The organism is Sporosarcina sp. D27 (genome assembly GCF_000586555.1).
In the GTDB taxonomy this organism is placed as follows: Bacteria; Bacillota; Bacilli; order Bacillales_A; family Planococcaceae; genus Sporosarcina.
Genome location: NZ_AZUC01000013.1, coordinates 1 through 57,671, shown reverse-complemented (window position 1 = coordinate 57,671; position 57,671 = coordinate 1). Strand labels below are relative to the sequence as shown.

Genomic DNA, 57,671 nt, shown 5'->3' with positions numbered 1-57,671 from the left:
GATTCATGCAGTTGCAGAAATTTTGGCGTCATTCCATGACCAAGAAGGAACGATTGCAGTTGACGGATTCTATGATAACGTTCGTAATTTGAGCGAAGAGGAGCGTCAAGCATACAAAGACCTCAACTTCGACGAAGAAGCGCTCAAACAGGAAATCGGTGCTTCTGAGCTGTTTGGAGAGCCAGGCTATTCGTTCCTAGAGCGTACTTCTGCTCGCCCGACTCTTGAAGTGAACGGCGTTTTCGGTGGTTTCAGCGGTGAAGGTATCAAGACCGTGTTGCCTGCAGAAGCAGGAGCAAAAATCACATGCCGCCTTGTTCCGGATCAAGACCCAGCGGAAATCGTTGAAAAATTGAAAGCACATGTTGAAAAGCATAAGCCTGAAGGTGTTAAAGTGACGGTCACACCGTTTGACCAGGGACGTCCGTTCATCACACCATTCGACCATCCAGCACTTACTGCAGCAAGCCGTTCTTACGAGAAAGTATACAATGTGCCAACTGTGTACACACGCGGCGGTGGATCGATTCCAATTGTTGCCGACTTCGATGAAATTCTCGGTTTACCAGTTGTCCTTATGGGCTTCGGTCTTGAAACGGAGAACTTACACGGACCAAACGAACACTTAACACTTGAGAACTTCGACAAGGGATTGCGTGTGCTTGGTGACTATTACCAAGAACTTTCTGCCTTATCTAAAGATGAGTTAAAAAAATAAGATTTTTACCCCCTATTGTTCACAATAGGGGGATTTTTAGTTGGGTAAAGGGGGTATGATTGGTATTTCGGCTTCCATTTACCTACTATCGTAATTTGATTTGTGTCTCGTTGCCGATTCTTTGTCTCATAGTGCTGATTCTTTACTCCATAATGCTGATTTCAAGCGCCATGTTGCCGATATCATCAATTATATTTCCGATTCTTCCTTTTGGTGGGATGAATAAAGTGAAGCAGATGTTAAACCGTCTCGCCCCATCGGATGTCTCAGTGATTTGACCAACCACACAAAAAACCTCTTCCATCAAACTGGAAGAGGCGCGCAATTATTCAGTTGGTTCAGCTTGCCAATACGTGACGATGTCTTCAACCGGCGTACGTGGCTTTGTTTTTGGTAATTCATCAAAGTGACCAAACTGAAGCATGCTAATGATGCGTTCGCCAGGCTGAACGCCTAAGGCTTCGCGAAACTTAGGGTCATCCAGGAATCCCGGTGTTTTCCAGCATGTTCCAATCCCTTTATCCCAGGCGAGCAATTGAATATTTTGTATCATCGTACTTGCCGCTGCAAAGTCTTCTAAACGTTGTTTTTGTCGTGCATCTTCTGGAACGATAACAAACATTGCTGCGCTTGCACTAGTGAATTTGCTCATTTGTTTTTCAAGGGTTTCATCCGACAACTCTTTCCATTTCGGTACACCGAATTCGCGCAAGACGTCTAAAAATTGCTCGTAGTTGTCTTCTGCAGCGAGTACGAAACGCCATGGATTTCGGTTTCCATGATTGGGTGCCCAAATTGCATCTTCTAAGATATCGTCAATTTCGCTTTGTTCAACCGGCTGTCCGTTAAAGCTCTTGATGGAGCGGCGCGAAATAATTGCATCTCTTACTGATAGTGCTTGTTCATCCATTGTTGTATCCCCTTTTGTCATTGATATTCTTCAGTATACATCATTTCAATAATTGGTTTCTAATTTACTTCATGATTTATTAGTTAAGAAAATTCGTCGTTTATCCGGAAGAAAATGTATTTGGCGTTTGGTCGATAGGCGTAGGAATCTTTGTAATCCCAACTTCTTCTTTGTACATCGTAGGTATGAGCATTGACGAGTGGTGACGAGCCGTCTTTAGCAGTCACAATCGTTGAATGATCAAAGCGGCCATCTCCTTGAAAGTCATACAATATGACATCGCCAAGTTGCAACTCTTCAGCCGATTGAACTGGATAGGCAGTCAGTCCTCTTGTTGAACTTCCTAAGTACCAGCGTAGCGAATGGGCTACTGACCAACTAAAACTCCAGTTTGAATTCGTAATCCACCAACCGCGATCTCGTACGGGAATGCCATGCATCGGTGCGCCGCCTGCACGCAGGCACTGTGAAATGAAATTAGTACAATCGACATCGAATGAAGGGTACTGAGGATTTCGCCCATCCCACCATTTGTCCGCATACCAGACTGCAGCTTCGCGGTCATACATCGATTCGCCTCCTCCCCCTATTCTATGTGGGAAAATTGGTTTTCATCCTTAAAATTATACACAAAAAACGCCCGCTTAGCGGACGCTATTACTATGGAGCATACCGGATTCGAACCGGTGACCCCTTCGCTGCCAGCGAAGTATTCTCCCGCTGAACTAATGCCCCGTTCCTTCTAGGAATATCTGTTGGTTATCGACGTTGTTGAATAACGCTAATTTTGCCTCAATCTGATACAATTAAAAGTATAGCAACAAGTGCGTTAGAAGACAATGTTTAGGAGGACGGCTTATGCAACATGCAGAACGCGAACTGACTTCTCCAGTATTGCTTTGTGACAGCAAGGGATTATTAAATCCTGAAGCGGTTGGCTTTGCTCAGAAGCCGATTGTCCAAAGTAATCTGAAAGGACAGTTCCCCAATAAGAAGAAGTGGAATACGTGGACCGTCTATGGAGAAGAAGTCTTGTTCACTGCGACGATCGCTCATTTTGACATCGGTGCTGTGTGTCTTGTCTATTTCCTGGATTATGAGACGGAACGTTTTTTTGAAAAAAGAATTGCCTTGCCCTTCGCACGTCATGTAAAGATGCCTGAAGACGTACTTACAGATAGTAAATTTTTAGATAACCGCCTTTCAATACATGCTAGCCATACCAATGAGGATACGCACTTATCTATTTCCATCCCTGATTTTGACAACGAAACGCTGCATGCCGATCTCCATATTAGCCACCCTTCAGAGGATCAGTCATTGAATGTTGTCATTCCGAAAAACCGGAATACCTTTCAATTCACCGCAAAGCATCATACGCTACCGACTTCCGGCTTTTTAAAGATTGGAGACAAACGATATGAATTCAATCCGGATTATAGTTTTACGGTATTGAATTATACACGAGGTGTTTGGCCAAAAATGACGGAATGGAATTGGGCAATGGCTTCACAACGTTCAGGAGGTCGTCGTATCGGATTGAACTTCGGTGGCAAGTGGACGGATGGTACAGGGTTGACCGAAAACGCTGTATTCGTTGACGGTGCAATGACTAAAATTCATGAAGATGTGATTTTTTCCTTTAATCCTGAACGTATGATGGACCCTTGGACAATCCATACTAAGTTCACAGATTGCGTAGATTTGACCTTCACTCCTTTTTTCGAACGCGAAGCGAGTTCTCATCGAAGGGGATTAAAAGCGGATTTCACTCAAATGTTCGGCTACTTCAGCGGAAAAGTTCAATTGGAGTCTGGTGAACGGTTAGCAGTTCGCCGCATTTTGGGTTCTTGTGAGGCGTTTCAGGCTAAGTGGTAAAACTAATTCCCCACCCACTTTCGTTTAAATTCGTTTGGAAAAAGGTACAGTAGTATCAAAGCAATCGAACTATTCAGAGAGGACGTGAGAAGTTGAATAAGCTAGCAGCAATGGGCTCTGTAGTGTTTGCGAGCGTTCTATTCGTCAGCGGGTGCGGTAATACAGGGAAAGACGCAAACAAAGACAATAGGGAAGAGGCAGACATTGTTACGAATGAGTCAAAAGAAGGCGGCGACCGTGATAACGGTGATGCCTACGGTTTCAACAAATTCGAATTGGAGATCGACGTAGATAACCAAGACGCCATCGATGCGGAGTATAAGGTAGAGAAGAATTTCGATCCGGAGTACCAAAACACTTTGACAAACATCGACTTAGAGGGTGCCAAAGCGATGGATGAGCTGGATAAGATGTTCATCGCCTTAAATCTTCAACATGAAATGTCTGGTGAAGAAGCCCGTGAGAAAATTTTAGAATACTTCCAGATTGACTTGTATTCAAAGTTTAAACTGGATGTCGAGTTTGACGATGGGACAAAGTTGGAATTTGAAGATAAACAGTAAGTAGTTGAAAACCACCGATTTGGTGGTTTTTTTGTTTTAGCAGGTTCTGGGTAAGGATCCAGTTTCTCGGGCGGGTTGGAGTGGTAATGCCCACTTCCCCTCCCTAAACGCGCAGCGGAGCGGAGCACACCAATCAGGCTTGGTTTTGAATTAGGAGGAGATGGATTGGTCGCGAGCTTAGATTCGGACTAAAGAAAGTTGGTTGCCGCGGAAATGAGCGGGTTCCTCATGAAAACTGGCGAGTTCGGACGCAGAACGAGCGGGTTCTCAGGGGAAACGAGCGGGTTCGGGCGCGCAACGATCGGGTTCCCAGGAGAAACGGGCGGGTTCGGACGCGCAACGATCGGGTTCTCAGGGGAAACGGGCGGGTTCAGGCGCGCAACGATCGGGTTCTCAGGGGAAACGGGCGGGTTCGGACGCAGAACGATCGGGTTCTCCCGGGAAACGGGCGGGTTGCCTAATTGGGCTCACCCTCCCTTCATCACACACTCAACACGTAAAAACGCTCCCGCTAAATGGGGAGCGCCTCGGTGTTATAGCTTAGATTGTTGCAACATCGTATAATACATACCCTTTTGGGCGATCAAATCAGATTGACTGCCTGACTCAATTAGCTTGCCTTGATCCATTACATAAATGATGTCTGCCTTCTTCACCGTATTGAGGCGATGGGCAATGACGAAACTTGTACGACCTTCCATGAGTTTTTCAAGTGCAGCCTGAATCTCTAATTCTGTCACCGTGTCAATACTGCTCGTCGCTTCATCCAGTAACAACAGCACTGGATCCGCCACAAATGCACGCGCAATGGACAACAATTGCTTCTGCCCTTGCGAAATTTCGCTTCCATCCGCTGAAAGCAACGTATCGTAACCTTCTCCAAGTCGGCTAATAAATTCATGAGCGTTCGCTTTCTTCGCTGCTTCTTCAATCTCTTCATCAGTTGCTTCGAGTTTCCCATATCGAATGTTTTCTCTCACCGACGCTTCAAACAAGAACGGATCTTGCAAAACAAATGCCGTTTGACTGCGTAATGTCGCCCGTGGAAGCTCGTCAATCGGAATGCCATCTATCAAAATCGTTCCCTTATCCACCTCATAGAATCGGGCAATCAATTGGACAAGCGTCGTTTTCCCAGCACCAGTCGCACCAAGGAGCGCAGCGGTTTCTCCTGCTTTCACGCACAACGAGACATCCTCCACCGTGTAACCATCCGTTTCGGGTGCATAGCCAAATGATACGTTGCGGAATTCGACGTTCCCTCTAAGCTGGATATCTCCATTCAACTCGGCCGCATCCCGTTCAACGTCTTCTCCCATAATGGAAAATACTCGTTCAGCGCCTGCAATCGCGGATAGGACTGTATTGAATTGGTTGGCTAAATCGTTCAACGGACGCGTGAATTGACGTGCATACTCCGCGAATACAACGATCGTACCGATTGTTACAATCCCGTCACCCCGTAACGCCAGCAATCCGCCGACTCCCGCTACAATAGCAAATGCCGCATTGTTCAACATATTCATCACTTTTGGGATGAAACCTGAATACGTCAATGCCCAGAATCCGGTTCGTTTCAATCGATCACTTTTCGCGGCAAACTCTTCCTTCATCCGTTCTTCTTGAGAAAAAGCCTTTACAATTCGCTGGCCAGACATCGTTTCTTCAATCATTCCATTCAACTCACCGATTGCTCTTTGCTGTTCCTTAAAAAGAATTCCAGTACGACGAGTGATCCAACGCATCGCAATAAACATGACCGGAACGATCGTCATTGTTAATAAAGTTAGAAGTGGACTAAGATAGAGCATGACCGCAAGTGTTCCACCAAGCGTTAATATACTAGAAAATACTTGGATGAACGATGAATTCAACGTCTGGCTAATATTTTCAATATCGTTCGTCATTCGGCTCATGAGCTCACCGTGCTGACGCTTATCAAAAAAGGAAACGGGCAATTTCTGCAAATGATTAAATAAGCCCGCTCGCAATTTATAGACCGTATTTTGTGCAATACCAACCATCCAGAAGTTCTGGAAATACATCGTCAGCGACGTCCCTGCGTAAATTGATAGCAACAATCCAATTTGCATTGCAAGTCCATCGGTTTTCATCGGAATGATGAAATTATCAATGGTCTGACCGATCAGAAAAGGACCGAGTAGCGTGAGTCCGGAGCTGGCAAGCACTAGAACCAACACTGTTATGAGGAGCCCGCGTTGCTCATCTACGAGCCGCCATACGTTGAGCAACGCTTGCTTCCAGTCCCCCACTTCTTCTTTCTTACGCTTCGTACTCTTTTTCAAATCTTCCCGCTTAATTATCGGTTCGTAACCGAAGGGCTTCCTCACGTTGTTCACCATCGTCCATCACCTCCTCATCCAACTGGGATTCAGCTATTTTACGATACAATGTCGACTGATTCATGAGATGATCATGCGTCCCGTACGCCGCTACTTTCCCTTCATCCAACAAAAGAATGCGATCGGCGCCTTGCGCAGTATGGATTTTTTGCGTGATGACAATCATCGTGGCGCGTTCGCCTTCCAACGCTTCCCACAGCGCATTCTCCGTTTTCACATCGAGTGCACTCGTACTGTCGTCTAGCAGCAAAATCGCGGGCTTTCGGACAAGCGCCCGCGCAATCGATAAGCGCTGTTTTTGTCCGCCAGATAAGTTGACTCCTTTTTGTCCAACACGCGTCTCGTAATTTGCTGGAAAACGCTGAATCGAAGCATGGATCTGAGCCTTTTCAGCTGCAGCTTCTAGTTCGTCTGCCCGTGCTTCTGGGTCGCCCCACGCTAAGTTTTCTCTAATTGTTCCTGTAAAGAGGACCGACTGCTGCGGCACGAGGCCGATTGCATTGCGAAGCTCTTCTAACGGCCAATCTTCAATATTCTTACCATCGAGTAGAATTTCACCAGAAGTTGCGGTGAAAATGCGTGGGATTAAGTTCAACATCGTCGACTTTCCAGATCCAGTCGCTCCCATGACGGCAATTTTCTCTCCTGGGTTAATAGTGAAGGAAACGTTCGATAGAACTTGTTCCGGATGACCAGGATAATGGAATGTAACGTTATTAAAAGCCAAGGCTCCACGACTTTCTTCTTCACTTTCTGTATTTCCTGGAATGATGATTTCACGATCGTCATCTGCAAGCAGCACTTCTTCCATACGCACGGAAGAAGCTTGAGCTCTTGAGAACGCAACAATGAGGAATGAAAACATTGAGAATCCGCCTGTAATACGGAATGCGTAGTTCACAATTGCAACGATTTCACCGACTTGCGCATCGCCTGCTCGAACGACTCCGACTCCGAACCATAAAACTAGCATTAAACTGCCATTCATGATGAGTAGTAAAATCGGCATAATGAGTTCCATCATCCGAAACGCTTTCACCGTATCTTTTCTTAACAAATCCGCAACCTTCGAGAAACGGCTGCCTTCATACACACCACGTAAATACGCTTTAATCAGTCGAACAGCTTGAAGATTTTCCTGAATGACACGATTCACTCGATCCAATCTACGCTGCACATTAGAGAAGTAGCCAACTCCTCTTCGAGCCATAACAAACAAAAAGATGCATAGAAAAGGAACTCCTATCAACAAAAACGAAGCAAGCTTCACGTTAACGAGCATCGCCATCACTAAACTTCCAATTACGACGAGTGGTGCCCGTAGCAAAATCCTAAGACCCATGAACAAAATGTTTTGTGCCATCGTGACGTCACTTGTCAGTCGTGTAATGAGTGAGGACGTCGGAAAACGCAAAAAAGTCGACATGGAGAATGCCTGAATTTGTTTAAATAATGCCTGCCTCAAATCGTAGCCAAAACCTTGCGCCGCGTGGGCAGCGAAGAAAGAGTTTGTGACACCTGATACTAACGCGAGAAGTGCGAGTCCCATCATGATGCTTCCGTAAAGAATAATCGTTTCCCGATCGCCAACAGAAATCCCGTCGTCAATTATTTTTGCAATAAGGAGGGGCTGAATGAGCTCCACACTTAACTCGATTAACATTAAAATAAGTGCAATCACTATTGGCCATTTATATGGCTTTGCATAAGAAAATACAGTTTTCATCGGCATTGTCCTTCCTGAACTGTTTCGTTTAGCGAATTAGTTAATTATACTTAGTATGCCATATTCCTGAATGACTGTATAGCGATTGAACAGAATTATCTGAACCCTATAAACCCCGCTGATTATTTATAAATCTACTTAAAAAAACGCCCTCAAATGAGAGCGTTCAAATAGATTACGTTTTCACTCGTCCCCCGGCAATGGAGATTCCTGTAACACCTAGTAGCATTACGATTGCCCCCGTTAGTTGCCAAGCACCTAGAACTGCTCCGAGCCAGATAACTGATACGATCATCGCCGTCAGCGGTTCGAAACTTGAGAGAATACTTGTTTCAATTGGGGATATGAACTTCATGCTAGCGAGGAACAGCAAGAAAGCAACCGTACCCACGACGATGATACCAAGTAACATCATGGCAATTTTCCAGTCAAGCAAATATTGGAAATCCCGAATCATCATGACAGGGTTTGTAATTAGCAATGCGGCTCCTCCGACAACCATCGCCCAACCGATTGATAGCAAGACGCCCCATTCCTGCATGAGACGAACGGGATAAAGCGTATAGAACGTAAATGCAAATCCGACTGCAACTCCCCAGAATACAGCACTCGGGCTTAAACTAAACCCGGATAACGACCCGTTTGTCAGCAAGAGGAATAGTCCACCTAACGTGACAAACATGCCGATTATTTGCGCAACTGGCGGGACGAATCGCTGCCGTAGCGAAACGAATAGGATGACGTAGATTGGCGATAGGAATTGGAAGAGTGTTGCAATGACTGCATTACTCTGTGCGATTGCTGAGGTGAATGAAAACTGGACTCCTAACATACCTACAACTCCAAATATTAGCATCTGGCGTGCCCATACTTTTTGGCGCCAAGGTCGTGTCACTTGTTTTCCTTTGATTTTCAAATAAGCAAGTAGCAACAATCCCGCTATGAGTAACCGAACTGTTAGCAAAAATGAAACGGACATCTTACTATGCTCAAGCGTCCATTCCATCATCGGACCTGATAGCCCCCATAATGATGCTCCGATAATAATCATCGCTAGTCCTTTTATCCGTTCCATTAATCCACCTTCGTTTCTATAAAGTCTACCTATATCGAATTACTCTTTTTTTATTTTTATTTATAGGTGAAAAGTTCTTAGTTCTCCTATATACTAGTCTTATGAACTAGTTGAAAGGGGAACACAGCATGACCATCTCACGAGAACAGATTGATTTAGGCTTACCTGATATCCGTCGCAGTCTTGATCATTACTATATGGTAACCCGAACTGATGCCGAAGGTCTCGTAATTTCGGTAAATAAAAATTTTCTGAACGTGAGCAACTGGACTCCTAAACGAATTTTAGGTAAAACCATTTGGCAAATGTTTGATGAATCCGAACAAGCACAAGATGCTATCCATATGATTTGGGATCAGCTCAAAGAAGGTAAAACCTGGTTTGGGACTGCTCAAAAGCTGAAACGATCTGGTGAGACGTACTATACGAATTTACTCGCCGTCCCTTCCATGACAGAGGATGGTATGCTAGAGAGCACTATGTTCCTTGAACTGGATATTACCGAAGAAGTACATTTGAAAGAACGTCTCGAACAGATTGCATTCATCGATGTAGAAACTGGCTTAATGAGTCGCCATAAGTTAGAAGTCCTTGTGAATGAAATGATCAAAGAAGAAAAAAGTTTTTCGTTTGTCTATTTGTCCATCGATCATTATTACACACTTAAAGAACTACAGGCGGGGACTGCTGAAACAGAGCTCACTCAAGCCTTTGCAAACCGTCTAAAACGTTACTTCCAAGATAACCCAATTGCGCGTGTCGGGGGTAGTCAATTTGTTATTCTAACACCTTTTGGCGACTGGTACGTCCAAGGATTCTTGGAGTTCCTTGAGCAACAGCCTATCTATGTGGGCAACGAAGCCTTACCTCTTTCGATAAGCGGCGGAATCGCACGATACCCAGAAGACCAAAAAAGTTTTGTGAATTTGATTGAAGCATCTGCAATGACGTTGGAGGAAGTCCGGCACCAAGGCGGCGGCAAAATTGTTTCTTTGTCCGCTGCTTCTCACAAAGTGCTTGACCGTCGTTCTCTCATTAATCGTAAATTGTTAACTGCACTTGACCATAACGCGTTGCAAGTCGTCTATCAGCCACAATATGACATTGCTTCAGAGGAAATCTCGGTCTATGAAGCACTCGTACGATGGGAAGACAACGAGCTTGGCACTGTAACACCCGATGAGCTAATTCCAATTGCTGAGGCAAATGGTCTAATCGCCAATATTGGTTCGTATGTACTGACCGAAGCAGCAAAATTAGCTGTAAAGTTGGAAGAGAAGGAAGGCCACCCCCACGTCTCAGTTAATACATCAGTTCGTGAGTTTTCCAACAACCCGATGAAAGACAACATTCTCAGTATCCTGCAAGAAACGTCTTGCCGTCCCGGTCAGCTTGAGTTGGAAATCACGGAGAAGTTTGCGTTCCAAGCTGAGGAAGAGCAATCCATCATTCAGCAGATGAAAGAATTACAAGATGCTGGTGTTGAATTCATCCTCGATGACTTTGGTACAGGCTATGCATCGTTCCGCTATATGCAACATTTGCCGATATCAAAAGTAAAGATTGACAAAATTTACATGAACAGCCTGCTGACTCATCCGAAAACGCAGCAACTTGTTGAAGGGATGATTCAATTCAGTAAGTCGATGGGGTTATATACAATCGCCGAGGGAGTCGAACATAAAGCACAATACGACTTGCTAAAAACGATGGGAATCGACGCTGTCCAAGGCTATTACATCGGTGCGCCTGTGTCTGCAGAAACTCTATTGAAATGAACCTAACAAAAAGAGCTTTTCCGAACGCCCTCACAAGGCGAACGGAATTGCTCTTTTTTATGGAGTAGGTTGTCATTTCGATTTGAATCGTTGCGTCTTATCCCATCCGATTACTTGTCGATTCTTCTTCGCTTTCACATACAAAATTAGGCTCCGCACGAACAAATACGAAAATAACTGCGCATACGTGAAATACATGATGACACTGATGAACACGTTGAGTGGCGTGAAGGTCCGCTGTGTCGCTTGGGCGGCAAACAGCTGCGTCGTGTACACAATGTATGCTAAATACCAGATGAACAGCAATGGATACGTATACTCGATATAGAAGATGTCCAAGATACCAAGGGCAAACCACACATACGAAATAATGAGGAACAGCCAGAAGATTACGTAAACGAGTAACTGGTGAATTGAATGCACGAGTAACTTCCCTTTAAAATAGCCCGGTTCCGTTAAGGTCTTCTCAACAATGTATAAGTTCCCTTGTAACCAGCGTGTCCGTTGTTTCAAGTAGACTCCTAGCGTTTCAGGCTCTTGCTCCCACGTAATGGAATCAGGGACAATTGGCAAATAATATCCCGCCTTCGTGATTCTCAGTGTCAGTTCTGCGTCCTCAGCGATGGCGTATGGGTCATACCCGCCTAGTTCTTCTATGACACTGCGTTTAACGAGCATATTCGTTCCAGTCAAAGAGCCCGTTTTAAACAACTGCCAACGCCCCGATTGCATGAGCAATTGAAACACTTGAAACTCAATTGATATCATTCGAGTCAGCCAATTCTTTTGTTCGTTAATCGTCCTCACATAGCCAACAGCGCCTGCGGACTGCTTGTTTTTCTCAGCCGTCGCAACTAGCTTAATGAGCGCTTCGGGATCAGGCTGATTATCCGCGTCATAAACACAATAGTATTTATTTGATGAAATACTCAATCCATAGTTGAGCACACGTGATTTCCCACGAGGTTCACCAGGTGGTACCTGAATATGGTGGACGTTTTTGAAAGTTGCTGCAAAATCTCCTGCAATGTCTCCGGTTTCATCTGACGAATTATCGTTCAACACATATATTTGCAAATCTCCCGGGTAATTAAGTGCCGTCATCGCTTCGATCGTATCTTTGATGACGACTCCTTCGTTATGCGCGGGTATTAAAATATCAACTCCAGGATAAGACTCCAGTTCCGGAATCTCCTGCCTCTTTAATCGATTGTATAGTCCCGCAAGTGTCAATAGTGAGTAGTAACCTAATAATGTTAAAAACAAAGCAGTTGTGAAAAACAATAGGATTCTCACATTTAAAATCGCTGCCATAACAAGACCTATTAGAAAAACGATCGCTAAGCTGAGCAGAATTAGAAGACGCTTATTCATCGAATCACCAACAATTCTTCAATGGAATGCTCCCCTTCGATTTGACGGACGTTCCAGTTAATCTGCTCGAATGCACCCTCATCGATTTGTCGCTGCATTGCTTCTTTTAACCGTCCTTCGACAATCTTGAATCCTTCATCGCTTATATTCTGCAATAACACAACAATCGTTTTGTCATCAAAATGCCCTACAAGATCATAATGCTTTCGCAATGTACCGTAGATGACTGACGAGCAAGCAATCAGTGCTCGTTTGCGTGTCACTTTTCGAATTTCCGATAAATCCACTTGAACGAAATAGCCGGGCTCCACATGTCTCGCCATTGTAGACAACACTATGGAAGATTGTTTTTCAAATTCTCTTTTCGTCAATACGCCATGTTCAGAAATATATTCCTGTAACTCTTCAAGACGATTTTTCAAGGCAGTATTTTCTGACCGATACGAATACACGTACTTTGCAATACTGTAAAGAGCAAAGAGATGTAGTAAAAATAAAAAATGCGTACCAATCCCGGCTGCTTGCTCACCTGGAGACCATCCTTCTGTAAATGCCCGGTACAAAAAGTAGAAAACTGTTGTTAACGTAAATAATATAAAAGCGAAAAAAGCCATGCGGTCAGTCACTATAAAAAAGAGGACGGCAACCCCAACAAAACCAAGCATCACGTACAATGAATTCTGATCACTTTGCAACCATAGTAACACCATAGCAGATGCTAACCAAACAGTTGCAGCTACCGGCATTTGTAGTCGTTGCCATAGGGTAACACTCTTCACATCAACATCCCCCCATTTGATACTACTATTAATCTTACTCTTCCCTAATAGTATATTCAAAAACACATGAGGTTTGCTAGTGCTTCTTATGGGAATACTTTGACTAGATACCTGGTAAGGAGGATTTTGCAGATGTCAAAAAATAAATACGAAAAGATCGATGAAAGCGTAAAACCCCAGACTCAGGAGCAGCAACCTGGCGTGGAAGAAGAGATGTCACCTCAGCCGATTTACGACGATGAGCTGTATAAAGGTTCCGGAAAGTTAGCCGGGAAGAAAACGCTAATCACCGGAGGAGATAGCGGAATCGGTCGTGCAGTGGCCGTCGCTTTCGCAAAAGAAGGCGCAGATGTCGCGATTGCTTACCTCAGTCCGGAAGAAGATGTGGATGCGGATAAAACCGTTGAACTCATTGAGAAATATGGTGGAAAGGCGTTTGCAAAAAGAATAGACATTAGTGAAGAAGAAAACTGTGAAACGTTAGTGGAAGCTGTCGTTGAAGAATTTGGCGGCCTTGATGTGCTCGTGAATAATGCCGGAAAACAATTCCCACAAAAATCACTGCTTGATATTTCTGGGGACCAATTACGCGAAACTTTTGAAACGAACTTTTTCGGCCTGTTTTATTTAACTAGATTCGCGTTGCCACATCTGAAGGAAGGAAGCTCGATTATCAACACTTCTTCAGTCACCGCTTACAATGGTTCTCCAGGATTGCTCGATTATTCAGCAACAAAAGGCGCCATTACAACGTTCACGCGCTCACTAGCCTTGAACTTAGCGGACCAAAAAATTCGTGTGAATGCAGTTGCACCAGGCCCAATTTGGACTCCACTCATCCCTTCGACGTTCGATGCGAAAACCGTTGAAAAGCACGGAGACGATACACCGATGAAGCGTCGCGGCGAGCCTGCGGAAAACGCACCCGCTTACGTGTTTCTCGCTTCGAACGATTCCAGCTATATGACTGGTCAAACGATTCACGTCGATGGCGGGGACTTTGTTGGATCGTAATAAGTTATAGACAGCAGCGACTCCTCATGTTGGGAGGCGCTGCTTTTTTTAATTGGACGTGTTGAAAATTGCTAAGAGTTTTTCAGGGGAACGTAATCGATACAAGTTGTTCGTATTCGTGACTTTCATCATAGAGCCCACTTCTTCTCCTACATACAGCCACAAATAATACTCATTCTTCCCAATCGTAACTTTATAGTTTGGATCGGCGACATCTACAACACCTGGCAGTTTTTTAGCTGTCCACACAGCGCGCTGAAACGTGCGCGCATCGGATAATTGAGTAATTTCCCTTTCCGAATTAGGAACAACCTCATTAAATGACCTCATTTGTTCAACAGTTACATGCTGTTTTTGTTGACAAAAGTACGCTCCCGCTAGAGCGAGTAACAACACTATGCCAATGATGAGTATCGATTTCCACTTTGCGTCCATGTTCTCCCTCCCAATTTTTTTAGTAGACGAAGGAAATTTGAGAAGGTTACAAGTAGTTTGACACGTTGGACAACGGATTGTAGTACACGGTGAAATTGAACATTCAGGAGTGGTGCAATGCTACCAATTCATCCTTTCATGCCGTTGAATTGTGTCCCGTTATCGACAAACTCTCCTATGTGTCGGACAAATCCAACTGAGTGAAGGAGAAACCGACGCAAGTGATGGACACCCCCACCTGAGTAATCGAGAACGCAATTTACACCGGTCACAGTCTTGTCGTCACCGACACAGACCCGCTCGTCCCTCAAAAAAAGTGGACAACACAGTCCATATCTCTACTTTTCACAAAACACCTCGGAATCGTCTGTGGATAACCCCGATTCCATCCCCAGCTGGGTATAACTTCGTCGTCACCCGTCGATAACTTTTCGAATCACTCAAATCTTTATCCACAAAAAACCGACAGACGTGTTATTCCGTCTGCCGGTTGTGAATTTTTTTTATGCTTCTACAGCTTCGGTTGCAGAATGGCGTTTTTTGAACAACAATGCGAAGTAGCCAGCTGTCAACGCGAGACATACGACCATGAATCCAATTAGTATTCCGTTTGAAGTCCATAGATGCGTCATGTCACCTGTAGAAATTGACGCTTTAAATGCCTGAACAGAGTATGTCATTGGCAAGAATTTATTGAAAATCTGAAGTGGTTCTGGGATCAATTCCAATGGGAACGTTCCCGCGCTTGTTACGAGCTGCATGATCAAGACGAGAATCGCCAGGAAGCGTCCAGCGTCACTAAATACAGAGACAAACAACTGCACGAGCGCGATGAATGTGTAACTTGTAATAATCGCTGTAAGGATGAACAATGGAGTGTTGATGGCGTCCATACCTAACCCGTATTTAATGACGCCTACGGCAATCAATGCTTGAATGAGCCCGACCACTGCGAGTACAGAAACTTTACTTGCGAACCAGCGGAATGGACCTGTTGGTGATATTACTGGCTGAACAAGTGGGAATACGATGGACAGCAACAACGCACCGACGAATAATCCTAGAGATAAGAAATATGGTGCAAATCCTGTTCCGTAGTTCGGTACTTCATTGACTGCAGACTTTTCTACATCTACTGGAGCGGCTACCATGTCATACGTTTTGTCAGATGGATTCACTTCAGAAGCAGTATCGTTCGCTTCACTCAATTTCTCTTGAAGTGTCCCTGCTCCTTCGTTCAATTCTTTCGCTCCGTCAGCAAGTGTTGCGGATCCGGTTGCCAGTTCTTGAGATTTAGAGGCAAGCGTTCCCGTCCCGTCTGTTAATGTTTTCGAACCAGCTGATAACGCAGAGAGACCGTCGACCAACTTGCTAGATCCTTCTTTTGCAGCTGTTGCGCCTGTAGCAAGTTTACCAACCCCTGCATTTAGCGCACTATTTCCTTCAGCAAGTGCAGATGAACCTGCGAGCAATTGTCCGGATTTACTGTTCAACTCGTTGACACCTGCAAGTGCCTGTGAGTGTGCCCCCGCTAATTGACCCGCGGCATCATTCAATTCTTTCGCTCCCGATTGAAGCGCTGCGGTTCCTTGCGATAGTTCGCCAAGTCCGCCTGCCACTTGGGCACTGCCTTGTTTCAATTCACTAAGCGCGCCTTGCAATGCCGTTTTTTGTTCTTCAGGAAGTGAAGCTAATATTGGTGCAAGTTGTTCAGACAATTGTCCAATTCCCGCATTTACTTGCTGCGCGCCACCTGTTAATTGACCAGCTGCAGCATTGAGTGAACCAGATTTTTCAGCTAAGTTGCCCACACCTGCTCCGAATTCTTTTTCTTTTGCGCCAATCTGTTGATAACTACTTGCTAGCTTACCAACACCTTGCGTGTATTGAGTCAGTCCTGAATTCAAATCACTCGCACCCGCAGATGCTTTTTGAGCGCCGCTTTGAAGTTCACTAACACCCGACGACAATGTGCCGAGACCTGAATTTAATGAAGATGCACCATTTGCAGCTTCGATGACGCCTTTTTTCAACTGATCCGAGCCATCGGCAAGTGTTACCGTACTAGATGCAAGTTGTGCCAAGTACCCTTTTAAATCGTCTGTCCCGGATACAAGCTTGCCAGAACCATCATGCAGTTTTCCTGCACCGTCGGCCGCATCCCCGAATCCATCTCCCATTTCTTTGATGGAGTCGAAAAGTTGTTCCGCATATGTGGTCGATACATTTTCGTTCACTTCCGCTTTGATGCGATCCATCGCCGTTTCTCCGATTTGTGAAGAGAGGAAGTTGAAGCCCTCGTTTGGTTTGTAGACCAATGCTAGTTTCTCAGGTGTTTCATCCAATAACGTGGTCGCGTGTTGCGAAAAATTAGCTGGAATTTCGATTGTCATATAGTAATCTTGATTCGTGATACCTTTTTTAGCTTCAGATTCAGAAATACTTTGGAAGTCGAACTCCTTACTATCGATAAGATTGTCGGTAAGTTCTTTCCCAATATTGAGTTCAGTACCTTCAAAATCGGCACCTTCGTCCATGTTTACAACTGCAACGGGTAATGCATCCATGTTTGCGTACGGATCCCAAAACGCCCACAAAAACATCCCTGCATATAATACCGGTATGAATAAAATCGCAATCATTGGCACAATCATTTTTCGCGTGCGCAGTAACTGCTTCCATTCCGCTCCTGTCATCGTCTTCTTCATTTTTTCTCCCCCTTGACTAGTTGACCACTTTAGCTTTTCGGTCATTAAAACTTTAAAAAATAAGTCTCAAATTATGAGACTTTTAAAAATTGTACTACTCAATAAATCGATAATCTCGGTTTGATCCAGCTCTTGACCGTGGGTTTTACCCCAGTCTATGACGAGTGCCATATACGATTTAAACAGCAAATACGCGACCATTTCAACATTACATGGTTTGACTTCACCGCGATTAATGCCTTTTTGGATTTTTTCAACAATGAATTCCACAATTTGTTTCTCGATATCTACGAGCACTTCTTGTACGGCAGGAGTCCGGATTTCTTTTCCTTCGTCAATCAGTTTGGCATATAGTTGGTGCGTCGTTCTGAATTTCAAAATTGACATAAGACGAGCATGCGCATTTTCTTCAAATGTTGCCCCTTCAATAGCGGCGGCCTCCGCTTCTGTCCTCATCTCTTCAATCATTCCGACGACAATGGCGTTGAACAGTTCTTCTTTGTTAGAGAAGAATGTGTAAATTGTACCTTTCCCAACGTTTGCAATCTTAGCGACTTGGTCCATCGTGGTCGCTTTGTAGCCAAACAGTGAGAAGGATTTTGCAGCGGCTTCCAAAATCTCCGTTCTGCGATCCATGTGCCCACCTCTTTCATTGTAAAATGACCATAATTCAATTATGGTCATTTGGTCAATCCTTATAATACGCTCCCTTTAAATAGATTGCAAGGATTTTTTGATCAAATTCTTAAAAGAAAAAACGAAGGACGTGTCGCTCCTTCGTTTCCTATTTTACATTAAACTTGAGGCTTTTTATTAGGATTGATGAACGACAACAATTCCTCTGCGGTTGTGAAGCCAAGTTTTTCTATAGAACGCGCATCTAAGAAATAATCTTCACCGACCATGGTTCCTGAGAGGGTGATGATAGAATCAGCCACTGGCGTCGGCAAACCGATGTGCTTCCCGAGCGAGTGAAGAAGCCCAAGGCCCATGGGTACGTCTTCTGTAATGTACCGATTGTTAACAGATTTTGTATGCAAATCCTTGACACTGTCTGCGTAGATAGCAAATGCTTCATCATCTGACTGGGCTTCAGGATCCGTAAATGTGCGCACTTTAAACTCTTCGATGTATGAACGGCGTTTCGAACCAATTTTCTCAAGCATATCCATTTTTTCCTGATCCAACTCATGTGCAACTTTCCAAGTCGACGGCGTAAATCCTTCCGTATACATCGAAAACTGACCTTCCGAGTTCTCGATATATGCTGCGTTGAGCGCAATTCCGACTGTGTGCATAATGAGGTTCGGGTTGTGGAGTGCGACTTCTGCAATATTTCCCCGAGGAATACAATTGCCTAGAATTGGTTTTAGCGTATGACATGCCTCTTGAACTCGATCTGCGGGAAGGGATGCAATCGGATGACCGTAGTTCTCTGAATACAGTGTAACCTCACCTGGATTTGTGATTCTACAGCTGTATGGCAACGTTTCGCCCTCAACAAATAGTGGTGCTTCTTCAGTTCTGCCAATTCGTTTCAATTCGTTCAAAAAGTAAATGCTGCCGAGATAACCCGGACAAATGTAAACGGTTTGATGCTTCTGTATGTGTGGAGCTAGGGCGCTCGCGAGGGACTTGTGGTAATTCGAGACGTAATAAATGAGGATAATATCTGCTTGTGGTATAACTTCTGCAGGATTGCGTGTCACAGCATGAAGCGGAACGGTTTGCTGTTCGCCCCCCTCTTTCAATGTGATGCACTTCGTTTCTTCCAATTTAGCAAAGTGCTCGTTTGGCTGATTGCTTAGCTTCAACATACTCACTTGGTGACCATCGCGCGCTAGACAAGCTGCCGCGGTAGAACCTCCGTGTCCTGAACCAACAATCGTAATATTCAATTATATTTCCCCTTTCTTGTGAAATTATTCACAATGTAGAACAAAAAAATGTTGATTGATCTCAACTACTCTATTTTATCATAGTTTCCATTAAAAAACTATTTTGCTTGATTTGTCTAAAAACAAAGCATCCTTTGCGAACACAAAGTCCCGATAACCCCTATCGGCTTCGAGACTATTATCGACTAGTCTCCTTGTACAGGATTGGCAATCTTCCCTGCAAACAACAATACGTCCGCTTCTTTGTCACGAATTGTGATGAAGAACGGCTTGTCCGCTGTGAATTGGAAAGGTTCTCCCATTGGCGCAGATACCGTATCCATAGCGATGGAAGTGACGGCTGCTGCCTCTGTCCCTTTTTCATCCACAGAAAGATAGGTTTTCTGTAGCACCTTGCTCACAAACAAAGGATCTTCATCCTCTACTACTAACTTAGATAATTCCGCTCCTTCACCAAATGCTTGCTGCATTCCTAATTCCTGAAGCACATCATTCAGCTGAATTTCATAATCGAGCTGGAACTTAGGTAAACGGACTGTACCTAGCCGGGTTTCAAACGAACCCTTCCAGTTCGTACGGTTTTCAGTAGTCCATGAAGAGAGGAAGTCGTCGAGATTCTGCCCCACCTTCGGGACGTAGATGTCCATTGTCATCTTTCCTTCGTCTCCGTAAGGGAGTGAAACTGCCTGGAATTGATCTGTTTCCAAATAGGGTAGCTCCTCATTCAATTGCATGAATGGAACTTTCTTAAGATTTCCATCTGAGCTCTTAAAATCATCATCTTCTGTTGCATTTTCATTGAACGGATAGGACCAGGATGCTTTGAAATAAACAGCATTCAACAGAAACATAACTAAGCTATCATCAAGGGGTGCTTGGACAATTTCATCAATCTTTCCGTTCGTTGCTAGCTGAACCCACTCGTTCATAATATCTACGGATTTCGGGTCGGTAATGTCCATATTTTGAGCCTCAGCTAAATAGTAGTCTCGTGTAATTTGTTTAAATTCTTCTCGTAGCGTATACGCATCGTTCATCCAAATTGAATTTGCCGTCATGAATGTTAACTCTTCGTCTGAACGTTGGAGGTGGTCCAACAATGATGCGTTCGCACGGTTGATGGACTCCGTATCCATTCCCATCACTTGCATCGCATCTTTAATTTCGTCGCGAGTTTGTCCATCCGCCCCGTTCTGAAGCATGGATAATGCCATTATAAGACTGACCGGTGACACGAATACATTGCCGTCATCGTCTGGTTTTGCTTTTGTAACCAGCTGCGCCCCAAGTTCGTTTGTCGGCTCACTAAATTTCAAGTAATCGTCTTCTCCGAAAGAAACTGCAATTTTTTCAGGCTCCAGGTCTTCTTTTTTCACGGGGGCGCGCACCGTCCCACATGCTGATAAGACAACCGCGGCACTGACTGCCACTGCGAGTACAGCTTTTTTGTACATTGGTCTCATCTCCTTTACTAGATGAGTCGGTTTTAAATCAGGAAAGTTACACTTCTTCGTCATATGTCCAAGATGGCAACTTGTTGCTAAGAGGCTTGTCTTGTCTATATCCAAATACATACTCTGCTTGCATGATCGTATGGATTTCCCGTGTTCCTTCATAGATGACCGGTGCTTTTGAGTTACGCAAGAATCGTGCAACAGGATAATCGTCAGAATATCCGTATGCCCCATGGATTTGGAACGCATCGTCTGCAGCTTGATTGGCAAAATCACACGCTTGCCACTTGGCTAACGACGTTTCACGAGTATTACGTAGCCCGGCGTTTTTCATCTCCCCGGCACGATAGACGAGTAAGCGGCTCATTTGATAGCCTGCTTCCATCCGTGCGATCATCTGCTGGACGAGCTGATGCTGTCCAATCGGCTTTCCGAATGTACTGCGTTCTTCACAATATGCAACACTCGATTCCATACATGCCTGAATTAAACCGACTGCACCTGCAGCAACGGTGAAGCGTCCGTTATCCAATGCAGACATCGCGATTTTGAACCCTTCCCCTTCTTTCCCAAGCAAGTTGGAAGCAGGCACACGGACGTCTTCAAAAAATAGCTCACCCGTGTTTCCGGCTTTAATGCCATATTTATTTTTGATAGCTTTGGATGAAAATCCGGACATTGTACGCTCGACGATGAACGCAGAAATCCCGTGATGTTTTTTCGATTTATCCGTATAGGCAAAGACAAGGAAATGATCCGCACTGTCGCATAGTGAAATCCACGTTTTCTGCCCATTTAGCACATAATCGTCACCTTCACGGACAGCGGTAGAAACCATCGCAGCAACGTCAGATCCTGCACCAGGTTCTGTCAGTCCGAACGCACCGACTTTCTCTCCTTTAGCTTGTGGAATCAAATACTTTTGTTTCTGTTCTTCCGTTCCCCATTGCAGGAGAGTCAGCGAATTCAGCCCTGTATGGACAGATACCGCGGTTCGGAACGCGGTATCTCCGCGTTCCAGTTCTTCACACAAAATAGCAAGAGCATTATAGTCCATGCCGCTACCGCCATAGGTTTCCGGTATACACGTCCCCATGAACCCGAGGTCTGCGAGTTCTTTCCAGACTAAGGGATCAAAACCGCCTTCTGCATCCCATTTCGCGATATTCGGAAGGATTCGATCATCGACATAACGCCTCACTGTTTTACGCAGCAACTGCTGTTCTTCCGTTAAGTTGAAGTCCATCTCTATTCCTCCTTGCATCCCGCAAATTAAAGTGCGGCTTCACCGGTGTGAATAGTTTCCGTAATGTGGACGCCTCGTTTGCCCATCTCTTCAATATAGAGATCTCCTGGAACGATCGATTCCGGTGGATAAACGCCACGTTTAGTAATAGTCCCTCCACCAATCATCTGTGCAACGACGGAAATCGTATTTGCAGTCGCAAGAGCCATTGCGGTTTCATTCATATCAATATCTTTGGTCACTGTCATGTTGTACTCATAAGTCGCTGTCATGCCGGAAGCTTCCCCGCTTACGAGGACACGTAGCAATACGGCATCTTTTTTATCGCCAAGCAGCATTTGAGGCGTGAGATGTTCACGCATGACATCGCGGACACGTAACGGTTTTCCATCAACTTGGATGGTCGATTCACGTGATAATAAGCCAAGGTCTACGAGCAATTGGAACTTTTCTGCGTGACCTGGATAGCGTAGTGTCTTGTACTCAAGCGTTTGAACGTCCGGGAATGATTCTATAAGGGTGGAAGTTCCACCTGATGTATGGAAGGCTTCCATATCGCCGAATTCATCGAAATGAACGGTTTCAATTTCCGAAAGTGACGGCAATTCTAGAACTTTTCCGTCTCGTATCACACGCGAAGAATCCGTGTAATGGTCAAACACACCTTCTAACGAAAACACAATGTTGTAGTTAAGTGGAGGTTCTGGATTGACAGGTATGCCCCCTACAAACAAGCGGATGGACTCAACTTTATCCAATTTATCTGCCCCATGGCCTGATAGGATGTTGATCATCCCTGGTGCGACACCTAGATCTGGGATAAGTGTGACGCCGCGTGCTTCTGCTTGTTCTTTCATCTGTAGAACGGCATCTGTCGCACCACCGATGTGTCCACCGAGATCTACACTATGAACGCCAGCTTCAATCGCGAGTTTTGCGACTTGCTCATTGAATGTATAGAACAATGCATTGATAACGACGTCACCGAGTGAAATGACTTCACTTAATTGCAGTTCATTACGTGCATCGAGTACTAAAACACTGAGTTTGTCTGACAAGAGTTCATCTGCAAAATGCTCTGCTTTTCTAACGTCTTGATCCGCTAAATAGACAGCTGTCACCTCATCATTTTTTACCAAGTCTCGAACAGCTTCTTTCCCCATTAACCCTGCACCTAGTACGACGACTTTCATCCAATCAGCCTCCTTTTAGTTGTTATCGATCTGGGCCCGCTGCAACTTACCGCTAAAATCTACGTAAATGCTCTTCCATTCTGTGAAGACGTCCAATGCCGCAACGCCTGAGTCTCGGTGGCCATTGCCCGTTCCTTTCGTTCCGCCAAATGGCAAGTGGATCTCAGCGCCAGTTGTTCCAGCGTTCACGTAGACGATTCCTGTATCAAGATCACGTTGTGCTTGGAAGATTTTGTTGACATCCCTTGAGAAAATCGAGCTGGACAAGCCGTATACTACACTGTTGTTCACTTCAATCGCTTCTTCTAAGCTACTGATTTCAATCAGCGAAATAACAGGACCGAAGATTTCCTCTTGCGCAAGGCGACTATCTGCTGCAACATCTGTGAAAAGAGTTGGTTCAAAGTAATGCCCTCCTGTGTAATGGCCATCTGTCAGCGTATTTCCGCCGGCTAGTAGTTTTGCTCCTTCTTCTTTTCCAACGTTGACGTAATAGCTAATTTTCTCAAGTGATTTTGCGTTAATGACAGGACCGATTTTGTTGGATTCGTCTGCTCCATCGCCAATCGTCAAGCCTTTCATCGCTTCTAGCAACTTTTGCTCAAGTTCCTGCTTTATATCCGTATGCGCGATGACCCGGCTACATGCAGTGCAACGCTGACCAGCGGTACCAAAGGCGCTCCAAAGAATGCCTTCAACTGCGAGGTCAATATCCGCATCGTCCATAACGATAATCGCGTTTTTGCCGCCCATTTCAAGGGATACCTTCTTCAAATGACGCCCACCCAGTTCCGCGACACGTCTCCCAGTTTCCGTTGAGCCGGTAAAAGAAACAACGCGGACATCCGGATGCTCGATCATCCCTGTTCCGACTGTGCCACCGCTTCCAAATACGACGTTTGCCACACCTGCTGGCAAGCCGGCTTCCTCAAAGATGAGTGCCATTTCATAAGCCATCATCGGTGTTTCAGTTGCGGGTTTCCAGATGAATGTGTTGCCCGCAACAATTGCAGGGAACGATTTCCAAGTGGCAATAGCGACCGGGAAATTCCACGGGGTGATTAAACCCACAACGCCGATTGGTGCACGGACACTCATCGCGAATTTGTTATCAAGTTCAGATGGCACTGTTTCACCGAAGAGACGGCGGCCTTCGCCTGCCATATAATAGGCCATGTCGATGCCTTCTTGGACTTCACCACGCGCTTCTTCTATAACTTTCCCCATTTCTTTTGTGAGTACTTGGGAAAGATGCTCTTTCTTTTCTATCATAATGCGCCCTATTTCATATAAGTAATCTGCCCGTTTCGGTGCGGGAACCCGTGCCCATTTCTTTTGAGCGGCTTTCGCTGCAGCGACTGCTTGGTTGACGTCATCTGCTGTCGATAGACGCACGTCAGCTAATGTTTTTCCGTTCGCTGGGTTTTTTACCGCTGTATAGTCTGCTCCTATATCTGTACCCCATTGTCCATTGATGTAGTTGTTCAGTTTCATTGCTGCATTCCCCTCTCCAAAAAGGTTGATAGATTTGTAAGCCCTTTCATACTCTATTCGACAGCAACTAGTTATTTCCTTTCATTGAATTGAGAAGATTCTGATTGCCTTATTCATGTTATGAGCGTTTACTGGAGTTTATGAGCATTTTTCAGGGTTTATGAGCACTTCTCAAGATTTATGATCACTTTCCTGGGTTTATGAGCACTTCTCAGAGTTTATGATCACTTTCCTGGGTTTATGAGCGCTTTTCACGATTTATGAGCACTCCCCCAAATTTATGAGCTCCAGTTCAGTTATCTTCAGAACAGATTCCATATAAAAAAGCCCTTTACTAGAAATTTTCCAGTAAAGGGCTTTCGATTATGCTTTGTTGTTATCTAATGGTGCTTCAACTCGTGCTTCAGCTGGTGTTTCAGGTATTACTTGTTCGCTGAACTTCGGCGGTTTGACACGCTTGATGAAGAACGTTAAGACAAGCGCCACTCCTGCGATAATCGCGGAGATAAAGAACGAATGGTTAATACCATCCAGTTGGGCTTGCTGACCTACTTGAACTTTGAATGCTGCCAATCCTGCTGCATCCGTCGGGATACTCCCTGAAGCGGCTGCGTCTTGTGCGATTTGGGCACCTGACGTTTCAGCACGTTTCGTCATAACGGTTAACAAAATTGCAGATCCAATCGCACCGGACACTTGCTGAACGGTACTGTTCATCGCCGTACCATGTGGATTTGAAGCCATTGGCAACTGGTTCATACCATTCGTCATGATTGGCATTGTGACCATCGAGAGTCCAAACATCCGAGCTGTGTATATAGCCATCAATTCGAAATAACCTGTATCCATTTGTAGCTGTGAGAGCATATACGTTGTAAGGACTGTAATTGAAAGACCCGTAATTGCGAGTCCTTTCGGTCCGTATTTATCAAACAACTTCCCTGTAATCGGGGACATGAATCCCATAACAACAGCACCCGGTAACATGAGCAATCCAGAATCGAGTGGTGAAATATGACGCACACTCTGTACGTAAAGCGGTGTCAGAATCATCCCTGAGAACATAGCAACTGATACTACAACAGAGATTACAGAAGACAAGGCGAACATCGGATGTTTGTAGATCCGGAAGTCGAGCATTGGTTCTGATTTCCGTAATTGGCGCGTAACGAATACTACTAAAGCAATGGCTCCGATGATGATGGGGCCAAGGACCTCAAGTGATGTCCATCCTTTACTTCCTGCCGAACTGAACCCGTACAACAAGCCACCAAATCCAATACTTGAAAGGAAAATTGAAAAAGTATCTACTTTTACTGGTTTGTTTGGTGTGATGTTGCGAAGTTTAATCATTGCAAACACGATTGTAAACAATGCAATTGGCAAGACGATGATGAACAAAGCACGCCATGAGTAGTGTTCAACTACGAACCCAGAGAGAGTCGGTCCAATCGCAGGAGCCGTAAACATGACGAGTCCAAAATAGCCAAGTGCCTGACCGCGTTTTTCAATCGGAAAGGCAACGAGCATGACGTTCATTAGTAGCGGCATAAGCAAAGCGGCACCCGCTGCTTGGATCATCCGTGCGGCTACTAATAACGCGAAGTTCGGCGTGATAATCGCCAAAAATGTCCCCAATGAAAACAGGGTCATCGCTGTCAAGAATAGATTACGGTTCTTGAATTTGAGAATGAAAAAAGCACTGGCTGGCATCATAATACCGCCGACAAGCATGTAGCCAGTCGTTAGCCATTGCACTTGTGAAGGGTCTATCTTAAATTCATCCATAATTGTAGGGAGCGCAATGTTGAGCAGCGTATTGTTCAGTATTGCGACAAATGCGCCTATGAAAAGGATGATGATTATGCCATACGGTGGCTTTTCATGCATTTTCTTAACATGGTCTTTAGTTTCCATCTATTAATTCCTCCAGTTAGCTGTTAATTCATTACTAAAAAAAACATCATGAAGAATAGTTTATACTCATAGTCCAAAAAAATCAATATAAAAATATTAACCACTTTATTTCGTTGATATATGTGCATTTTGATAGTAGACTGTCGGTATATTAACTAACAAAAAGGTGATGTAATGAACGAGCGGAAATTGAAAGTTATTCTAGCTGCGCAGCAGGTTTTTCAAGAAAAAGGCATTGTTGCAACTTCTGTTCAAGATATCTTAAATGCAGCAGGTATTTCCAAAGGGACATTTTATAATTATTTCACTTCGAAGAATGAATGCTTGTTAGCCATTTTGGAAATGGCGAATGAAGAGTCGATTACCAGACGACGAAAATTACTTCTTGGGCAGGACCGTACGGATAAAACAATTTTTGCCTTGCAAATTGTAACCCGTGCGCATGTCGATCGAGAACGCAATTTACTTCCTATCTATGAAGCAGTTTTCTTTTCTAAAGACGACGAAATGAGAACTTTTGTTCGGAAACAGTATCTATCCGAAATCTCCTGGCTATCAGGGAGATTGCTCGAAGTATATGGTCCTGAATCTGAACCATACAATGCGGACGGTGCAGTGATTCTTGTCGGCATGATGCAACACATTCATCATTTCGTAAAGATTGGTGGACGAGAAAAAAATACATTCAATTATGATCAACTCGTTCCATTTACCATTCGACGCCTTGATGATATTATGGCTGGTATGATATCGAGTGGTGACAAATTGCTCGGAAAGGCTCTTCTTGAAAAGTTAACGTACGCGGACAATGAAGATACTAAAGAAGTGTTAATGAGTGAATTACGTACCATGCTTTCTCGTTTCGAGAAGGATCGGGAAGAAAAAGGGATAGAATATGTAACATTTCTGTTAGAAGAACTCGTTACTGGAAATAGTGGTCCAACAATTTTGGAATCCGTTACGACTTCTTTCCTATCACATTATTCCTCCACAACTTATGCCGATAAAATCTCTAAGTTGTGTTCCCAAATTAAATTAGTGAAAGATCTTCGGTCAAAAGGTACTTGCAGTTCAAGTAATTGAAACCTTCCCTCTGTCAATAACGTATTACTGAGTAACAAATTTGATTCTCGGAGGAACAGACAATGAACAATCACGAAATCGATTACAAGATTCACGGCGATGATATGCAGTTTGTAGAAGTTGAGCTAGATCCACAGGAAACTGTTGTAGCAGAGGCCGGTGCGCTCATGATGATGGAAGACCACATTGAAATGGAGACGATCTTCGGTGATGGTTCCAGCAGTGATGGCGGATTGTTCGGCAAAATCATGGGAGCAGGAAAGCGCGTGCTAACAGGTGAAAGTTTGTTCATGACGACATTCACAAATACCGGATCCGGAAAGCGTCATGTGTCTTTCGCCTCTCCTTATCCTGGAAAGATTATTCCGATGGATTTAAGTGAACATAGCGGGAAAATCATTTGTCAGAAGGATGCGTTTCTAGCAGCAGCTAAAGGTGTATCTGTAGGAATCGAATTTCAACGGAAGCTCGGTACAGGGTTCTTTGGTGGAGAAGGGTTCATTATGCAGAAGCTGGAAGGCGATGGTCTAGCATTTGTGCATGCGGGCGGGACAATCATTGAGAAAAAGCTACAACCAGGAGAATCGTTGCGTGTAGATACAGGCTGTCTTGTTGCGATGACGCATGATGTGGATTACTCAATCGAGACGGTAAAAGGTGTGAAAACCGCACTTTTCGGTGGAGAAGGATTGTTCTTCGCAACGCTTCGCGGACCAGGAACTGTATGGATTCAGTCACTTCCGTTCTCTCGTCTTGCGAGCCGTGTATTTGCTTCCGCTCCCCAAATTCCTGGAGGCAGTTCTAAAGGTGAAGGTAGTGTCGCCGGTGGATTGTTCGATTTGTTAGGCGGAAAATGAGTTTTAGAAGATAATGAAAAGCTGTCCGCAGGTGCGGACAGCTTTTTAAGTTGATTTTGTGTTGGATGGAGTTTTTGAGCGCTCCCTATCATTCCTGATCAACGAAACACGAAACGTCTACCGGTCAGAAGAGATTTTTCACTTAGTGCACTTTACCAATCAAATCTTTTACGTTCTTCACTGCCAGTTTCTAGTACCTTTTTTGATAATTATCTTCCATTACCAGTGTGAAAGAGATTAATTGGTGGCGCTTCGCTTATTTTTTTGGGAGGGTCCTTTGAACTTGTATTTGCAGAATTGAGCTGGCGTGTCGACTGGATTTATGAGCATATTTTTGAGTTTATGAGCACTTTCCCAGTTTTATGAGCGCTTTCCTGAGTTTATGATCACTTTTCACAGTTTTATGAGCACTTTCATGAGTTTATGATCACTTTCACAGTTTTATGAGCACTTTCTCGAGTTTATGATCACTTTCACAGTTTTATGAGCACTTTCATGAGTTTATGAGCACATTCTCGAGTTTATGAGCACTTCCCACGCCTCATTCGAACTGTTGCATTCTTGCACTCATCCATTACCCCTTCAAACCACTTGGACCATTCAATAACAACCAAATATAGCGTGCTTCTGCTTTACTTCCTGGTTCAAGACGCTCATGCCGTGGATAATCTATCGTTTGGGCACGGAATGCCATCAAGTGCATGACATTGCCATTTGCTGCAGATGCTTTCTTCAGCATATCTGCCTCTTCTTTAGACTCTCCACCTGTTGCTTCGTTTTCGAGTTTCCAATCCAAGTATAAATACGCGGCATCATTTTCAGAACCCCGCTCGTAGCGAACTAATAGCTCGCCCGCTTCATTGAAGCGTCTAGCATGAATCAGCGAAGCAATCGCTTCATAGCGCGCCCCTTGGTTGTCTGTCGTATTCATGCGCACGAGATCCAAGAACACCTCGGCAGCTTCGTTGAACTCTCCGTGCATGAACAGGTGCGTACCATATGCAAATGCAGCCCGCATGAACGGTCGATTCGGTATGTTTTGCCACGGGTTTTCGCCCGCTTCAAACCGTTTACTCGCCTCTCGGATTGCCCGCTCATAAAGCTCGCTCGCCTTTTCTAGGTTTTCTTCCGTTTCTGCTTTCAGCAATAATCCATCAGACAAGTCCGGTACAATGGACAACGCCGAATCCGACAACTTCCGGCGCGTTTCTTCGTCTTCAGCGCCAAATGCTTCATAAGCAAGTCGCTGTGCACGTCCTTCATCTACCCCTGGACGTCGCTCAGGTTCGACAACACCAGAAGTCGTCATCGCCGTTTCCCATAGCTCCGATTCTGTCGGTCTTGGGTCAGTACCAATCTCGTAGATAGCAGCGGCTGCAGCATCTCCGTCTGTCATCATCGCATCATATAACTCTCTCAACTCTTTCGAGAAACGGTCAACCGCGTCCGTATCTTCTGCCGGTTCAAGCGTAGTCTCTTGTTTGACCAGTGATAACGAGTGACCGACTTGAAGCGATGCCTGTACAAACGCAGACACATCCAGTTCAGCATCCTCTACAACTTCCGTGTTTAAAAAGTATGCAACCGCCAATTTCTGAAGCATTTCTCTGACATCTGCAGGCTCATCTGCTTTCGCAAGATGTTCGTCAAGCTGCTTCAATGCAGTCAACTGCGCCGGTGCGAGTACATCTTCAATTATTTCATTCATCGAAGCCATACTGCGTTTTACTAGCAGTTCATATATTTCAAGCGTATTCTTGCGGACGAATTCTGCAGGCGACTGATCAGATGATTTCTCCCATAGCCCAAGCAATGATTTTTTCGTCTGTTTGCTCCATTTCGCTAAAAACAGCATAGATGAGACTGGTGCTATCGACTTGTCACCACGGCGGGTATCCGGAAGTACAACGCCAAACACTAATGTACCTTCATCTGCAGGCATCCCTTTTATGCGCGCCAATTCAATTACATCGCCAGTCAATAACTTTGTAATCTCCAACGCATTTGGCTTCGCCGCTGTAATTTCACCAAGTAGCATAAACGGCTCTTCCCACTTCTTAAGAACGTCCTGTACCGTTCCACGGGCCGCAGCGATTTGTTGCTTGCGTATATACTCTTTCCATTGTGAATTGTCTTCTATGAATAAATAAAATTCAGAAGCCGCCTCTTCTATATGTGCCGGTTCCCAACTGCCACGGAGTTTTTCAGCCCACTGACGCATGAGACGCATCATGGATTCCCGCTTGTCCCCTGTTGGATATGTATCAAAAAATTGACTAAGAATACGATCGAGCTCTTCATTGACGACAGCACTCAGCAGATCATCGCCAACTTTCCCACAGCACTTTTTATACTTTTTCCCACTGCCGCATGGGCATGGTTCGTTTCTTCCAGTCATGTTCAAATCCCCCCAATATATTGGGGGGGCTGTTGGTCAGCCCCCGATATAACTCATGTTAATCTTTTTGTTTTTACGATTTTTCACGGTTTGTTCCGTACGTTCATCTGAATAGCGATCTGCACGGTTTTCCCATACTTCCATTACAGCTGCAGCAAGTTCTTCGTCTGTAGCACCCTCACGAATAAGCGCGCGGACATCGAATCCTTCTGACGCAAACAAACACGTAAATAACTTACCTTCAGACGAAAGACGAGCACGAGTGCACGTTGAACAGAACGACTCGGATACCGATGTGATGAAACCAACCTCGGCTCCATTGTCTTTATAACGCCAACGCTTCGCCACTTCTCCATAATACTCTTCCTCAACCGGCTCAAGATTATGGACAGCTTGCAGACGTTCCAAAATCTCCTTCTTCGTCACGACCTTCTCAAAACTCCAACCATTGTCATTTCCAACATCCATAAATTCAATGAATCGCAACGTGATACCACGCTCTTTGAAGTATTGAGCCATGGGCAAGATTTCTTGCTCATTGGTTCCCTTTTTCACGACCATGTTCATTTTTATAGTAAACCCTAAAGCGTGAGCCTTATCGATATTTTTAAGTATGACTTCCGGCTTCACGCCTCGACCGTTCATCTCCCCGAATAACTCCGTATCCAGTGCATCCAGACTAATATTCAACCGGCGTAAGCCCGCGTCATATAAAGGCTTTGCATATTGACCGAGTAAAACGGCGTTTGTCGTGAGGCCAATATCTTCAATTCCTTCAATTTGCATCAGTTTCCCTACAAGTTCAGGAAGTCCTCGTCTCATGAGTGGTTCTCCACCCGTTAACCGTAACTTCTTCACGCCCATCTTCGCAAAGAGTTGCGCTAGCCTTTCAATTTCTTCAAATGACAGTAACTCACTTTTCGGGAGGAACACATAATCGTCCCCAAAAATCTCTTTCGGCATGCAATAGGAGCATCTGAAGTTGCAGCGGTCTGTCACGGATATTCTCAAGTCACGAATCGGACGACCAAACTTATCTGTTATTGGCTCCATGTTGTCATCTCCCCTCAAGTTGTCCAGGCCTGTTTACATTATCAAAAAGCGATGGCTTCTTTTCCAATAACGCCTGTCCATCCACCCAATGATGAATGAGTGGTCGGACACTTCGGTTCTCCATCTCGAGCGAAGAGCGGATCATCGGTTCCGCCTCCTTGCTCCAAATGGAGAGTAGCGGATGTAACTTGCCGTTTTCTTCAATAGCAACGGACATATTGCCCGCCCTATGGTTCATTAATTTCCGAATAATCGAGTCATCTGCAAACGGAACATCACACGGCAACACCGCATACCAATCGCTTTGAATGGTATTCATGCCCGTTAAAACCCCTGCAAGAGGACCTTGTCCCGAAAACTCCTGCAAATCCGTGACGACATGCAGTGTACTAGAAAACCGATTAACGTCTTCTGGTCTAGCAACGACTACAATTTGCGTGCAATGGGGCCTTAACGCAGCAATCGCATACTCGTAAAAGCACTTTCCGTTGTACGTTGCAAATGCCTTTGGTAAACCAAACCGTCTCGACTGTCCCCCTGCTAATACGATGCCAATCATGACATCAACCTCCACTGACTGGTGGAATGAAAGCACATTCATCTCCTGAATGAATGACATCTTCAGGAAGTGCATATTCTTCATTCACCGCCACTTGAATATCGTCTTTACCAAATCCAGGATAAGTTTCTTCAGCCCAATCCAACAGCTGTTGCACAGTCATCTCTTCACGGTCCAGCGTGTCTTGACCTTTTCCAGCAAGCTCTCTAAGTCTCGCAAAATATTGAACTCGAATCATACAGAATCCACTCCTTTTTCAGGATATTTCTTTTGGGCGCCTAACCATTCTTCGCCGTCTTCCCAAATCTCTTTTTTCCAGATTGGAACAACTTCTTTAATACGCTCAATTGCGTATTCATTCGCTTCATAGGCAGCTTTTCGATGCGATGATGAAACTGCAATCACAACAGCAATATCCGATATGTGCAATTCCCCGATGCGATGCGCAATCGCAGCTTTGACCCCTGGCCATTTCGCTTCCATTTCCGCACCGATTTCAGCAAGTTTTTTTTCTGCCATTGGTACATACGCTTCATACGCTAAATATACCGTCCGTACGCCGTGCGTCCATTCCCGAACGTGACCCGTGAACAATGTAACTGCACCTGCACCTGCATGCAGGACATAATCGGAATATACTTGCGCATCAATCGGTGCTTCCACTACTTCAAATGGTTTCATGATGATCCTCCTTATTCAGCCAATCCGTGAACCAGTTATCAAGTTTCACCGAATCACCGCGATCTTTGATAATCGAGTATTCACTGTGCGCAACCTCTCCAATAACAAGCTGAATTCCTTCGAGTCCTTGCAATATATCCCAGTCTTTACCACCTCGAATGAGAACAACTTTCTCACCACGCTCATCTTTATAGCCCTCAATCAGCAACACGTCTGGTGAATCATATGTAACTAGCGCCTTTACCGCTCCAAAAGAGGGCTCATTGTTCAATAAAAGCTGAGCACTGCCACCACCCGCCACTAGTGTCGCATCTGCGCCTTTATCGAAAAAGCAACCCGTATCGGTTTCTACAGAAGGCAACTCAATCTGTCCCCCATGGCCATGATGCTTCAACACAGCGACCGCAAGCCCTTTCGCTTTCACAACGCCGATCCAACGTTCTAGTAGAGTCGTCTTTCCGCTGTTTTTATAGCCAACAATATGAAGGGTCTTCATAGCACCCAATCCTCCACACCTTGTTCAGTTCCAATTAGCAATAAGTCCACTTCATCGCCTGTAGAATATCCTCGCGTTCCACTTGGCAATACAATCAGACAGTTTCCTCTCGCAATCGATGACACTGCATTAGACTTATTGAATCCTGCAGGAGCTGCCGTTACACCCTTCTCAGTCATTTGCCAAACCGCGCGGACAAATCGAGTGAACGGGTTCGGTTTTGTAAATTCTTCTGCTAACCTGGCTTTTAAATGGGGCAAGTATGGTGCCGTGCATCCCATCATTGAAAGTAAGGCCGGACGTGCAAACAGTTCGAACCCTGTAAAACAAGCAGATGGATTCCCCGAAAGTCCGAACAAGAACTTGTCCCCTAGGACTGCAACCGTCGTCACACTTCCCGGGCGCATGGCAACTTTGTTGAACAACACTTTTGCCCCTAACCGTTCATAGATTGCAGGTAAGTGATCGAAATCGCCAACTGAAACGCCACCTGTTGTAATGAGTGCATCCGTTTCTTGCAACGCACGCTCAATCACTTCTGTGCACAAATCCAAGTCGTCTGAAGAAGTGCCATACGATTTGAATGGTACGCCTAGTCGCTCTAGTTGCGCTTTCACCATTGGGCCATTGGAGTTCCTGATTTTACCTGGCACTAAATCATCCGACACGTCCAACAATTCCGTTCCTGTCGATAAAACCCCTACGACTGGTTGCCGATAAACTAATACCTTTGCGTAGCCGAACGTTGCAAGCAGTGCAATCGTACCTGCATGAATGAGAGTTCCTGCTGCAATGAGCAGTTCACCTTCCGCAGCGTCCTCTCCTTCGTATGAGATATTCTCTCCAGTTTCAAACGGTTTTCTTATCGTAAATCCTTCTTCAGTTTCAACCGTTTGTTCAAACATTACAACAGCGTCAGCACCTTCAGGCATTTGAGCACCTGTCATAATTCTGTATGCTTCGCGAGGTCCCACTCGTTGTTCCCCTACGTAACCCGCGCCAATCTCTCCAATTACCGTAAATGGCATACGTTTGTCACCTGATGCGCCTTTACTGTCTTTCGCTCTGATCGCAAATCCATCATACGGTGATCGGTCAAAAGGCGGGACACTATGACGGGCAACTATTGGTTCAGCTAAAATACGGCCCATAGACTGTTCTATAGAAACCGATTCGTTTCCTAACCGTTGAACGTGACTCATTACTTGCGCCACTGCTTCAGCTACTGGGATCGGCTTTCTCATCTCCACCAAAAGCACCTGCTTTCTTCTGTTATACTGAGTGTATCAGAGTTGAAAGGAATGATTCGAATGTCTGAACTCACTCATTTTAATGACCAAGGACGTGCGCGGATGGTCGATGTATCCGACAAACCCATTACATCCCGAACTGCTGTTGCAAGCACTTCCATCCTTGTCAATGAAACGATTTACAATCAAATTAAGGACGGAAAAAATAAAAAAGGCGATGTCTTCGCAGTGGCTCAAGTCGCTGGGATTATGGCAGCTAAAAATACGGCAACCATCATTCCAATGTGTCATCCACTCCCTCTAACCGGTGTCGATATCCGATTTGAGTGGAATATCGATAAATCTATTCAACACTACGAAGTTCTCATTCGTGCACAAGTGAAAACGACGGGTCTCACTGGCGTTGAAATGGAAGCACTCACCGCCGCATCAGCGACCGCATTAACGATATACGATATGTGCAAAGCAGCTGGCAAAGAGATGGTCATCGGCCCTACGATGCTACAATCTAAAACAGGCGGGAAAAATGGGGATTATACTAGGACGGATGCGTAACTCGCTTCCGTCTTTTTGTATCCCTTACAAATGCTTCGTCAACTCATAGTGAATGTGCAGCAGCTCCGGCATAACAAGGCGATCCATCGCAAGCGAAACTGCTTTTACGGATCCTGGTAACGCAAACAGGACTTTTTCTCCGACTGCGCCGGCAGCTGCACGACTTAGTAACGCTTTCGAGCCTACATCCTCTGCATAACTGATATAGCGGAACAACTCTCCAAAACCGGTTAATTCTTTCGTGAAAAATGGGCGGATCGTTTCAATCGTCACATCCCGATAACTGATGCCGGTTCCGCCAGTGATGATAATCGCATTGGCATCTTTCTTACCAATCCATGATTCTACTGCTTTCAAAATCGCGTTTTTATCATCCGGGCAAATGACTCGGGCAATCACTTCGTGTCCTGCTTCCTCCATCTTTTCTCTGATCAATCTTCCGCTATTGTCATCTTCCTCCGTACGTGTATCGCTCACTGTTAATACACACACATTCAATTTCCTCTTCATTTCTGAGTTTTCTTTGTGCACATCGATTCTCCCCTTATCCAAACAGCTGGTGATAGATTTTGCGCCCTTTCCTCATATCCTTCAACCCATGAATGAGCAGTCTTCCATTTGAGAACCCCACACATCGATATCCTTCTGCGTAAAACTCAACAAAAAATGGGGTATGCTTTTCCACTGTCCCAAGGCGGTCCGCAACGCGATAGACATCATCCCCAGTCAACTTACGCTCAGCAGCCGGAATGATTTGAACCGTTTCCCTACCGCATAATACGGCGTAGTGGGTGCCTGCATCGGAATTCAAGGACGGGTATGTAGGAGTACTTCCACATGTTTCACACGCTTCCTTCTTCAATCGTGTGATGCCCGCTTCCACTTGCGTATTGTGCCAAATATCTGTGTGTAACAATTTTGTACGCATCGCTTCTTCGTTCCCTGTTAGCCATTTTAGCGCTTCTGTACTTTGGTGCGCAGCTGTAAGTTGAACAGCTGGTGCAATAATGCCCGCAGTATCACAGGTTTCATTGACTGAAGGAAGTACTGGCAATAAGCATCTGAAGCAAGGAGTTTTCCCCGGGATGAATGGAAATACGCTACTGGAGCTTCCCACACATGCTCCATACACCCATGGAATCTTATATTTCCAAGCGAAGTCATTCAGTAATAACCTAGCTTCAAAGTTATCTGTTGCGTCCAATAAGATGTCTGCATCCTGCGCATGTCGTTCCAGAAGTTGCCCATCCACATGTTCAAGTAACGGAACGAGTGTCACATCACTACGAATCGCACGCAGTCTTGCTTCTGCTGCAATCACTTTCGGCACGCCTTGAACAGCATCCTGCTCTGTGAACAGTTGTTGTCTTTGCAGATTAGAAGGCTCTACGTAATCCCGATCCGCTATCGTCAGTTTCTGAATACCTGCACGCACAAGTGTCTCTGCAATTGCCGACCCAAGTGCCCCACATCCAAGGACAAACGCATGGGAGTTTTCCAATTTCCGTTGTCCTGTCTCACCAATTGGATTGAACAGAACTTGTCTCGAGTAACGTTGTTCCAAAATACGCACCTTCATTTCGCGTAAAGTAAGCAGAGGACGGCCAGTCGAGTAGACCGGCCGTCCCCGTTTTAAGCTCTGGTTATGTCGCTGAATGTTCCAACGTAACGGGTTACGTCACCATCATTATTTTTAATGGCATTGATGGTCAACAGCTCTAAGTACTCAGAACCATCTCTCCGTTTGTTCCATATCTCGCCTTGCCAAGATCCTTCGTTCCCAATGACACTCCACATAGAGGTGTAGAATTCTTTAGATTGCTTTCCGGAACTGAGGACATTCGGGTTTTTCCCAATGACTTCATCTGAAGGATATCCTGTCAATCGAGTAAAGGCAGGATTGACCGACAAAATCTTTCCAGATGCATCTGTGACGAGAATCCCTGAACCTGTCGAGTCAAATACTTCTTTTGCAGTAGACAGACGGTCCATGTAATAGAGCCAAATGACGAGGACTAAACTGACGAGTGCAAACTGGGCAAATGCCATGAACCCAATTGAGTACGAACCAGTCATTGAATGCACCGCAGATAAGAGTAAGGGTGGGAAGAATCCACCGAGACCACCCATCATCGAAACAATACCATTCGCTGTTCCCGCTTGTTTACTGAAGTAAAACGGAACAAGTTTAAAAATAACACCATTTCCGATACCAGCTGTTAGGGCAATGAGCATGATTCCAATCGTATATAGCAAGATTGAGGGTGAGAACGCAAGTAGAACGGCAGCGAATGTCAGTCCTGCGAAAACACCCATCAATAAGAACAACGGCTGGAAACGATCCGCAAGCCACCCGCCCACTGGACGGAACAGCGTTGCTACAATGATGAATCCTGCTGTCCGCATTCCTGCATCGACTTTTTCCAACTCAAAGTAATCGACTAGGAAGTTCGGTAAAAAGATTGTGAACGCAACAAACGCTCCAAATGTGATGAAGTAAAACAGTGAGAAGAACCACAGTTTTTCGTTTTTATAGACACCTTTTATTTGTCCGATCATCGATGTCTTCACTTTAGGTTCTTTGCGATCACCGAGTACGAAGTTCAATGCCGCGAACGCAAGCAATAGAATTAGATAGAATTTGACAGTAGCACTCCATCCGAACTGAACCGCCAAGACAGGTGCTGCAAAAGTTGTAACGGCTGTACCGACGTTCCCCATTCCATAGATTCCATTGACCAAACCATGTTTTTCTTTTGGATAGTACTTCGGCAGTGAAGTAACCCCAACAGAGAACACAGCACCCCCGATACCCAGGAACGTACCGCCAATGATCAAGTCAGCAAACGATGATGCAGCACTTATGTAGAACACTGGAAATAGTAATAAGATGAAACTCACCGCAAAGATAATCCTTGCTCCAAAAACGTTTGCATAATAGCCAAGCGGAATTCGCAAGATCGAACCGAGAACGACTGGAACTGCAGTGACAATCGCAACACGTGATGCTGGGATTGCAACGTCTTCACGAATGAATGGAAGCAGCGACGAAATAAGTACCCATACCATGAAACCTACGACTAAGTTTGCCGTTTGCAACGGCAATTGCACTTTTTTAATCATCCATATCAGTCCATTTCTATAGGGAATGAAAGGCTCTTTAAGATCAGATCATTACTGCTTAACCTACACAATTGGTGTATATAGCTTTTCAAATAATGCGTCTTGTTGCTCAATACGTAACATGGATTCTACCATCGGAAACACAATCGATTCTTCCTTGATGAAATGCACAGTAATCGCTTCAAAAGCTTCTCCTGCGTCTTTTGCAACGGCTTTAAGATCTTTCAGTGACAAGTCATCCAGCCTACCACGTGTATGGTGAAGGAAATGTCCAATGTAGGCATCCAGCTCTTCATGCTCTTCTTCAACTGCCTTGACTGGACCCTGATCGCCTCCGATATATTGCGCAAGCTCAGGAAACAAAATGTCTTCTTCCTTCTCCGTATGATTCTTGAACGGTTCGATAAACTCAATAAGGGCTTTTCGCAATGAACCAATGGCTTCGCGCGCTTCTTCTAGTGAGTAGATGTTCCGTTCAAATCCAAGAACAATCGGATGCCAATTATCCATTAAATACGTTAAGTACTGATGCTCGTTTTCCAATACCTGCAACGCAGGCAAATCGAATTTGAATCGCTTAGATTCCATGTCGAAGCCTCCGTTTTCACTGAACCAATTTTAGAAATTCAAGAACTTCTTCCTAAGCGCATATTCAACTAGCTCTGGTTTACTCTTCAAGTCCAACTTCTCCATCAACTTCGCTTTATGTGCTTCTACTGTTTTTACAGATATATATAGCTTTTCAGCGATTTCTTTGTTGCCATATCCTTTTGCAACGAGTGGCAACACTTCAATTTCACGTTTTGAGAGGATTTTAAATGGATCTGTTTCCACTTGCTCTCCATCCTTTTTCACAAACTCTCGAACTAGCGAAGTCGCCATAGATGGTTGAATGTACGTACCGCCGTCAAAAACTGTACGAATCGCTGCAAATAATTCTTCATCCGGCGAGTTTTTCAATACATATCCAGATGCTCCGTTTTTCAACACATGAAACAAATATTCTTCGTCGTCATACATCGTTAAAATCACAATTTTTGTGTCTGGGAAATCTTCGTTGATTTTCCCAGTGGCGATCAAACCACTTTCTCCAGGGGGCATGCTCAAGTCCATCAAAAGGACATCCGGATTATGTTTGGCGACTAAATCATATGCCTCTAAGCCATCCGCGGCTGTTGCTACGACTTCCATATCCCGTTGGAAATTCAATATGTGCATGAAGCCACTTCTTACGACTGCGTGATCATCCGCGATGATTATTTTCAATGTCCGTCTCCTCCTTCTTTAGAGGCACGGTAAGTATTATTGTCGTTCCATTTCCAATGCCTGTTTGAACCGTTAAAGTAGCGTCCACCAACTCCGCACGTTCTTTCATCCCAAATAGTCCAAGCCCTGTCCCTTTATACGTCGGTGCATTCGCGTCAAATCCCACTCCTGAATCGCTAATAGTAAGTGTCAATTCATCTGCAGACAGTAAAAGCTCGACATCGACTTCTTCAACATCTGCGTATTTCAATGCATTGAATACAGCCTCTTGACAAACTCGGTAGACGACGGTTTCAATCTCACCTTCGAATCGTTGAGAGTGCGTATTGCTTTTGAAATGCACGAGAAGTCCATAATTTTTTTCAGTCCATTTGAAGTGTGTGCGAAATGCTGCTTCCAACCCTAAGTCGTCCAACGTTGCTGGTCTTAGCTGAACCGATAGATGGCGGATATCATCGAGTAGACGCATAAGTGATCCTTCTGTTTGTCTAACCTTTTTCAATACATCATCTTCCACATTCATGTACTTCAACACGCGGAGATCTACTAAAGAACTCAGCATCTCTTGTGCCACACTGTCATGCAGCTCACGGGAGATTCTCTTGCGCTCGTCTTCTTGTGCTTTAATGACTCGTTTGACGAGGGTTTTTTGATGCAAGGTTTCAGACGTTTTGAATTGCTCCGTCAAATCCCGAAGCATGAACACGCGAATTCCTTGTTCCGCATCGATCATTTGAATACTTCCTGTATACGGAACAATTCCTCGACCAACTGTTTCCAGAAACACTTGAAATGAAGGGATGTTTCGATTCGGATCTGACATATAACAAGAAATACATGTCTGTTCTTCTTCAGCACTTGTGAATCCTTTGCACGCCATACAGATTGCTTCTGAACTTCCGGATTTCATAAGCTGAGCGACCTGAGGATCGAGAATTTTTTCAGCTGCTTTGTTCATCGAAAGAACGCTCCCCTCAAGACTGAAGAAGAATATAGCTTCTGTGGAGTTTTCATATAACTGCTCTAACAGATTACTCATGCCACTTTGACTAATTCCATTCAATTCCCGGTCAACTCCTCGCTGTAATAAGGTCCGAATGTCGGTGCAATGAGGGATTGCAACAATTCAAATTTCTCAACGGACATACTATTCTTCTTGCGACACCCTGCTAGCAAGATTCCTTTCACTCGGTTGTATTTAAACAAAGGAATCGCTGCGAAACTTTCAAGCTCTTCTGCTATGAGAATTGGATAGTTATACAAATCTTCTTTTTTATAATACTTCTGTGCATCCGGTACGAACATCGGTTTACCTGTCTTGAATACAATCCCTGCAACGCCTTTTCCTGAATGGAGAACAATGCGTCGAAAACGTTGACTCAAATTCCCAGATGCATACTCCCAACGAATTTGAAAGTGTCGCTCCTCGGGTTGCACAAGTGCCAATGCGACGAAATCACACGCCATTGCAAGACGAATCTCTTCAACTTGCTGCTGGTAATTAAATGCTGGTTGGCTTTTCATGAGACATTCTCCCTCTAACTTGAGAAAGGGCTCACTACGCCTTTCTCTTCATCAGTTTCTCTTATCCTTCCTGTAAAGGATATAACTTCTACCTACATAATTCAACGGCACACTCCACACGTGAACGAGTCGCGTAAATGGCCACATTGCAAAAATAAGAAAACCCGTGAGGATGTGTAACTTGAATGCAATAGGAACGGATGCCATGAACTCGGCTTGAGGTTGTAAAATGAGCAAGGATCGGAACCAGATTGAAATCGTCGCACGGTAGTCGAATCCCGGTGTCGTAGTGTTCGTAATTAGTGAACTGTACACACCGATAAATACGATGAACAGCAAGAACGAATTCACAATCAAATCCGAAGCAGATGACAAATGGCGGACATTACTATTTGTAAACCGCCTACTTGTCAAAATGATCATACCTACGAGCGTTACGACTCCGAAAAATCCGCCGCCCCATACTGCTCCGAGGTGATACATATGATCACTGACGCCCATTGCACGCGTCCACTCCATTGGAATTCCTAGCCCCGCAACGTGACCCAGAATGACAGGGAATATCCCGATATGGAAGAGTAAACTCCCAATCATTAATTGCCTTTTTTCGATGAATTCACTGGACTTCGCCGTCCAGCCAAACTGATCGTGTCTATAGCGAAAGATATGTCCGACTATGAATACTGCAATACAGAGGTAGGGGAAAATCACCCATAGAAATTGACTAGTCATTGGCTGGAACCTCCCGGCGGATACATGCTTTGAATTCTTCTCTCATCCCTTTCACAAGCGAATGATACGGGCTTTCGTATTTTTCTAATGCTTTCATCAAATGATAAGAACCATCTTCTAGAACAGCTAACAACATGGAGAAACTTTGTTGCGCACGTGGATCTCCTTTCCATTCAGCGGCGTAGATGAATTCACACATGAGCGGCAACGAATCCGAAAGTTCACTATCCGGCATGACAAGACCGAACATCTCATACAACACTTTAAGACGTGCCAGTGTTTGACCACGCTCTCTGGAGTCGCCATATTTCACATAGGTCATGAACAACGTAGCATCCTTTTGAAAATCCAGCGTGTACGTGTACATTTCCTGGATTTCATCGAGACTGTACGTTTGCATCATATCCCAATACTCTTTGACCTCTTTATAGGAAGGATCAGAATGGCTCAGCGACCCTTCCAACACACTCGGATGAAACGTCATTTTGTCGGGATATGAAAATTGCTTCGCAAAGAATCCGAAGATCTGTTTCTTTTCGTAGAGAAGGTCTAAGTCAATCACGCCAGATCCCCCCATAGAAGTTCTCTTCGTAAATTTCCTTACCTGTCTTTACAGGAGCACCTGGTGATGCAGGTCCACATCCGTCACAACTCCCATTTGATCCCATTACAGAATAGCTATAGTTATCCGATTGTGCGGCTTCACCGTATGTCCCCATATCTGTGTATCCAGCTGAACCTTGTGATCGATAGATGTTCATCTGTCCTTCTTTGTGGGAAGTTGGAATCACGAATCGATCTTCGTATTTCGCAATAGCAAGGAGGCGGTACATCTTCTTTGTTGAAGATGCCGTCAATCCGACGCGTTCAAGTTTAGATTCATCAAAGTCTTTACCGGAGGATTGCGCACGCATGAATGACCGCATCATCGCCATTCGCTGCAAGGACCCTTTCACTGTTTCCGTGTCTCCGGCCGTCAGCATATTTGCTAAGTACTGAATCGGAATCCTCATCTCCTCAATTGCTGGGAAGATCATATCCGGATTCTGGATGGAGTCTTTCCCTTCAAAGTAGTTCATGATTGGGCTTAGTGGTGGCACGTACCAAACCATTGGCAATGTACGATATTCAGGGTGTAACGGAAATGCGAGCTTGTATTCAATCGCAAGTTTATACACCGGTGAATTTTGTGCTGCGGTGATCCAGTCTTCTGAAATTCCATCTTTTCGTGCTTGCTCCATTACTTCGGGATCATTCGGATCAAGGAACAGATCACATTGTGCTTTGTACAAATCTTTCGGATCTGGAGTTGCTGCAGCTTCGAGTACACGGTCTGCATCATACAACAGGACGCCTAGATAACGGATTCTTCCAGTACATGTCTCCGAGCATACAGTCGGCAATCCGGATTCGATTCTCGGGAAACAGAATGTACATTTCTCGGCTTTATTTGTCTTCCAGTTAAAGTACACTTTCTTGTACGGACAGCCCGTCATACAATAGCGCCATCCTCGGCACGCTTCTTGGTCAACGAGGACAATTCCGTCTTCATCCCGTTTGTACATCGCGCCTGACGGACACGATGCGACACAACTTGGGTTTAGACAATGCTCACATAATCTAGGTAAATACATCATGAACGCTTGCTCAAAGTTGAACTTGATTTCTTCTTCAATCTTTTGGATGTTCGGGTCAGTTGGTCCGGTAATGTGACCTCCTGCTAGTTGGTCTTCCCAGTTCGGACCCCACTCTAAATCCATATAGTCGCCTGTTACAACCGATTTTGCACGGGCAACAGGTGTATGCTTACTTTCCGGTGCAGTCGTCAGTTTTTCATAGTCATACGTCCACGGCTCGTAGTAGTCTTTCATCTCAGGCATATCCGGATTGTAGAAAATTTTCCCGAGGGCGATCTTGGACAGTTTGGAGCCCGACTTGAGCTCCAACTTCCCGTTTCGCAAGTTCCATCCACCTTTATAGATTTCCTGGTCTTCCCAGCGTTTCGGGTAGCCGATGCCAGGTTTCGTTTCCACGTTGTTGAACCACATGTATTCAGCACCTTCGCGGTTCGTCCATGTCGTTTTGCATGTCACACTGCACGTATGGCAGCCGATGCATTTGTCCAAGTTCATCACCATTGCGATTTGCGCTTTAATCTTCAAGCCAGTTGACCTCCTTCATTTTACGGACAGCTACGTATTCGTCACGCTGGTTTCCAATCGGTCCATAGTAGTTAAATCCATAACTGAGTTGTGCGTAACCGCCTACCATTTGAGTCGGCTTCATATGGATACGAGTTGGAGCATTGTGACTGCCTCCGCGTTCTTCCGTAATCTCTGAACCAGGAACTTGAATGTGTTTGTCTTGCGCGTGATACATGAACATTGTGCCTTTAGGAATCCGGTGACTGACCACAGCACGTGCTGTGACGATACCATTCCGGTTGTATACTTCAAGCCAAGCATTATCTTCAATATCATGTGCAATCGCATCTACATCGGAAATCCATACAGTCGGTCCTCCACGGAACAACGTCAACATGTGCTGGTTATCTTGGTACGTCGAGTGGATGTTCCACTTGCCATGTGGCGTCAAGTAACGCAAGACTAGTGAATCTTCTGTTCCCGCAACCGGACGATCATGCGGTCCTAGAACTAGTGGAGGTAACGTCGGTTTATATACCGGTAACGCTTCCCCAAAGTCTAAGAATAGTTCGTGATCCACGTAGAAATGCTGACGTCCCGTTAGTGTGCGGAACGGTACCATCCGTTCGATATTCGTTGTGAACGGAGAGTATCTGCGTCCAAGTTTGTTAGACCCACTAAAGACTGGTGTCGGAATGACCTCACGTGGCTGTGCTGTGATGCTCGCAAAAGTGAATCGTTCTGCTGCACGGTCTGCTGAAATGTCTTTCAGTTCTACACCTGTGTCTTGTTCCGCTGAAACAAAGGCTTTTTGAGAAACACGACCGTTTGTTGCGGATGAAAGAGTTAACATTGCTTCAGCCGCATGCTTCGCTGTATGCAGTTTCGGCAATCCATCTTTGATGGTGTCGTCTTCATAGACTCCATTAATAGCTTTCATCATTTCGTATTCTTCAGCTACTGAGAAGCTGACACCATGTGCTCCGACTTTCCCTGTCGATAGAAGTGGTCCCAGTGTGATGTATTTGTCAAAGACTTTCGTAAAGTCGCGCTCCACAATCGTCATGCCCGGCATAGTCTTCCCAGGTATCGCTTCTACTTCACCCTTCTTCCAATCTTTCACGTCCCCGTGTGGCTGAGCAATCTCCTGGACTGAGTCATGAGCAAGTGGAGAAGTGACGAGATCTTTGTACACGCCAGGTAAATGGGTTTTCGCCATTTCCGAGAACGTTTCTGCAATGGATCTATAAATATCCCAGTCTGAACGAGATTCCCAAAGTGGGTCAACCGCCGGATTAAATGGGTGAACGAATGGATGCATATCCGTTGAAGACAAATCTACTTTTTCATACCAAGTTGCTGCAGGAAGAACGATATCGGCATATAGTGGCGTTGTTGTCATACGGAAATCGAGTGCAACGAGCAAGTCCAGTTTCCCTTCGACTTCTTCCCGCCAGACGATTTCTTCAGGCTTCATACGTTCGTTCGGTTTCGCTAATAACCCATCAGAAGCTCCGAATAAATGCTTCATGAAGTATTCTTGACCTTTCGCTGAACTAGATACCAGATTTGAGCGCCACACGAATAGGCTTCTTGGGAAGTTTTCAGGTGCATCCGGATCTTCCACTGCAAAGCTCATATTCCCGGAAGTCAGTTGTTCCTTTACATACTCTACAATTTCAGGCGTTGTTGTTTTACCTTCTTTTGCCGCTTCTTCCGTTAGTTGTAGACTGTTGCGATTGAATTGTGGATAGGAAGGAAGCCATCCAAGTCGTGCGGCAAGTACGTTATAGTCTGCAGGGTGTTCATATCTAGCGCTCCCACCAAGCGGTGACATAAGTGATTGAGTGCCTGCTTCTTCATACTTCCATTGGTCTGTCGAGAAGTAGAAGAAGGACGTTGCGTTCTGTAACCTCGGCGGTGCTTGCCAATCTCGTGCAAAGGCGATTGTGCTCCACCCTTCAATCGGACGACATTTCTCTTGTCCGACATAGTGAGCCCAACCTCCGCCGTTCACGCCTTGTGAAGCAGTGAGTGTCACTAAATTTAAGATTGCGCGGTAAATCGTATCACTGTTAAACCAGTGATTAATCCCTGCCCCCATGATGATCATCGAGCGTCCGCCTGTATCAAGTGCGTTCTGTGCAAATTCTCGAGCAATTTGGATGACAAGCTCCGGTTTCACACTCGTAATTTTTTCTTGCCAAGCAGGTGTATAGATGGACGATTTGTCGAAGTAATCTTTCGCTTCCAATTCACTGCCGATCCGATTCACACCATATTGACTGAGCATGATGTCGTAAACAGTCGCCACGCGCCTTGTTGTGCCATCTGCCATCGTAAGTACCTTCGTCGGAAGCGGACGTGTGAAGACCCCGTTCGATAAATTATCGAAGAATGGGAATTGAATTTCTTTCCACTCTGCATCCTCATCCGCAATGGACAATGCAGGTTCAACACGTGTACCGTCTTCTTTGTCGAGGAGTAAGTTCCATTTAACGTCATCTTCCCAACGCTGCCCCATTGTCCCGTTTGGAACGATGATTTCATTGACGCTTTCATCCAAAATAACCGGTTTCCACTCAGCATGTTGGGATTGTTGACCGATATCACTCGCTCGTAAGAATCGACCTGCTTTATACGCCCCTTCGTGTTCATCCAAAAAGACGAGAAATGGCATATCTGTATATTGTTTTGCATAGTTCAAGAACATCGGCTCTTTGCGCTGTTCATAAAACTCATCAAGAATGACATGGGTCATCGCTTGAGCAACAGCTGCATCCGTTCCAGGGTTCGCTGCAATCCAATCATCCGCATGTGTAACGCTTTCTGCATAGTCTGGTGCAACCGATACGACCTTTGTTCCTTTGTAACGTACTTCCGTCATGAAGTGAGCATCCGGTGTACGTGTTAACGGAACGTTCGACCCCCACATGATGATGTAACCTGCGTTGAACCAGTCACTCGACTCAGGAACATCTGTCTGCTCACCCCAAATTTGTGGTGAAGATGGTGGAAGATCCGCATACCAATCGTAGAAACTGAGCATTTCCCCACCAATAAGGGAGATGAAGCGCGCACCCGATGCATAACTGACCATCGACATCGCAGGAATCGGTGTAAAGCCTGCAATTCTGTCAGGGCCGTACTTTTGAATCGTATAAATGAGTTGTGCGGAGATGAGCATTGTTGCATCACGCCAATGGATACGGACATGCCCCCCTTTTCCGCGAGCTTGTTTATAGTCTGTCGATCTCTCTGGATCTTCTACAATACTAGCCCATGCTTTGACAGGGTCTTTATGTTCTGTCAGTGCCTGTCCCCACATGCGCCACAACTTCCCTCTGATGTAAGGGTATTTAATACGAAGCGGGCTATATTCGTACCAAGAGAATGATGCTCCACGTGGACATCCGCGCGGTTCAAACTCCGGCATATCTGGGCCACAGGAAGGGTAGTCGATTTGCTGGTTTTCCCAAGTAATGATTCCGTTCTTGACGAACACTTTCCAGCTACATGATCCTGTACAGTTCACTCCATGTGTTGTACGGACTACTTTGTCATGCGACCAGCGTTGACGGTACATGTTTTCCCAATCACGGTTCTTTTCTTCTAGCGCAGACCAATTGCCTGAATACTTTTCAACCGGTTTGAAGTAATTCAAATTGAATTTCGTTTTCTTCATTGAATTTCATGCTCCCTTCCTAATGACCAACAGGACGTGCAGTGATGCTACATTCTAGAATTCCCCTATATATTTATCCTATAATGTATTCTGACTATTTCCTATTAGGGTTTTCCCTATTACTGAATTCAGTTCTTTTTTCTCATCTAGAATCTTGATATAAAGTATCAGTTTAGACAACTCTATTCTTGGGAATATAGCAACCGACCTTATTAGGAGAGTATTGACATAGTTAGTTTTATGTCCAGTTCTCCCCTAATTTCCATTGCTTATTCAAGCAATGTGTTGTGCCTTAATTTGAGTATATCGATGAATTCTCCAGATATATATGAGGGTAAGTCCTATTTCACATCAAGCTTTTTGACCATATTTCCGATGGACTTAGGGAAATGGAGGGGGGAGTAGGTTATCCCAGAAGAAACTCTCCTGTAAGAACGATTCACTACACGCCTTTAGCGTAATCAGTCAAATCGGCCAATTTCCATTTTAATTAATAAAGGTTTCTAACTTAAGGAGTAGTTTAACCATCAAAATCATCTCGTTTTACATTAGATTGTTGGGCTGATCACTACTTGACTTCAATTCGATTGTTTTGAGAGATTACTCGGAGTCATTCATGGCCTTTCTTTTTATCACCTTGTATTTGTTCCATAAAAAAAGCCAAGCGATCAGCAATATGCTGAACACTTGGCTTTTCCAGTATTTATAGATCGTCGAATCCGTTTAAATCACTCGTTTTCACGTATTGACGAGAAGTTTGTTCGAAGAAGTCTGTTTTTGTTCCATCGAAATTGTCCGTATAAGCACGGATCCACTTCATGGGATTGTCGATGAATTCAGGATAGATTTCACTGAGTCCGAGCATGCGAAGCATTTTGTTGGCACGGTATTTGACATAGCCGTCCATTTCATCCAAGTCGATGCCGTCAATATCAGCAAGCACGTAGCGGCTCCAAATCGTTTCCTGCTCTACAGAATGACGGAACTGGTCGTAGATCCATTCTGTAAATTCTTCTGTGTTGTACTCAGGATTCTCCGCAAGTGCTGCGCGGAAGATATCACTGATTGCTTTTCCGTGTTGTAACTCGTCACGGTTGATGTACGAAATCATCGTTGATGTACCCACCATTTTTTGGTGACGCGCCATGTTATAGAAGAATGCAAAACCACTGTAGAAAAACAGACCTTCTAGTAATGTCGTATAGACCATTGCTTTCAATACTGTTTCAATTGTCGGGTTCGTTGCAAATTCGTTGTAAATTTCAACGATGCGTTCGTTTCTCTTCATTAACACTTCGTCTGACCGTCCCATTTCAAACGATTCCACTTGCTTGTCATACGTTGTCACTGAAGACAATACATAGGCATAGCTATGGTTATGCTCGCTTTCCTGGTCGGCGATTGTTGCCATAATCGACTTAACAGATGGATCCGTCGCAAAGTCAGCAATCTTCATTGCGATAACAGTTTGCGGACCATCCAATGTTGCTAGTAAACCGATAATCTTCAAAAATGCATCCCGTTCCGCTTTTGAAAGATTCCCGAACTGCTTCACGTCTTGTGTCATATCTACTTCGTTTGCTGTCCAGAACAATGAACGGATTCTTTGACGCAATGTATAGAAATGTGGATGTGCTAAGTTGTTCCAGTTTAGGATACCACTCGCTTCCCCACCGAATATTGCTGTTGCTTTGTTTGGATTTGTTGGATTTAGTACGTTAACTCGTGTAAGTGTCTCCAATGGTCTAGCACTCCCTCTGCCCAGTTTGTCACGCGGATTTCTTGCGCGCCACGCGGGCTTTGTTCAATTTTCAGCGGCTCGAGCGCCGAGTTATAAAAACGGGCTAATTTCACGGCAGCTTTGCAAAACAGCTCATCGCCACCGAATTGTGTATCACCCGTTCCAAATACGTACACATGATCCGGCTTCACGCCGACATCCAGTACGAAATCTTTCACTTCATCAGGCGTTGAGCCTTGGTCCCATGTAAATGACCCGACGATCATCGCGTCAAAATCTCGATAATCCGGTACGGGACCAATGCCTATGCGATGCATCTGAACGGATGCACCGCCTGCCACTAATGCCTTTTCTATCAACTCCGCAGTTTCTGCAGTATTGCCGCTCCAAGAAGCATAGGCAATTAAGAATGACACCATTCGCACTCCTCGATTTCTGAAGCTGTTGAACGAGTATAATACGTTGTTTTCATTCCCGATTTCCAAGCTTGCAAGTGCAGGTTAAGCAGAACAGAAGCACGGATATTATTCGGTACATAGAAGTTAAATGAAATTGACTGGTCAATATGACGCTGGCGCGCAGCGTTTTGCTTAATCGACCAACGCTGATCGACAATATATGCAGAACGACGGTAAACATCATACGTATTGTGGTTCAAGTCCGGTGCAATGACCGGCAATTTATAGTCTTTCTTCTCTTCATGGTAGAACGGTTTGAACACAGGGTCGATTGATGCTGTAGAACCTGCGATGACGGATGTTGAACTGTTCGGTGCAACTGCCATCAGATAACCATTACGAATTCCTGTTTCCGCAACGTTTTTACGTAGCTCGTTCCATTCGTCTGAAACATATTCGCGTTTGTCGAAGTACGCACCTGTTTCCCAATCGGATCCTTCGAACAATGGATACGCTCCCTTTTCGCCAGCGATTTCCATAGAAGAACGAATCGTCAAGTACGCAATTTGTTCATACAGGCGATCTGCAAATTCAACCGCTTCGTCTGACTCCCACTGAATTCCTTCAAGTGCCAGAAGATGATGCCATCCGAATGTTCCAAGTCCAATTCCACGGTAGCGACTGTTTGTACGCTGCGCTTGGACAACCGGAATCTTATTCAAATCGATTACGTTATCGAGCATACGAACTTGAATTGGGATCAAGCGCTCTAATACACCTGCAGGAACTGCTTTACCTAAGTTGACGGACGACAAGTTACAAACTACGAAGTCGCCTGGTTTCGATCGAGTCACAACGATATCATCTTCCAATGTGACCGACTCAAATTCAGTGGCACTCATGTTTTGCATGATTTCTGAACATAAGTTACTTGAATACACGATACCTGCGTGCTTATTCGGGTTTGCACGGTTTACTTCATCACGATAGAACATATAAGGTGTGCCCGTTTCAAGCTGGCTGCGCATGATGCGTTTCATGATTTCGATTGCTGGGACGGAATCTCTTGAAATTTCAGGATGATTCACACACGCTTCATAGCGCTCTCGGAATGTCCCCGCACCCTTCGTTTCGTCGTAGGAGTCTTCTAGTGAATACCCCATTACCGTACGAACTTCGTGTGGGTCAAACAAGTGCCAATCTGCACGTGCATCTACAGCTTCCATGAATAGATCCGGCAAACATACGCCTGTGAAAATATCATGTGCGCGAAGACGCTCGTCACCGTTGTTCAATTTAAGATCCAGGAATGTGAAAATATCTTTATGCCAAACGTCCAGATAGACCGCTACTGCGCCCTGACGTTGTCCGAGCTGATCTACGCTAACTGCTGTATTGTTCAGTTGTTTGATCCAAGGAAGAACTCCGCTTGAAGCCCCTTTGAATCCACGAATGGACGACCCACGTGAGCGTACTTTCCCCATATAGACGCCGATACCGCCTCCGTATTTCGACAGGTTTGCGATATCCGTGTTGCTGTTGTAAATCCCAGTCAAGGAATCGTCTACTGTGTCAATGAAACAGCTAGAAAGCTGTCCGTGTGGTTTTCCTGCATTCGAAAGTGTCGGTGTAGCAACTGTCATGTACAAATTGCTCATCGCCCAATACGCTTCAGCGATTTTTCCAATGCGATCCTCTGTCTCGCGCTGCATAAGCGTCATCGCAATCACGAGCCAACGTTCTTGTGGCAACTCAACAGGAACCTTTGAGTAGTTGACAGCTGCGTAGCGGTCCATCAGTGTTTTCAAGCCGATGTATGTAAACAGCTTGTCCCGTTCAGGTTGAATAAGAGCTCCGATTGCTGTCAATTCGTCTGTTGTATAGTTTTTCGTCAAGTCTTCCGTATAAAGACCTTGTTTAACGAGAGACGCAACATGACCCGCAAAGTTTGAATAGACAGCTTTCCCGCGTAGTTGCTGCTGATCTGCATACAATTTTTGCAAGTATAGGCGTGCTGCAACGAACGTCCAGTAACTAGATGCTTCGTCAATCAGACTCAACGTTTCAAGAACCATTGCATTTGTCCACTCAGCGAGTGCTCCTCCTGGATGTTTTGCAAACCATTTGTCACTCGCTTCTGTAAGTGGAGCAATTCGTTCTGCACCAAATTCCTCCTGCAAAGTTTCAAGCACGCGTGTTGTATCATTCGTTTCACGGGTTAATGTCATATCGACCGTCTCCTTTCAATTTCTCTCATATTTTAGCAATTAAAAAAGAGCTGAGAAAACGCGATTCAAAGGCGTTTCCTGCGAAAGCCTTTATGACGGCATTTCGGCATCAGCACTATATATAGTGTTTATATTCAATATCTACCCTAACATCTTGTGTCCAAACAGTAAATAGGCAAAAAGTGACGTTAATTTTCTTTTGTCGCCTATAAGTGTTTTGCACCCGGGATTTTCTCTCGAAAGACTAGTTTATCACACATTGAGTTAGGACAGTTACTCGCACCGCTCCAAATTATTAGAAACAAAATCCTTGCTCTTTTCTTCCTATTCGGCATATCAGATAGATGCATTTTCATGCATGACAAATTTAAAACAGAGGAGAAATTTTGCAATCTCATCCTCTGTTTTAATTGTTAACTACCAACTATGCTTATTCTTGTTTCGCTAATTCAAACCGTTCGACAACATCTTGAAGTTCACTCGCAATGCGTGTCATTTGTTGCACAGAATCAGCAACACGTTCAAGTTCTTGTTGCTGGGCCACTGAAGAAGCACTCACCTGTTCTGCAGATGCCGCTGTCTCTTCTGAAACTGCAGATACACTTTGAATTGCAAGTACGGCCTGATTTTTATGTGAAATCATTTCCGATAAATTCGCTGAGAGCTCCGCGATTGATTTGTTCATTTCATCTGTTAGTTGTGCATTGAGTGCAAACGACTTTTCTGTACTCGCGACAGATTCACTCTGAGTCTTCATTGATTTCGTGTTTTGAGCAATCACGTCAACAGTAGCTTTCGACTGATCAAGAATTTCTTGTACGGTCTGTTGGATTGTTCCTGTTTCGCTGCTCGATTGCTCGGCAAGTTTACGTACTTCTTCAGCCACTACGGCAAAGCCTTTTCCATGCTCACCTGCACGTGCTGCTTCAATACTCGCGTTAAGTGCAAGCAAGTTCGTTTGAGCCGTAATATCCTGTATGGATGTAATCACTTGGTTAATGCCTGAAATTTTGTCAGTTAAGGCTGTCATTTGCTGTTCCACTTGTTCGTTCATATGGTTCGCTAACTCATTTTGTTCGCGTAACCGATCGACTTCTGCAAGTCCGTTTTGCGTAGACGCCACTGTTTGACGTGATAAGCCATCCATATTTTCAGATAGTATGGAAATCGCAGTAATCTGTTCTGCGAGGTCGCCCATGCGGTGGCTCGTCTCTTCCGTGTCTTCAGATTGCTTGGAAGCCCCTTGAGCAATCTCTTCGGTCGCAACAGAGACCTCTTGACTGGACGCAACGATTTCTTCAAAAGCATGGTTTACCTGTGCGGATGAATCCGTAAGTCGCGAAGAAGCCGACAATACTTCCACAAGCGCTTCATTTGTTTGACTAAGCATATGGTTGTATGAAGTGGCAACAGAGCCAATTTCGTCTTGTTTCAGCTTGCTCACATCTACTTGTTCCCTCAAATCTCCTGAAGCCGCCATTTCCATTGATTTTTGAACACGTGTCAGTGGGTGAATATGGCGGTATACAAAAAATGCTGTAACGAGGCCAATTAATACCACCATAACTGCAGTTGCAATTAACGTAAAGATCACAATACGTGCAAAAGGAGCAACGATTACTGTCCTTGGTAAAACTGTTTGGACGGACCATGTCTGATCAAACCCATTCAATGAAATCGGAGCAAAGACGTTGAATGCCTTTTCGTTATATGTTTTCGAATCCACATATAGTGAATCTGTTTTTCCTTCCGTTAATTTTTCTTTCACTGGCTGCCAATCGATGGCATCCTTCATATTCGAATTGTTCAGTTGCTCTTTCAAACTATTTTGGATAAGAACTCCATCGTCAGATATGACAGCAGCATATCCGCCTTCAGGTGCAATCTCTTTTGTTAACTCCGATAGAAAGTCTAGAGACATATTCGTACTAATAACACCTGAGAAATCACCATTTTTCGAAACTACTGGCACAGATAATGCAGTGAAACTCACATTTTTCCCGTTTACGTCATATGGTATCGGTTCTTGGAAATATGATTTCTTATCAGACTTTGGATTTAAATACCAGTCTCCTCCACCCGACTCCTCATAGCCAATTGCAGAGTTTATCTGAATTCCATCTTTGGTTTTCAACAAATAAGGAATGAATCTTCCTTCCGAGTCTATGAGTTTCTGGTTAGACTCTGATAACCCGTCGGTAGAAAGAACACCTTTTTCAAATACAGCACTCATACTAACTGCATTCGGATTTCCTTCTAAATTCGCTTGAAGAACTGACAAAACATCAGATGCATCTAATTTCGAATTCGAATTCATCGTTTCCAATACTCTTTTAGTCGTACTTAACGATTCATCAGTTTGCTTAAATTGTTCACTTAACTTCAGTGCAACTCGTTCTGTTTCCGTTGTTGCAATTTCCTCAGCATCATTTACGGTTATGCTATGTGTATAAATCAAAGTTCCTAATGCATAAAGCGCAAATAACAGGAAAAACACCCCTATTATGAGTGTGGAGAGTTTAAAGACGATACTTTTAGACTTCTTCATTACATACACCCCTTCTATACTTTAACATTTAAGTAGTATACCTGAAGATATAGAAGAGGTGTGCGTTTTAGACTAAAAGACACAAAAAAGTCACTGGACTATTGAACCATCCAGTGACTCTTTTTGTCTAATCATAAATTAAAGTTACTTCGGCTGCTCTTCGCCCCAGCATTCAGTTCCCTTTAAACCTGGAATCGATTTTGCTTGGAACTTAGGATTCAACCCTTTTCGACGCTGAATAGTAAAGTCATCCAATACTTTGAAAGCAATTCGACTCAAGATTGCAATAACAATGAGGTTCAATACAGCCATCAGACCCATGAAGACATCAGCAAGATCCCATACAGTCTGTACTTTCGCCATTGCTCCGAACATGACCATACCCAATACAGCGAGACGATACACCGTCATCCAAACCTTATTCGCATTGATGAATTCAATATTTGTTTCCCCATAATAGTAGTTTCCAATTATTGAACTGAATGCAAAGAACAAAATTGCAATTGCTACGAAATAAGGTGCCCAAGAACCCACGTGCTCCGCCATAGAAGCTTGAGTCAACAAGATTCCATCTGCCTCGCCTTTATCATAAAGACCAGCAAGTAGAATAATGAATGCTGTCGCTGAACAAATAATAATCGTGTCAAAGAACACTCCAAGGCTTTGAACGAGCCCCTGTTTTGCAGGGTGCGTCACACTTGCCGTCGCGGCAGCATTCGGAACACTCCCCATACCTGCTTCGTTTGAGAACAACCCACGACGAACACCTTGCATGATCGCAGCTCCGACACCTCCACCTACCATTTCCTTGATGCCGAATGCATGCTCAACAATCAAAGTAATCATTGCAGGAATTTCAGTAATATTCACAATGACAATATACAAAGCTACAATAATATATAATGTGGCCATTATAGGCACAATCGCTTGAGTTACTTTTACAATCCTTTTGACACCGCCAAATATGATGATTGCTGTTAACATAACAAGAACAATTCCTACAGCCCAATCCGGAACGCTAAACACATCCGAGAACGACTGACTAATTGTATTTGACTGAACTGCGTTAAATATAAAACCAAAACATAGTGTCAGTAATATAGCAAAAACAATTCCTAATCCTCTTAACCCCAACGCCTTTTGCATATAGTACGCTGGACCACCTCGGAACGTATCACCATCTCGCACTTTATAAACTTGTGCCAACGTACTCTCAATGAAAGCGGTTGCCATTCCAATAATCGCAATAATCCACATCCAAAATACCGCACCCGGACCACCAATTCCAATGGCGAGAGCGACACCAGTCACATTTCCTGTCCCTACGCGAGAGGCTGCACTGATTGTAAACGCTTGGAATGCCGAAACGCCGTCTTCGCTATCTTTCTTTTCAGTGATCAAACGGAACATTTCACCGAAGAGACGAAATTGAACAAACTTCGTTCCGATGGTGAAGTATAATCCGAGCACTAGCAACAAGCCAATAAGTACGTACGACCATAAATAATTATTAAACGAGCCTGTTATCCAGTTTAAAAAGTCTGTAATCATCAAACCACACCTCCACTTTTGTATTCTATTAAACTTCGATCCAACTTGTTTCTTCTATTACCCTCTTTTTTTAACGGATAGACAAGAAAAAAATGCCGATGGTTTAGTAAACCACCGACACTGCATGAATTGCAATAGAAATTTATATACGCAGAATAATTTTAAAGCACATATTGATCGATCTTTAAGACAAGCTCTGCAATTTCAGGTTTGCTGATTTGTACGTCTGCACCTACGCTTGTTCCTTTGTGCTTTAATTCATCTGTGATTAAAGAAGAGAAGATGATCACCGGTAGTTTCGCAAGACCTTGATGTTCCCGGATCCTTCTAGTGAAATGATGCCCATCCATTTGTGGCATTTCAATATCTGTAATGACGAGTTGAATTGCATCAGTCACATCACCAGTCTCTGCAACCTTTTCCAAATAGGTGAGTGCTTCTTTCCCGTTTTCGAAGAACTCTACCCGCTCATAACCCGCTTCTGATAACGTCGTCTGTAACAACTTCCGTAAAAGTGGAGAATCCTCAGCAACGAGTAAACGCTTATCAGACCGTTCCCGCTTCCCTAGCTTCTTGATTTGCTCTAGGCGAATTCCTGTTTCAGGACTAATTTCCATGACGATTTTTTCAAAATCCAGCAACAACATCATGTCGCCGCCAAGCTTGATGACTCCAATGACTGGAGAGGTTTCTGCCGAGTACGCACCAGACGGCTTCTCAATTGCATCCCATGAAATCCGGTGAATCATTGTCACATTGTGGACGTGGAATACGACTTGTTGTTTATTGAAAGATGAAACGATGTACTTATCATTTTGTGGGTTCGAAGACGGTCCCATTCCTAATACACGTTCCATACTAATGACGGGCAAGATTTCACCGCGCAATTGAATGATTCCCTCTACTGCAGGGTCCGCGTGAGGGATGGGTGTAATCGGCATCGGCACGATAATCTCTTTCACTTTAATGACATTAATACCATATCGGCTTCCAGCCACTTCGAATTCCACGATTTCCAGTTCGTTTGTACCACTCTCTAATAGTATTCCGCTTTCATAAGCCATTGCAATCATTCCTTTTCATGTAGTCGCAATTTTTATCGTTCATCTCATGCCCCGCCGTTCTGTGCGAAGCGGCTCTACTAGTCTATTTCGGCATAATGTATCCAATCATTGAGGTCTCTTCCCTCTTTTTCTCAAATTATAAGAATCTGTTGGCAGAACTGTGTCTGCGAGATGATTAAATGTGTTCATAATGGGGCTATTATAAAAAACGT

General features: G+C 44.6%; 50 protein-coding genes and 1 tRNA gene (1 of these 51 running past the window's edge). 9 read left to right on the top strand and 42 right to left on the bottom strand.

What is annotated here, in order from left to right; all coding sequences use genetic code 11:
• Window positions 1–718, top strand: partial view of a dipeptidase gene (locus N693_RS0102615; RefSeq protein ID WP_025783233.1) — the 3' portion only. 680 nt of this gene lie to the left of the window's left edge; only the last 718 of its 1,398 coding nucleotides appear in the window; its start codon lies beyond the left edge, outside the window; its stop codon occupies window positions 716–718.
• 142 nt (window positions 719–860) lie between these two features.
• On the opposite strand, the gene N693_RS20125 is transcribed toward N693_RS0102615, so the two are convergent.
• The 4 genes from N693_RS20125 to N693_RS0102595 all read right to left on the bottom strand — a co-directional run bounded on the left by N693_RS20125 (window position 861) and on the right by N693_RS0102595 (window position 2,363).
• Complete coding sequence (locus N693_RS20125) at window positions 861–1,004, bottom strand: hypothetical protein (protein ID WP_156028852.1); 144 nt, start codon at window positions 1,002–1,004, stop codon at window positions 861–863.
• A 39-nt stretch (window positions 1,005–1,043) separates the two neighbouring features.
• Window positions 1,044–1,628, bottom strand: a complete 585-nt coding sequence (locus N693_RS0102605; RefSeq protein ID WP_025783232.1) for a nitroreductase — start codon at window positions 1,626–1,628, stop codon at window positions 1,044–1,046.
• 83 nt (window positions 1,629–1,711) lie between these two features.
• A complete protein-coding gene (locus N693_RS0102600) occupies window positions 1,712–2,197 on the bottom strand; it encodes an amidase domain-containing protein (RefSeq protein WP_025783231.1) in 486 nt (161 codons plus the stop codon).
• A 94-nt stretch (window positions 2,198–2,291) separates the two neighbouring features.
• Window positions 2,292–2,363, bottom strand: a tRNA-Ala gene (locus tag N693_RS0102595).
• A 123-nt stretch (window positions 2,364–2,486) separates the two neighbouring features.
• On the opposite strand from N693_RS0102595, the gene N693_RS0102590 reads away from it, so the two are divergent.
• From N693_RS0102590 to N693_RS20120, 3 genes are all read left to right on the top strand, one after another.
• Entirely contained in the window at window positions 2,487–3,506 is a 1,020-nt protein-coding gene (locus N693_RS0102590) for a DUF2804 domain-containing protein (RefSeq protein WP_025783230.1), read from the top strand.
• Window positions 3,507–3,598: 92 nt separating this feature from the next.
• Entirely contained in the window at window positions 3,599–4,069 is a 471-nt protein-coding gene (locus N693_RS0102585) for a YusW family protein (protein ID WP_025783229.1), read from the top strand.
• Window positions 4,070–4,297: 228 nt separating this feature from the next.
• Window positions 4,298–4,633, top strand: a complete 336-nt coding sequence (locus N693_RS20120) for a hypothetical protein (RefSeq protein WP_025783228.1) — start codon at window positions 4,298–4,300, stop codon at window positions 4,631–4,633.
• Here the strand turns inward: N693_RS20120 and N693_RS0102575 are convergent.
• The 3 genes from N693_RS0102575 to N693_RS0102565 form a co-directional block, all read right to left on the bottom strand.
• Window positions 4,603–6,432 (bottom strand): ABC transporter ATP-binding protein, encoded by a 1,830-nt coding sequence (locus tag N693_RS0102575; protein ID WP_025783227.1) that lies wholly within the window; start codon window positions 6,430–6,432, stop codon window positions 4,603–4,605. The genes N693_RS20120 and N693_RS0102575 overlap by 31 nt on opposite strands.
• Complete coding sequence (locus tag N693_RS0102570; protein WP_025783226.1) at window positions 6,386–8,158, bottom strand: ABC transporter ATP-binding protein; 1,773 nt, start codon at window positions 8,156–8,158, stop codon at window positions 6,386–6,388. Before N693_RS0102570 ends, N693_RS0102575 begins: the two co-directional genes overlap by 47 nt.
• 175 nt (window positions 8,159–8,333) lie before the next feature.
• The gene (locus tag N693_RS0102565) at window positions 8,334–9,233 is read right to left on the bottom strand and encodes a DMT family transporter (protein WP_025783225.1); all 900 of its coding nucleotides are present in this window, start codon (window positions 9,231–9,233) and stop codon (window positions 8,334–8,336) included.
• A 128-nt stretch (window positions 9,234–9,361) separates the two neighbouring features.
• Here N693_RS0102565 and N693_RS18795 point away from each other — a divergent pair, with 128 nt between their 5' ends.
• Window positions 9,362–11,011 carry an EAL domain-containing protein gene (locus N693_RS18795; RefSeq protein ID WP_051508674.1) on the top strand — a complete coding sequence of 550 codons (1,650 nt, stop codon included), beginning with the start codon at window positions 9,362–9,364 and terminating at the stop codon, window positions 11,009–11,011.
• Between the two features lie 72 nt (window positions 11,012–11,083).
• On the opposite strand, the gene N693_RS0102555 is transcribed toward N693_RS18795, so the two are convergent.
• Window positions 11,084–12,385 carry a glycosyltransferase gene (locus tag N693_RS0102555; RefSeq protein WP_025783224.1) on the bottom strand — a complete coding sequence of 434 codons (1,302 nt, stop codon included), beginning with the start codon at window positions 12,383–12,385 and terminating at the stop codon, window positions 11,084–11,086.
• Window positions 12,382–13,164: a hypothetical protein gene (locus tag N693_RS0102550; protein ID WP_025783223.1), complete on the bottom strand. Its 783-nt coding sequence runs from the start codon at window positions 13,162–13,164 to the stop codon at window positions 12,382–12,384. The genes N693_RS0102555 and N693_RS0102550 overlap by 4 nt, the downstream gene beginning before the upstream one ends.
• Before the next feature lie 132 nt (window positions 13,165–13,296).
• Here N693_RS0102550 and N693_RS0102545 point away from each other — a divergent pair, with 132 nt between their 5' ends.
• Window positions 13,297–14,178, top strand: a complete 882-nt coding sequence (locus N693_RS0102545; protein ID WP_025783222.1) for an SDR family oxidoreductase — start codon at window positions 13,297–13,299, stop codon at window positions 14,176–14,178.
• A gap of 48 nt (window positions 14,179–14,226) precedes the next feature.
• Here N693_RS0102545 and N693_RS0102540 read toward each other — a convergent pair whose 3' ends face one another.
• The 9 genes from N693_RS0102540 to N693_RS0102500 all read right to left on the bottom strand — a co-directional run bounded on the left by N693_RS0102540 (window position 14,227) and on the right by N693_RS0102500 (window position 26,523).
• Complete coding sequence (locus N693_RS0102540; protein ID WP_025783221.1) at window positions 14,227–14,613, bottom strand: hypothetical protein; 387 nt, start codon at window positions 14,611–14,613, stop codon at window positions 14,227–14,229.
• Between the two features lie 503 nt (window positions 14,614–15,116).
• Window positions 15,117–17,321, bottom strand: coding sequence for a YhgE/Pip domain-containing protein (locus N693_RS0102535; protein WP_253271148.1), 2,205 nt, complete (start codon window positions 17,319–17,321; stop codon window positions 15,117–15,119).
• A gap of 66 nt (window positions 17,322–17,387) precedes the next feature.
• Window positions 17,388–17,957, bottom strand: coding sequence for a TetR/AcrR family transcriptional regulator (locus N693_RS0102530; protein WP_025783219.1), 570 nt, complete (start codon window positions 17,955–17,957; stop codon window positions 17,388–17,390).
• A gap of 158 nt (window positions 17,958–18,115) precedes the next feature.
• Window positions 18,116–19,219, bottom strand: a complete 1,104-nt coding sequence (locus tag N693_RS0102525; protein WP_025783218.1) for an NAD/NADP-dependent octopine/nopaline dehydrogenase family protein — start codon at window positions 19,217–19,219, stop codon at window positions 18,116–18,118.
• 185 nt (window positions 19,220–19,404) lie between these two features.
• Window positions 19,405–20,673 (bottom strand): serpin family protein, encoded by a 1,269-nt coding sequence (locus N693_RS0102520; RefSeq protein WP_025783217.1) that lies wholly within the window; start codon window positions 20,671–20,673, stop codon window positions 19,405–19,407.
• A 46-nt stretch (window positions 20,674–20,719) separates the two neighbouring features.
• A complete protein-coding gene (locus tag N693_RS0102515) occupies window positions 20,720–21,919 on the bottom strand; it encodes an acyl-CoA dehydrogenase family protein (protein ID WP_025783216.1) in 1,200 nt (399 codons plus the stop codon).
• A 26-nt stretch (window positions 21,920–21,945) separates the two neighbouring features.
• The gene (locus N693_RS0102510) at window positions 21,946–23,112 is read right to left on the bottom strand and encodes a saccharopine dehydrogenase family protein (protein WP_025783215.1); all 1,167 of its coding nucleotides are present in this window, start codon (window positions 23,110–23,112) and stop codon (window positions 21,946–21,948) included.
• A 15-nt stretch (window positions 23,113–23,127) separates the two neighbouring features.
• Window positions 23,128–24,606, bottom strand: coding sequence for an aldehyde dehydrogenase family protein (locus tag N693_RS0102505; RefSeq protein ID WP_025783214.1), 1,479 nt, complete (start codon window positions 24,604–24,606; stop codon window positions 23,128–23,130).
• 363 nt (window positions 24,607–24,969) lie between these two features.
• Complete coding sequence (locus N693_RS0102500; RefSeq protein WP_025783213.1) at window positions 24,970–26,523, bottom strand: DHA2 family efflux MFS transporter permease subunit; 1,554 nt, start codon at window positions 26,521–26,523, stop codon at window positions 24,970–24,972.
• A 174-nt stretch (window positions 26,524–26,697) separates the two neighbouring features.
• Between N693_RS0102500 and N693_RS0102495 the strand changes: the two genes are divergently transcribed.
• Together N693_RS0102495 and N693_RS0102490 are read left to right on the top strand one after the other, a co-directional pair.
• Window positions 26,698–27,606, top strand: a complete 909-nt coding sequence (locus N693_RS0102495; RefSeq protein WP_025783212.1) for a TetR/AcrR family transcriptional regulator — start codon at window positions 26,698–26,700, stop codon at window positions 27,604–27,606.
• Between the two features lie 62 nt (window positions 27,607–27,668).
• The gene (locus tag N693_RS0102490) at window positions 27,669–28,463 is read left to right on the top strand and encodes a TIGR00266 family protein (RefSeq protein WP_025783210.1); all 795 of its coding nucleotides are present in this window, start codon (window positions 27,669–27,671) and stop codon (window positions 28,461–28,463) included.
• A gap of 574 nt (window positions 28,464–29,037) precedes the next feature.
• Here the strand turns inward: N693_RS0102490 and N693_RS19575 are convergent.
• Genes N693_RS19575 through glp form a run of 7 tightly spaced genes read right to left on the bottom strand, consistent with a single transcriptional unit; the run spans window position 29,038 to window position 34,903 of the window.
• Window positions 29,038–30,861, bottom strand: a complete 1,824-nt coding sequence (locus N693_RS19575; protein WP_025783208.1) for an SEC-C metal-binding domain-containing protein — start codon at window positions 30,859–30,861, stop codon at window positions 29,038–29,040.
• A gap of 36 nt (window positions 30,862–30,897) precedes the next feature.
• Window positions 30,898–31,914, bottom strand: a complete 1,017-nt coding sequence (moaA, locus tag N693_RS0102480) for a GTP 3',8-cyclase MoaA (protein ID WP_025783206.1) — start codon at window positions 31,912–31,914, stop codon at window positions 30,898–30,900.
• A gap of 4 nt (window positions 31,915–31,918) precedes the next feature.
• Window positions 31,919–32,473: a molybdenum cofactor guanylyltransferase gene (locus N693_RS0102475; protein WP_025783204.1), complete on the bottom strand. Its 555-nt coding sequence runs from the start codon at window positions 32,471–32,473 to the stop codon at window positions 31,919–31,921.
• A gap of 4 nt (window positions 32,474–32,477) precedes the next feature.
• Window positions 32,478–32,711, bottom strand: a complete 234-nt coding sequence (gene moaD, locus N693_RS0102470) for a molybdopterin converting factor subunit 1 (RefSeq protein WP_025783203.1) — start codon at window positions 32,709–32,711, stop codon at window positions 32,478–32,480.
• On the bottom strand, window positions 32,708–33,154 hold the full coding sequence (locus N693_RS0102465) for a molybdenum cofactor biosynthesis protein MoaE (protein ID WP_025783201.1): 447 nt from the start codon (window positions 33,152–33,154) through the stop codon (window positions 32,708–32,710). The genes moaD and N693_RS0102465 overlap by 4 nt, the downstream gene beginning before the upstream one ends.
• On the bottom strand, window positions 33,141–33,650 hold the full coding sequence (mobB, locus tag N693_RS0102460) for a molybdopterin-guanine dinucleotide biosynthesis protein B (protein ID WP_025783200.1): 510 nt from the start codon (window positions 33,648–33,650) through the stop codon (window positions 33,141–33,143). The genes N693_RS0102465 and mobB overlap by 14 nt, the downstream gene beginning before the upstream one ends.
• Window positions 33,647–34,903, bottom strand: a complete 1,257-nt coding sequence (gene glp / locus N693_RS0102455) for a gephyrin-like molybdotransferase Glp (RefSeq protein ID WP_025783199.1) — start codon at window positions 34,901–34,903, stop codon at window positions 33,647–33,649. Before glp ends, mobB begins: the two co-directional genes overlap by 4 nt.
• A 57-nt stretch (window positions 34,904–34,960) precedes the next feature.
• On the opposite strand from glp, the gene moaC reads away from it, so the two are divergent.
• The gene (gene moaC, locus N693_RS0102450; RefSeq protein WP_025783198.1) at window positions 34,961–35,455 is read left to right on the top strand and encodes a cyclic pyranopterin monophosphate synthase MoaC; all 495 of its coding nucleotides are present in this window, start codon (window positions 34,961–34,963) and stop codon (window positions 35,453–35,455) included.
• A gap of 24 nt (window positions 35,456–35,479) precedes the next feature.
• Here moaC and N693_RS0102445 read toward each other — a convergent pair whose 3' ends face one another.
• The 17 genes from N693_RS0102445 to N693_RS0102365 form a co-directional block, all read right to left on the bottom strand.
• Window positions 35,480–35,965 carry a molybdenum cofactor biosynthesis protein B gene (locus tag N693_RS0102445; protein WP_037592604.1) on the bottom strand — a complete coding sequence of 162 codons (486 nt, stop codon included), beginning with the start codon at window positions 35,963–35,965 and terminating at the stop codon, window positions 35,480–35,482.
• Window positions 35,966–35,999: 34 nt separating this feature from the next.
• On the bottom strand, window positions 36,000–37,019 hold the full coding sequence (locus N693_RS0102440; protein WP_025783196.1) for a ThiF family adenylyltransferase: 1,020 nt from the start codon (window positions 37,017–37,019) through the stop codon (window positions 36,000–36,002).
• Window positions 37,020–37,087: 68 nt separating this feature from the next.
• Complete coding sequence (locus N693_RS0102435; protein ID WP_025783195.1) at window positions 37,088–38,578, bottom strand: nitrate/nitrite transporter; 1,491 nt, start codon at window positions 38,576–38,578, stop codon at window positions 37,088–37,090.
• 63 nt (window positions 38,579–38,641) lie between these two features.
• The gene (locus N693_RS0102430; protein WP_025783194.1) at window positions 38,642–39,166 is read right to left on the bottom strand and encodes a hemerythrin domain-containing protein; all 525 of its coding nucleotides are present in this window, start codon (window positions 39,164–39,166) and stop codon (window positions 38,642–38,644) included.
• A gap of 30 nt (window positions 39,167–39,196) precedes the next feature.
• Window positions 39,197–39,844, bottom strand: coding sequence for a response regulator transcription factor (locus tag N693_RS0102425; RefSeq protein WP_025783193.1), 648 nt, complete (start codon window positions 39,842–39,844; stop codon window positions 39,197–39,199).
• Window positions 39,822–40,907 carry an ATP-binding protein gene (locus N693_RS0102420; protein ID WP_025783192.1) on the bottom strand — a complete coding sequence of 362 codons (1,086 nt, stop codon included), beginning with the start codon at window positions 40,905–40,907 and terminating at the stop codon, window positions 39,822–39,824. The genes N693_RS0102425 and N693_RS0102420 overlap by 23 nt, the downstream gene beginning before the upstream one ends.
• Window positions 40,904–41,368, bottom strand: coding sequence for a GAF domain-containing protein (locus N693_RS0102415; RefSeq protein ID WP_025783191.1), 465 nt, complete (start codon window positions 41,366–41,368; stop codon window positions 40,904–40,906). The genes N693_RS0102420 and N693_RS0102415 overlap by 4 nt, the downstream gene beginning before the upstream one ends.
• A gap of 51 nt (window positions 41,369–41,419) precedes the next feature.
• Window positions 41,420–42,100: a respiratory nitrate reductase subunit gamma gene (narI, locus tag N693_RS0102410; protein WP_025783190.1), complete on the bottom strand. Its 681-nt coding sequence runs from the start codon at window positions 42,098–42,100 to the stop codon at window positions 41,420–41,422.
• On the bottom strand, window positions 42,093–42,662 hold the full coding sequence (gene narJ, locus N693_RS0102405; RefSeq protein WP_025783189.1) for a nitrate reductase molybdenum cofactor assembly chaperone: 570 nt from the start codon (window positions 42,660–42,662) through the stop codon (window positions 42,093–42,095). The genes narI and narJ overlap by 8 nt, the downstream gene beginning before the upstream one ends.
• Window positions 42,655–44,262 carry a nitrate reductase subunit beta gene (narH, locus tag N693_RS0102400; protein WP_025783188.1) on the bottom strand — a complete coding sequence of 536 codons (1,608 nt, stop codon included), beginning with the start codon at window positions 44,260–44,262 and terminating at the stop codon, window positions 42,655–42,657. The genes narJ and narH overlap by 8 nt, the downstream gene beginning before the upstream one ends.
• Complete coding sequence (locus tag N693_RS0102395; RefSeq protein WP_025783187.1) at window positions 44,252–47,929, bottom strand: nitrate reductase subunit alpha; 3,678 nt, start codon at window positions 47,927–47,929, stop codon at window positions 44,252–44,254. Before N693_RS0102395 ends, narH begins: the two co-directional genes overlap by 11 nt.
• Window positions 47,930–48,632: 703 nt before the next feature.
• Window positions 48,633–49,670: a ribonucleotide-diphosphate reductase subunit beta gene (locus N693_RS0102390; RefSeq protein ID WP_025783186.1), complete on the bottom strand. Its 1,038-nt coding sequence runs from the start codon at window positions 49,668–49,670 to the stop codon at window positions 48,633–48,635.
• On the bottom strand, window positions 49,640–50,089 hold the full coding sequence (locus tag N693_RS0102385; RefSeq protein WP_037592595.1) for a flavodoxin: 450 nt from the start codon (window positions 50,087–50,089) through the stop codon (window positions 49,640–49,642). The genes N693_RS0102390 and N693_RS0102385 overlap by 31 nt, the downstream gene beginning before the upstream one ends.
• Window positions 50,074–52,296 (bottom strand): ribonucleoside-diphosphate reductase subunit alpha, encoded by a 2,223-nt coding sequence (locus tag N693_RS0102380; protein WP_025783184.1) that lies wholly within the window; start codon window positions 52,294–52,296, stop codon window positions 50,074–50,076. The genes N693_RS0102385 and N693_RS0102380 overlap by 16 nt, the downstream gene beginning before the upstream one ends.
• Before the next feature lie 430 nt (window positions 52,297–52,726).
• Window positions 52,727–54,844, bottom strand: coding sequence for a methyl-accepting chemotaxis protein (locus N693_RS0102375; RefSeq protein ID WP_025783183.1), 2,118 nt, complete (start codon window positions 54,842–54,844; stop codon window positions 52,727–52,729).
• Between the two features lie 144 nt (window positions 54,845–54,988).
• Complete coding sequence (locus tag N693_RS0102370) at window positions 54,989–56,395, bottom strand: sodium:alanine symporter family protein (protein ID WP_037592592.1); 1,407 nt, start codon at window positions 56,393–56,395, stop codon at window positions 54,989–54,991.
• Between the two features lie 161 nt (window positions 56,396–56,556).
• On the bottom strand, window positions 56,557–57,459 hold the full coding sequence (locus tag N693_RS0102365) for a chemotaxis protein (RefSeq protein WP_025783181.1): 903 nt from the start codon (window positions 57,457–57,459) through the stop codon (window positions 56,557–56,559).
• Window positions 57,460–57,671 lie beyond the last annotated feature (212 nt).

Coding starts and splice junctions, on each gene's coding strand:
- N693_RS0102530 (WP_025783219.1), bottom strand. CDS start 17,957: ATGGATCGCAGAACGGAGATTTTGGAAGCCGCTGCAAAATCCTTCTCA.
- N693_RS0102545 (WP_025783222.1), top strand. CDS start 13,297: ATGTCAAAAAATAAATACGAAAAGATCGATGAAAGCGTAAAACCCCAG.
- N693_RS18795 (WP_051508674.1), top strand. CDS start 9,362: ATGACCATCTCACGAGAACAGATTGATTTAGGCTTACCTGATATCCGT.
- N693_RS19575 (WP_025783208.1), bottom strand. CDS start 30,861: ATGACTGGAAGAAACGAACCATGCCCATGCGGCAGTGGGAAAAAGTAT.
- N693_RS0102555 (WP_025783224.1), bottom strand. CDS start 12,385: ATGAATAAGCGTCTTCTAATTCTGCTCAGCTTAGCGATCGTTTTTCTA.
- moaD (WP_025783203.1), bottom strand. CDS start 32,711: ATGATTCGAGTTCAATATTTTGCGAGACTTAGAGAGCTTGCTGGAAAA.
- N693_RS0102465 (WP_025783201.1), bottom strand. CDS start 33,154: ATGAAACCATTTGAAGTAGTGGAAGCACCGATTGATGCGCAAGTATAT.
- N693_RS0102365 (WP_025783181.1), bottom strand. CDS start 57,459: ATGGCTTATGAAAGCGGAATACTATTAGAGAGTGGTACAAACGAACTG.
- N693_RS0102385 (WP_037592595.1), bottom strand. CDS start 50,089: ATGGTGTCATTCTTAATTGCCTATGCTTCTTGGAGCGGCAATACTGCA.
- N693_RS0102535 (WP_253271148.1), bottom strand. CDS start 17,321: ATGAAGAAGACGATGACAGGAGCGGAATGGAAGCAGTTACTGCGCACG.
- N693_RS0102415 (WP_025783191.1), bottom strand. CDS start 41,368: ATGAAAAGCCAACCAGCATTTAATTACCAGCAGCAAGTTGAAGAGATT.
- narI (WP_025783190.1), bottom strand. CDS start 42,100: ATGACTAGTCAATTTCTATGGGTGATTTTCCCCTACCTCTGTATTGCA.
- N693_RS0102510 (WP_025783215.1), bottom strand. CDS start 23,112: ATGAAAGTCGTCGTACTAGGTGCAGGGTTAATGGGGAAAGAAGCTGTT.
- N693_RS0102475 (WP_025783204.1), bottom strand. CDS start 32,473: ATGATTGGCATCGTATTAGCAGGGGGACAGTCGAGACGGTTTGGTTTA.
- N693_RS0102505 (WP_025783214.1), bottom strand. CDS start 24,606: ATGAAACTGAACAACTACATCAATGGACAATGGGGTACAGATATAGGA.
- N693_RS0102540 (WP_025783221.1), bottom strand. CDS start 14,613: ATGGACGCAAAGTGGAAATCGATACTCATCATTGGCATAGTGTTGTTA.
- moaC (WP_025783198.1), top strand. CDS start 34,961: ATGTCTGAACTCACTCATTTTAATGACCAAGGACGTGCGCGGATGGTC.
- N693_RS0102500 (WP_025783213.1), bottom strand. CDS start 26,523: ATGGAAACTAAAGACCATGTTAAGAAAATGCATGAAAAGCCACCGTAT.
- moaA (WP_025783206.1), bottom strand. CDS start 31,914: ATGGAGCCAATAACAGATAAGTTTGGTCGTCCGATTCGTGACTTGAGA.
- N693_RS0102495 (WP_025783212.1), top strand. CDS start 26,698: ATGAACGAGCGGAAATTGAAAGTTATTCTAGCTGCGCAGCAGGTTTTT.
- N693_RS0102430 (WP_025783194.1), bottom strand. CDS start 39,166: ATGGAATCTAAGCGATTCAAATTCGATTTGCCTGCGTTGCAGGTATTG.
- N693_RS0102570 (WP_025783226.1), bottom strand. CDS start 8,158: ATGAAAACTGTATTTTCTTATGCAAAGCCATATAAATGGCCAATAGTG.
- N693_RS0102600 (WP_025783231.1), bottom strand. CDS start 2,197: ATGTATGACCGCGAAGCTGCAGTCTGGTATGCGGACAAATGGTGGGAT.
- N693_RS0102380 (WP_025783184.1), bottom strand. CDS start 52,296: ATGACATTAACCCGTGAAACGAATGATACAACACGCGTGCTTGAAACT.
- N693_RS0102375 (WP_025783183.1), bottom strand. CDS start 54,844: ATGAAGAAGTCTAAAAGTATCGTCTTTAAACTCTCCACACTCATAATA.
- N693_RS0102370 (WP_037592592.1), bottom strand. CDS start 56,395: ATGATTACAGACTTTTTAAACTGGATAACAGGCTCGTTTAATAATTAT.
- N693_RS0102395 (WP_025783187.1), bottom strand. CDS start 47,929: ATGAAGAAAACGAAATTCAATTTGAATTACTTCAAACCGGTTGAAAAG.
- N693_RS0102605 (WP_025783232.1), bottom strand. CDS start 1,628: ATGGATGAACAAGCACTATCAGTAAGAGATGCAATTATTTCGCGCCGC.
- N693_RS0102445 (WP_037592604.1), bottom strand. CDS start 35,965: ATGAAGAGGAAATTGAATGTGTGTGTATTAACAGTGAGCGATACACGT.
- N693_RS0102565 (WP_025783225.1), bottom strand. CDS start 9,233: ATGGAACGGATAAAAGGACTAGCGATGATTATTATCGGAGCATCATTA.
- N693_RS0102575 (WP_025783227.1), bottom strand. CDS start 6,432: ATGGTGAACAACGTGAGGAAGCCCTTCGGTTACGAACCGATAATTAAG.
- N693_RS20120 (WP_025783228.1), top strand. CDS start 4,298: ATGAAAACTGGCGAGTTCGGACGCAGAACGAGCGGGTTCTCAGGGGAA.
- N693_RS0102515 (WP_025783216.1), bottom strand. CDS start 21,919: ATGGACTTCAACTTAACGGAAGAACAGCAGTTGCTGCGTAAAACAGTG.
- N693_RS0102435 (WP_025783195.1), bottom strand. CDS start 38,578: ATGATTAAAAAAGTGCAATTGCCGTTGCAAACGGCAAACTTAGTCGTA.
- N693_RS0102590 (WP_025783230.1), top strand. CDS start 2,487: ATGCAACATGCAGAACGCGAACTGACTTCTCCAGTATTGCTTTGTGAC.
- N693_RS0102490 (WP_025783210.1), top strand. CDS start 27,669: ATGAACAATCACGAAATCGATTACAAGATTCACGGCGATGATATGCAG.
- N693_RS0102520 (WP_025783217.1), bottom strand. CDS start 20,673: ATGTACAAAAAAGCTGTACTCGCAGTGGCAGTCAGTGCCGCGGTTGTC.
- mobB (WP_025783200.1), bottom strand. CDS start 33,650: ATGAAGACCCTTCATATTGTTGGCTATAAAAACAGCGGAAAGACGACT.